This is a genomic window from Subtercola sp. Z020, from assembly GCF_002931235.1.
Classification (GTDB): domain Bacteria; phylum Actinomycetota; class Actinomycetes; order Actinomycetales; family Microbacteriaceae; genus Subtercola.
Map to the genome: position 1 here is coordinate 56,707 of NZ_PSTT01000094.1, position 41,469 is coordinate 98,175.

The 41,469-nt window shown below is 68.3% G+C and carries 42 protein-coding genes (1 of these 42 only partly in view); 25 read left to right on the top strand and 17 right to left on the bottom strand.

Features of this window, described 5'->3' with window-relative positions:
* The 5 genes in view from purB to C5B96_RS11895 are tightly spaced (at most 34 nt apart) and all read right to left on the bottom strand, a layout consistent with a single transcriptional unit that may run on beyond the window.
* Positions 1-1,263 carry the 5' portion of an adenylosuccinate lyase gene (gene purB, locus C5B96_RS11875; RefSeq protein ID WP_104245571.1) on the bottom strand. It extends 120 nt beyond the left edge of the window, so the window shows 1,263 of its 1,383 coding nt (coding positions 1-1,263); it begins with the start codon at positions 1,261-1,263; the stop codon falls past the left edge of the window.
* Positions 1,260-1,865: a low molecular weight protein-tyrosine-phosphatase gene (locus tag C5B96_RS11880; protein WP_104245572.1), complete on the bottom strand. Its 606-nt coding sequence runs from the start codon at positions 1,863-1,865 to the stop codon at positions 1,260-1,262. Before C5B96_RS11880 ends, purB begins: the two co-directional genes overlap by 4 nt.
* Positions 1,866-1,899: 34 nt before the next feature.
* Complete coding sequence (locus C5B96_RS11885) at positions 1,900-2,310, bottom strand: phage holin family protein (protein WP_104245573.1); 411 nt, start codon at positions 2,308-2,310, stop codon at positions 1,900-1,902.
* Positions 2,311-2,317: 7 nt separating this feature from the next.
* Positions 2,318-3,637 carry a glycosyltransferase gene (locus tag C5B96_RS11890; RefSeq protein ID WP_104245574.1) on the bottom strand — a complete coding sequence of 440 codons (1,320 nt, stop codon included), beginning with the start codon at positions 3,635-3,637 and terminating at the stop codon, positions 2,318-2,320.
* Positions 3,634-6,012: a glycosyltransferase family 4 protein gene (locus C5B96_RS11895; protein ID WP_104245575.1), complete on the bottom strand. Its 2,379-nt coding sequence runs from the start codon at positions 6,010-6,012 to the stop codon at positions 3,634-3,636. Before C5B96_RS11895 ends, C5B96_RS11890 begins: the two co-directional genes overlap by 4 nt.
* A 249-nt stretch (positions 6,013-6,261) precedes the next feature.
* Between C5B96_RS11895 and C5B96_RS11900 the strand changes: the two genes are divergently transcribed.
* From C5B96_RS11900 to C5B96_RS11935, 8 genes are all read left to right on the top strand, one after another.
* On the top strand, positions 6,262-7,368 hold the full coding sequence (locus tag C5B96_RS11900) for a histidinol-phosphate transaminase (RefSeq protein WP_104245576.1): 1,107 nt from the start codon (positions 6,262-6,264) through the stop codon (positions 7,366-7,368).
* 33 nt (positions 7,369-7,401) lie between these two features.
* Positions 7,402-8,523: a thiamine pyrophosphate-dependent dehydrogenase E1 component subunit alpha gene (locus C5B96_RS11905; RefSeq protein ID WP_104245577.1), complete on the top strand. Its 1,122-nt coding sequence runs from the start codon at positions 7,402-7,404 to the stop codon at positions 8,521-8,523.
* Positions 8,523-9,509: an alpha-ketoacid dehydrogenase subunit beta gene (locus C5B96_RS11910; protein WP_199176640.1), complete on the top strand. Its 987-nt coding sequence runs from the start codon at positions 8,523-8,525 to the stop codon at positions 9,507-9,509. The genes C5B96_RS11905 and C5B96_RS11910 overlap by 1 nt, the downstream gene beginning before the upstream one ends.
* Positions 9,510-9,559: 50 nt before the next feature.
* Complete coding sequence (locus C5B96_RS11915) at positions 9,560-11,086, top strand: dihydrolipoamide acetyltransferase family protein (RefSeq protein ID WP_104245578.1); 1,527 nt, start codon at positions 9,560-9,562, stop codon at positions 11,084-11,086.
* A gap of 129 nt (positions 11,087-11,215) precedes the next feature.
* Positions 11,216-12,166, top strand: a complete 951-nt coding sequence (locus C5B96_RS11920) for a metal ABC transporter solute-binding protein, Zn/Mn family (protein WP_104245579.1) — start codon at positions 11,216-11,218, stop codon at positions 12,164-12,166.
* A 10-nt stretch (positions 12,167-12,176) separates the two neighbouring features.
* Complete coding sequence (locus C5B96_RS11925; protein WP_104245580.1) at positions 12,177-13,076, top strand: metal ABC transporter ATP-binding protein; 900 nt, start codon at positions 12,177-12,179, stop codon at positions 13,074-13,076.
* Positions 13,073-13,966, top strand: coding sequence for a metal ABC transporter permease (locus C5B96_RS11930; RefSeq protein WP_104245581.1), 894 nt, complete (start codon positions 13,073-13,075; stop codon positions 13,964-13,966). Before C5B96_RS11925 ends, C5B96_RS11930 begins: the two co-directional genes overlap by 4 nt.
* A 50-nt stretch (positions 13,967-14,016) precedes the next feature.
* The gene (locus C5B96_RS11935; protein WP_104245582.1) at positions 14,017-14,406 is read left to right on the top strand and encodes a Fur family transcriptional regulator; all 390 of its coding nucleotides are present in this window, start codon (positions 14,017-14,019) and stop codon (positions 14,404-14,406) included.
* On the opposite strand, the gene C5B96_RS11940 is transcribed toward C5B96_RS11935, so the two are convergent.
* Positions 14,373-15,665, bottom strand: coding sequence for an ABC transporter permease (locus C5B96_RS11940; protein WP_104245583.1), 1,293 nt, complete (start codon positions 15,663-15,665; stop codon positions 14,373-14,375). The two genes, C5B96_RS11935 and C5B96_RS11940, sit on opposite strands and share 34 nt — an antisense overlap.
* Before the next feature lie 183 nt (positions 15,666-15,848).
* Between C5B96_RS11940 and rpmB the strand changes: the two genes are divergently transcribed.
* The 6 genes from rpmB to C5B96_RS11970 all read left to right on the top strand — a co-directional run bounded on the left by rpmB (position 15,849) and on the right by C5B96_RS11970 (position 20,361).
* A complete protein-coding gene (gene rpmB / locus C5B96_RS11945; RefSeq protein ID WP_104245584.1) occupies positions 15,849-16,085 on the top strand; it encodes a 50S ribosomal protein L28 in 237 nt (78 codons plus the stop codon).
* Entirely contained in the window at positions 16,085-16,252 is a 168-nt protein-coding gene (rpmG, locus tag C5B96_RS11950; RefSeq protein WP_104245585.1) for a 50S ribosomal protein L33, read from the top strand. Before rpmB ends, rpmG begins: the two co-directional genes overlap by 1 nt.
* A 3-nt stretch (positions 16,253-16,255) precedes the next feature.
* The gene (gene rpsN, locus C5B96_RS11955) at positions 16,256-16,561 is read left to right on the top strand and encodes a 30S ribosomal protein S14 (protein ID WP_104245586.1); all 306 of its coding nucleotides are present in this window, start codon (positions 16,256-16,258) and stop codon (positions 16,559-16,561) included.
* Between the two features lie 113 nt (positions 16,562-16,674).
* Positions 16,675-16,962 carry an HU family DNA-binding protein gene (locus tag C5B96_RS11960; RefSeq protein WP_104245587.1) on the top strand — a complete coding sequence of 96 codons (288 nt, stop codon included), beginning with the start codon at positions 16,675-16,677 and terminating at the stop codon, positions 16,960-16,962.
* Positions 16,963-17,131: 169 nt separating this feature from the next.
* Positions 17,132-19,090 carry a cytochrome c oxidase assembly protein gene (locus tag C5B96_RS11965; RefSeq protein ID WP_104245588.1) on the top strand — a complete coding sequence of 653 codons (1,959 nt, stop codon included), beginning with the start codon at positions 17,132-17,134 and terminating at the stop codon, positions 19,088-19,090.
* On the top strand, positions 19,087-20,361 hold the full coding sequence (locus tag C5B96_RS11970; protein WP_104245589.1) for an ATP-dependent RecD-like DNA helicase: 1,275 nt from the start codon (positions 19,087-19,089) through the stop codon (positions 20,359-20,361). The genes C5B96_RS11965 and C5B96_RS11970 overlap by 4 nt, the downstream gene beginning before the upstream one ends.
* 12 nt (positions 20,362-20,373) lie before the next feature.
* Here C5B96_RS11970 and C5B96_RS11975 read toward each other — a convergent pair whose 3' ends face one another.
* Positions 20,374-21,027 carry a heme oxygenase (biliverdin-producing) gene (locus C5B96_RS11975; RefSeq protein ID WP_104245590.1) on the bottom strand — a complete coding sequence of 218 codons (654 nt, stop codon included), beginning with the start codon at positions 21,025-21,027 and terminating at the stop codon, positions 20,374-20,376.
* Between the two features lie 111 nt (positions 21,028-21,138).
* On the opposite strand from C5B96_RS11975, the gene C5B96_RS11980 reads away from it, so the two are divergent.
* Positions 21,139-21,657, top strand: a complete 519-nt coding sequence (locus C5B96_RS11980; protein ID WP_104245591.1) for a DinB family protein — start codon at positions 21,139-21,141, stop codon at positions 21,655-21,657.
* A 3-nt stretch (positions 21,658-21,660) separates the two neighbouring features.
* On the opposite strand, the gene C5B96_RS11985 is transcribed toward C5B96_RS11980, so the two are convergent.
* Positions 21,661-22,344: a dienelactone hydrolase family protein gene (locus C5B96_RS11985; protein WP_104245592.1), complete on the bottom strand. Its 684-nt coding sequence runs from the start codon at positions 22,342-22,344 to the stop codon at positions 21,661-21,663.
* Positions 22,341-22,871, bottom strand: coding sequence for an SRPBCC family protein (locus C5B96_RS11990; protein WP_104245593.1), 531 nt, complete (start codon positions 22,869-22,871; stop codon positions 22,341-22,343). Before C5B96_RS11990 ends, C5B96_RS11985 begins: the two co-directional genes overlap by 4 nt.
* Before the next feature lie 134 nt (positions 22,872-23,005).
* On the opposite strand from C5B96_RS11990, the gene C5B96_RS11995 reads away from it, so the two are divergent.
* Positions 23,006-24,286, top strand: coding sequence for an MFS transporter (locus tag C5B96_RS11995; RefSeq protein ID WP_104245594.1), 1,281 nt, complete (start codon positions 23,006-23,008; stop codon positions 24,284-24,286).
* Here the strand turns inward: C5B96_RS11995 and C5B96_RS12000 are convergent.
* Both C5B96_RS12000 and C5B96_RS12005 read right to left on the bottom strand, forming a co-directional pair.
* On the bottom strand, positions 24,283-26,886 hold the full coding sequence (locus C5B96_RS12000) for a phosphoketolase (protein ID WP_104245595.1): 2,604 nt from the start codon (positions 26,884-26,886) through the stop codon (positions 24,283-24,285). The genes C5B96_RS11995 and C5B96_RS12000 overlap by 4 nt on opposite strands.
* A gap of 160 nt (positions 26,887-27,046) precedes the next feature.
* Positions 27,047-27,391 carry a hypothetical protein gene (locus C5B96_RS12005; protein ID WP_104245596.1) on the bottom strand — a complete coding sequence of 115 codons (345 nt, stop codon included), beginning with the start codon at positions 27,389-27,391 and terminating at the stop codon, positions 27,047-27,049.
* Between the two features lie 121 nt (positions 27,392-27,512).
* Between C5B96_RS12005 and C5B96_RS12010 the strand changes: the two genes are divergently transcribed.
* On the top strand, positions 27,513-28,505 hold the full coding sequence (locus C5B96_RS12010; protein ID WP_233189173.1) for an IS1595 family transposase: 993 nt from the start codon (positions 27,513-27,515) through the stop codon (positions 28,503-28,505).
* Between the two features lie 74 nt (positions 28,506-28,579).
* Here C5B96_RS12010 and C5B96_RS12015 read toward each other — a convergent pair whose 3' ends face one another.
* Together C5B96_RS12015 and C5B96_RS12020 are read right to left on the bottom strand one after the other, a co-directional pair.
* Entirely contained in the window at positions 28,580-29,533 is a 954-nt protein-coding gene (locus tag C5B96_RS12015) for a DMT family transporter (RefSeq protein ID WP_104245597.1), read from the bottom strand.
* Positions 29,530-30,102: a TetR/AcrR family transcriptional regulator gene (locus tag C5B96_RS12020; RefSeq protein WP_104245598.1), complete on the bottom strand. Its 573-nt coding sequence runs from the start codon at positions 30,100-30,102 to the stop codon at positions 29,530-29,532. The genes C5B96_RS12015 and C5B96_RS12020 overlap by 4 nt, the downstream gene beginning before the upstream one ends.
* Positions 30,103-30,317: 215 nt before the next feature.
* On the opposite strand from C5B96_RS12020, the gene C5B96_RS12025 reads away from it, so the two are divergent.
* The 3 genes from C5B96_RS12025 (at position 30,318) to C5B96_RS12035 (ending at position 32,207) form a co-directional block, all read left to right on the top strand.
* Positions 30,318-30,800 carry a MarR family winged helix-turn-helix transcriptional regulator gene (locus tag C5B96_RS12025; RefSeq protein ID WP_104245599.1) on the top strand — a complete coding sequence of 161 codons (483 nt, stop codon included), beginning with the start codon at positions 30,318-30,320 and terminating at the stop codon, positions 30,798-30,800.
* Positions 30,797-31,243: a nitroreductase family deazaflavin-dependent oxidoreductase gene (locus tag C5B96_RS12030; protein ID WP_104245600.1), complete on the top strand. Its 447-nt coding sequence runs from the start codon at positions 30,797-30,799 to the stop codon at positions 31,241-31,243. Before C5B96_RS12025 ends, C5B96_RS12030 begins: the two co-directional genes overlap by 4 nt.
* Before the next feature lie 322 nt (positions 31,244-31,565).
* Positions 31,566-32,207 (top strand): alpha-ketoglutarate-dependent dioxygenase AlkB, encoded by a 642-nt coding sequence (locus C5B96_RS12035; RefSeq protein ID WP_104245601.1) that lies wholly within the window; start codon positions 31,566-31,568, stop codon positions 32,205-32,207.
* Between the two features lie 25 nt (positions 32,208-32,232).
* On the opposite strand, the gene C5B96_RS12040 is transcribed toward C5B96_RS12035, so the two are convergent.
* The 3 genes from C5B96_RS12040 to C5B96_RS12050 are packed head-to-tail and all read right to left on the bottom strand — an operon-like array spanning position 32,233 to position 36,004.
* Entirely contained in the window at positions 32,233-34,341 is a 2,109-nt protein-coding gene (locus tag C5B96_RS12040) for a xanthine dehydrogenase family protein molybdopterin-binding subunit (RefSeq protein ID WP_104245602.1), read from the bottom strand.
* A complete protein-coding gene (locus tag C5B96_RS12045; RefSeq protein ID WP_104245603.1) occupies positions 34,338-35,324 on the bottom strand; it encodes a xanthine dehydrogenase family protein subunit M in 987 nt (328 codons plus the stop codon). The genes C5B96_RS12040 and C5B96_RS12045 overlap by 4 nt, the downstream gene beginning before the upstream one ends.
* Positions 35,321-36,004 carry a (2Fe-2S)-binding protein gene (locus C5B96_RS12050; RefSeq protein ID WP_104245604.1) on the bottom strand — a complete coding sequence of 228 codons (684 nt, stop codon included), beginning with the start codon at positions 36,002-36,004 and terminating at the stop codon, positions 35,321-35,323. The genes C5B96_RS12045 and C5B96_RS12050 overlap by 4 nt, the downstream gene beginning before the upstream one ends.
* Positions 36,005-36,226: 222 nt before the next feature.
* Between C5B96_RS12050 and C5B96_RS12055 the strand changes: the two genes are divergently transcribed.
* Genes C5B96_RS12055 through C5B96_RS12070 form a run of 4 tightly spaced genes read left to right on the top strand, consistent with a single transcriptional unit; the run spans position 36,227 to position 39,937 of the window.
* Entirely contained in the window at positions 36,227-36,928 is a 702-nt protein-coding gene (locus C5B96_RS12055) for a hypothetical protein (protein WP_146078165.1), read from the top strand.
* On the top strand, positions 36,925-37,980 hold the full coding sequence (locus tag C5B96_RS12060; RefSeq protein ID WP_146078166.1) for a peptidoglycan-binding protein: 1,056 nt from the start codon (positions 36,925-36,927) through the stop codon (positions 37,978-37,980). The genes C5B96_RS12055 and C5B96_RS12060 overlap by 4 nt, the downstream gene beginning before the upstream one ends.
* Positions 37,977-38,687 carry an ABC transporter ATP-binding protein gene (locus C5B96_RS12065; RefSeq protein ID WP_104245607.1) on the top strand — a complete coding sequence of 237 codons (711 nt, stop codon included), beginning with the start codon at positions 37,977-37,979 and terminating at the stop codon, positions 38,685-38,687. The genes C5B96_RS12060 and C5B96_RS12065 overlap by 4 nt, the downstream gene beginning before the upstream one ends.
* Positions 38,684-39,937: an ABC transporter permease gene (locus C5B96_RS12070; protein WP_104245608.1), complete on the top strand. Its 1,254-nt coding sequence runs from the start codon at positions 38,684-38,686 to the stop codon at positions 39,935-39,937. The genes C5B96_RS12065 and C5B96_RS12070 overlap by 4 nt, the downstream gene beginning before the upstream one ends.
* Positions 39,938-40,047: 110 nt before the next feature.
* Here C5B96_RS12070 and C5B96_RS12075 read toward each other — a convergent pair whose 3' ends face one another.
* Positions 40,048-40,611, bottom strand: coding sequence for an NAD(P)H-dependent oxidoreductase (locus C5B96_RS12075; protein WP_104245609.1), 564 nt, complete (start codon positions 40,609-40,611; stop codon positions 40,048-40,050).
* Positions 40,612-40,736: 125 nt separating this feature from the next.
* Here C5B96_RS12075 and C5B96_RS12080 point away from each other — a divergent pair, with 125 nt between their 5' ends.
* A complete protein-coding gene (locus tag C5B96_RS12080; RefSeq protein ID WP_104245610.1) occupies positions 40,737-41,351 on the top strand; it encodes a TetR/AcrR family transcriptional regulator in 615 nt (204 codons plus the stop codon).
* The last annotated feature ends 118 nt before the right edge of the window (positions 41,352-41,469 follow it).

Here is a 41,469-nt window from a genome sequence, read left to right on the forward strand (position 1 = left end):
TTCGGCCTGGCCGATCTTCTTCCCGCGGGTCAGCTCCTTCAGCAGCGCGTACGGGTCACTGATCGAGCTGCGCCCGGCCGTGATCTCCGCGCGCACGACGGTCTGGATCGCCTCGCCGAGCACCTCCCAGTTGTCGTCGAGGTCGGCTGCCAGCACCTCCTCGTTCAGCGAGATCTGGCCCAGGCCGCCGAGGATGTTGTCGAGCGCCAGCAGCGAGTGACCGAGGGCGACGCCGATGTTGCGCTGCGTGCTCGAGTCGGTGAGGTCGCGCTGCAGGCGTGACGTGACGAGGGTCTGGCTGAGCGAATCGAGCAACGCGCTCGACAGCTCGAGGTTGGCCTCCGCGTTCTCGAAGCGGATCGGGTTGATCTTGTGCGGCATGGTCGACGACCCGGTGGCACCGGCCACGGGGATCTGCGTGAAGTAGCCGAGCGAGATGTACGTCCACACGTCGGTGCACAGGTTGTGCAGCACGCGGTTGGCGTGCGCCACGCGCTGGTAGAGCTCGGCCTGCCAGTCGTGCGACTCGATCTGGGTGGTGAGCGGGTTCCAGGTGAGGCCGAGCGAGGTCACGAACTCCTCCGAGACCCACGGCCAGTCGATGCCCGCATCGGCGGCGAGGTGGGCGGCGAAGGTTCCGGTCGCGCCGCTGAACTTCGCGAGGTATTCGGTCTGTTCGAGCTGACGGATGATGCGTTCCAGCCGGTAGACGAAGACAGCCAGCTCTTTGCCCATCGTGGTGGGTGTGGCGGGCTGGCCGTGGGTGCGGGCGAGCATCGGAGCATCGCGGTAGTCGAGTGCCCGGCGCCGGAGTTCTGCAACGACCGCGCGGAGGGCGGGCATCCACACCTCTGAGACGGCCTGCCGGATCGTGAGCGCGTACGCGAGATTGTTGATGTCTTCGCTGGTGCAGGCGAAGTGGGTGAGTTCAGCGACCTCGGCGAGCCCGAGCTGCTCGAGGCGGTTGCGCACGAGGTACTCGACGGCCTTCACGTCATGGCGCGTCACGGCTTCGAGGCCGGCGAGCTCGTCGATCTCTGCCTGGCCGAAGTCGGTGACGAGGCTTCGGAGGCTGCGCACCTGGTCTTCGGTGGGGCGGGGTGCGCCGAAGAACCCGTGGTCGGTGAGGAAGAGCAGCCACTCGACTTCGACCTCGACGCGCGCGCGGTTCAGACCGGCTTCGGAGAGGTATTCGCCGAGGCCCGAGACGGCCTTCTGGTACCGGCCGTCGAGCGGGCTGAGGGGCTGGGTGGGCAGGGTCATGACGGTGCTCCGGAGCTGGTGGGTGCCGCGGCATCGCGCAGCGCGGCGGCTGCTGCGTCTGCGGTGACGGCGGGGGTGGTCGGGGGTGTGTGCCTCAGCGCAGGTTCGAGCTGGGCGAAGAGTGCGCGGCACGAGCGCTCGATCGTCTCGAGAACCTGGTCGAAGAGCGCGGGGGTCGAGTAGTAGGGATCGGGTACATCGACCTGAGCACCCGACTCGGGGTCGAAGCTCGAGAGCAGCCGAACCTTCGAACGGTCGGCGTCGTTGGCCGCCCAGTCTTTGACCACGCGCTCGTGGCTGCGGTCGAGCACGACGACGAGGTCGAGGTCGGCGAACCAGTCGGGATCGAACTGGCGCGCGCGGTGTGGATGCCCGTCGTAGCCGTGCTTCTCCAGCGACGTGAGGGTGCGGGGGTCGGCCTGTTCACCGACGTGCCAGTCGCCGGTGCCAGCAGATGACACGGCGATGCGATCATCCAACCCGCCCTTTCGAACGAGCTCACGCAGCACGACCTCTGCCATCGGGGAGCGGCAGATGTTGCCGGTGCAGACCATGCAGACGCGGAAGACGCCGTCGGTCAGCGGGGCGCGGTCGGCAGGCATGACTCCATTGTCTCAGGGCGGGTGCCCGAGACTGCTACCGGCGGCCCTCGAGGCGGCCGACGCGGAAGATCGCCTTCAGAATGGCGCCGATGATCGCGCTGAGCACGGCCAGCACCAGCGCCCCGAGCACGGCCCACCAGAAGCCGTCGACGGTGAGACCGAAGCCGAAGAGGCTCGTGATCCAGCCGGCGAGCAGCAGCAGCACGGCGTTCACGATGAGCGAGATCAGGCCGAGGGTCAGGATGTAGAGCGGGAAGGCGACCACCCGGATGGCGGTGCCGATGACGCCGTTCACGATGCCGAACACGAGGGCGACGAAGAGGTACGAGACGATCGCGGCGGCGACGCCACTGTCGTAGGCGACGAGATTCACGCCCTGAACGACCTGAACGGTGGCCCAGAGGGCGATGGCGTTCGCGACGAGAGAGACGAGGAATCTGCGCATGCCCTTACTATCCCAGTTCTGGGGCGGGCGGGGAAGCCAGGAAGTCGTAGGCCCGTTGGCGGCCCGGCACGCTGCGGAGGCTCTCGCCGAGTGCGCGGGCTCGGGCGGCGAACCCGGCGTCGTCGTCGAGCAGGGGGATGATCGCCGCACGCAGCTCGTCGACGCTGGCGCTGTTCGGGTCGAGGGCGAGGCCGATGCCGGCGTCGACGACGCCTGCGGCCCCGGCGAACTGGTCGGTGGAGAACGGGAGCACCAGCTGCGGAACGCCCGCGGTGGTGGCCTCCGTCACGCTGTTGTTGCCACCGTGCGTGACGACGAGCGAGGCCCGGGCGAGCAGGGTGACCTGCGGGAGGAAGCCCCTGACCAGCCAGTTCTTCGGCACGTCTTCGAACAGGCGGGGGTCGGAGGAGCCGGAGGCGAGGGCGACCCTCACGTCGAGGGGGCGGAGGGCGTCGACGACTCGTGCCAGCACGTCTGCCCGTACCGAGAGGAAGCTGCCGAAGCTCACGTAGACGACGGGTGTGGTGCTCGCGTCGAGCCAGGCCTCGACCTGCTCGTCGCGGGGTTCGGTGCGCACCGCCGAGCCGAGAAAGACGTGTGGTGGGAGCAGAGCGGTGCGGGTCGCAGGGTGCAGGGCCTCGGGGTAGTTCAGCAGCAGTAGGTCGCCGTGCTCGGCGAAGGCATCGCGCGAGGGCGGAGCGGCCGGGTTGAGGATCGCGAGTGCGGCGTTCCATTCGGCAGTGAATTCAGCGCTGATGCGTTCGTTCAGTTCCCTGAGCTGCGCGAGGGCGTGCGGTGTGGGCGAGAAGGCCGCCGGCCAGAACGGTGGATGCCCGTACACCTCGTCTCCGAGGGGAAGCGCGCTCGGGTGGCCGAGCACGACGTCGCCGTACGAGATGCCTGCGGCGTCGAGGCCGAGACGGGCGCCGAAAGCAAGGTGGTCGACGATGATGCGGTCGGGGTTCGTCTTCTCCACCACAGCCTGAACTTCGCGCGCTTTCTCCACCGGATCGAAGAGGAGGTCGTTGCTGCGGCCCTCGGCTTGGAATCGTAGGGTCTCGACCATTCCGATGCGGGTGGCGGCGAAGAACCCCCTCAGGGCGTCGTCTTCCCCCGTCGGCTGGTCTTCGGCACGAATGACGCCGGGGTTGGAGCCCCGGCCCAACTGGAGGTTGACCCGTGAGAACCCGAACGATTCGACGATGGCCGCGGTCGCCGGTCCGGTGGCCACGACCACCTCCTCGCCGCGATCCTGCCAGGCGGTGGCGAGGGTCGCGAGCGGCAGGAGGTGTGAGGCGTAGTCGGGGCTGATGACGAGCAGGGTCACGGCGCGTACTCGATGTGCGGGGCTGAGCCGGTGGTGCCTGCGGTGCCGGTGGCACCTGCGGTGCCTGTGGCGCCCGTGGTGAAGGGCGTGCTGGCGGCGGGCTTGCCGGCGGCGGCGGGCGTATGAATGCCTGCGGCGGTGGCGTCGGCAGCAGCGTCTGCGACTCTGCGGTAGACGGCGGTGAGGGCGTGCGCCATGGCGTCGATCGTGAACTCGTCGCGGATCAGCCCCTGGGCCCGGGCTATGCGGGCGTCGTCGTCGGCGGTCGGTGCGGCGGCGAGTTCGACGGCCGAGCGGAGTCCGGTGCGGATGCCCGCGGTCGCGCGGGTGTCGACGAGGAAGCCGGTGATTCCGTCGGCGACGTAGGTCGCCGGTCCGCCGCCGTTCGGCGCGATGACGACGAGACCCGCCGCCATCGCCTCGAGCAGGGCGATGCCGAACTCCTCCTTGAGGCTGCCGCAGACGTAGATTCCGTGGGGAGCGATGAGGCCGGGGCTTCCGAAGCGCACCGCGCCGAGCCAGCGTGCGACGATGTCGTTCGGGCGGTGGCCGGCGAGAATGAGGCCGTCACGGGCCTCGGGGTACTCGGCGAGGGTCGCGGCGATGCGGTCGAGCTGGCCCTGCTCGTCCGCTGAGGGGTGGCAAAGGTCGCCGCCGACGAGGATCAGGTTGTTCGATGCGCGGAGAACTGGGTCTGAGGCCCAGGCCTCGACGATCGTCGCCATGCCCTTCACGTGGTGCAGGCGGCCGACGCTGATGGCGAGCGGGAGCCCGTGGCGATGGCTCGGCAGGGCGCGCACCAGGTCGTCGAGTTCGTCGAACGCAGTCACGGTGGCGGCGGGCTTCGTCGAGCCGGGCTCCGCGTGCGGCGCGGCCAGGCGAGCCTGCGCCTCGCCCAGGGCCACCTCGATGACCGAGACGTCGATGCCCTCCGGCACCACCGTGTACCGGGCCGGATCGCTGTCGATGTCGATTCCGAGCAGCTCGCGCAGGTCGTTCCGGAGGTCGGGCCGGGGGAAGAGCACCGTGTGCGCCGACTGCTCCGACAGGCGCTGCACGAGACGCGTGCGGAACCAGTAGTGCTCGTGCTCGTCGACGAGGCCGAACGAGCTTCGCGTCAGCGTGCCGGCCATGTCGAGCGCATGGATGACCCCGTGCGGGTCGGGCGCGAGGGTGAAGACGACGGGGATGCCCAGCCGGGCCGCCACCGTGGCCGCCGCCATGCTGCCGACCTCCGCCATGCGGAGGTGCAGAACATCCACAGGCCCGAGCGCGAGCAGGGCGCGGCGGATGCCCCGCTCCGCGGCGACACGGGTGGGCCAGGCGCTCGCCGTCGAGGCGGGTTCGGCGAGCAGGGGAACGGGGGCGAGGATGTGCTGCTGCCGAGCATCCGGAGCCGAACCCTCGTGGCCCTGCTCCAGCCCGAGCCCCAGCCACGAGTGCTCACCCGGCAGGGCGGCCAGCGACGCAGCGGCCGACCCGCGGGAGAGAGTGATCACCCGGTCGATGCCGTCTTCGGCCAGCAACGCATCGCCGAGGCGTACGAGCAGGGTCGCGATGCCCCCGTTGTCACCCGCGCCCGCTTTGGTCAGGCCGCGGTCGATGTCGGCGTGCAGAAAGAGTTGCGCGACGGTGAGCCCGGCTCGGGGCGCACGGCGGTTCGACGGCCAGAGGTGCGGCGGCGGGTCGAGCACGAGCCCGATGTCGAAGGCGGCGAGGCGGGCGACATCTCCCAGTTCACCGGGGAGTTCGGCGTATTCCTGTACGACGGCAGAGGCACGCGGGTCTGCCGAGCGGTCGCCGAGCGCGGCCATGGCGGCCACGCGCACGACGGAGGCCTCAGCGGGGTCGGCGGCGAGCTGGCAGAGGGCGCGACCGGCGACGCGGCCCTGCACGAGTCCGAGGGTCTCTGCGAGGCGGGCGCGGGCGGCGTCGTCGGTCGACCCGGCGAGGGCGCCCTCCAGAGCGAGCGCGACATGGTCGGGAGTGGCCTGCGCCCACTGCTGCAGGGTGCGCTGGGCCAGGGCACCGGTGAAACCGCCCGAGATGACACCCGCAACGAGGCGGCTGATGGCATCCAGTCGGGGCAGACGGGTCCAGAAGGCCCAGGTCGCGTGCTCCCGCAGGTACGGGCGTTCGGAGGAGAGCAGGTCGGAGAGCACCGTTTCGGCGCTGTCGTCGTAGATGCGTGCGAGGGCATGCACCGCGACGATCGCTGTGAGGGAGTCGGTCTCGTCATCGACCAGCTGCTTCAGTGCCGCGACGGATTCGTCACCGAACCGGTCGACCGAATCGGCGAGCAGTTCGGCCGATCGCAGTACATCGAGGAGGAAGGGCGTCTGGTGCAGCTGAGCGAGTGTCTGGTCGAGATTCATGGTGCCTCTGATCGTGCGGACCGGTCCGGCGGCGCTGGGCGCGGGGCACGGGGCTCAGGCGCTCTGCGAGACGCGCCTGGAGAAGGGGGATAGATGAGTGCGGGTTCGGTGTGCCCGCGCTCGCTCCAGTGAAGCGTGTTCAGCGCGCCTCGGCAACTTCCTGTCGACGAACACCCAGCAAACATGCGGGAACGCGGTCAGATCGGGTGAGGAGGGGGCCCTTTCGGGCCGGGGCAATAAACTGGCGCAATGGATGTTCCCGAAGCTCCCCCGGTGAAGCTGCGCCCGGAAATCGTGGCCATGCCCGCCTACCGGCAGGGCAGGTCGGTCGAGGGCGGGTTCAAGCTCTCCTCGAACGAGAACCCGTTCCCCCCGCTGCCCGGTGTGCTGAAGGCCACCCAGCGTGCGACAGAGGTTCTGCACCGCTACCCCAACGGGCACGCCCCCGAGTTGTCGCAGCGACTCGCTGAGCGATACGGACTGCTGCCCGAGCAGGTCATCATCGGCGCCGGCTCGGTCTCGCTGCTCGCGCAGCTCGTCACGGCGGCAGCGAGCACCGGCGACGAGGTGCTCTACTCCTGGCGCTCGTTCGAGGCCTATCCCCTGCTGCCCGTGCTGAGCGGCGCGTCGAGCGTCCGCGTTCCGAACCGCGCCGACCACGGTCACGATCTGCCCGCGATGGCCCGCGCCATCACCGACCGCACGCGCGTCGTCATCGTGTGCACCCCGAACAACCCCACGAGCACGATCGTGACCGAGAGCGAGTTCGCCGCGTTCATGGCGATGGTCCCGGATGATCTGCTGGTCATTCTCGATGAGGCATATGCCGAGTTCGTGACCGACCCCGAAGCGGTGCACGGTGTGCCGCTGCTCTCCCGCTACCCGAATCTCGTCGTGCTGCGCACGTTCTCGAAGGCCTACGGGCTCGCCGGCCTTCGCATCGGTTACGGCTTCGGCCCCGCAGCGGTGCTCGACGCAGCGCGGAGCGCCAGCATCCCGCTCGCCGTAACGCACCACGCGCAGCTCGCCGCCATGGCCTCCCTCGACCATGAAGACGAGCTTCTCGAGCGCGTCGCCCACATCGCTCGCCTGCGTGCGACGATCTGGGCCGGCCTCACCGAGCAGGGCTGGTCGGTGCCTGATCCGCAGGGCAACTTCGTCTGGCTCAGCACGGGCGAGCACACCGAGGCCGCAGCCGAGATTCTCCTCCGCAACGGGATCATGGCCCGACCGTTCCCGCCCGAGGGCATTCGAATCTCGATCGGCGAGACGGAATCTGTGGAGAAACTCTTGGCTTCTACGCAAGACATTGTCGAATCCCTCCTAAACGTGCCCTCCTCCCAGCCGATACTGTGAAGCTGGCCCAACACAGAATCATGAGGTAGCCAGGTGGCAGATGTCTCGCCGACCGTTCAGTTCCTCTCCATCGACGGTACGTTCGCACCGAACGAGGCCGCGGAGGAGTACCTTCCCTTTCTCGACGGTCTGAGCGACGAAGACCACCGGCAGTTCTACCGCGACATGGCGATCACCCGCCGGTTCGACGAGGAGTGCACCAACCTGCAGCGCCAGGGCCAGATGGGGCTGTGGCCGCCGAGCCACGGCCAGGAGGCTGCGCAGGTCGGTTCGGCCAGGGCGTCGCGGCCCCAGGATGTGATCTTTCCGAGCTACCGGGAGCACGCCGTGGCCCTGGTGCGCGGCATCGATGTCGTCGACATCGTCAAGGTCATGCGCGGCGTCAGCATGGGCGGCTGGGATCCGACCGACCCGGCGAATGGCAACTTCCGCAACTACTGCCTCGTGATCGGGTCGCACGCCCTGCACGCGACGGGGTACGCGATGGGCGTGCAGTTCGACGGTCTCGTCGCCACCGGCAATGTCGAGAGAGATATAGCCGTGATGGCATATTTCGGTGACGGTGCCACCAGCCAGGGTGACGTGAGCGAGGCCTTCGTCTTCTCGGCGAGCAACCAGACCCCGCAGGTCTTCTTTCTGCAGAACAACCACTGGGCGATCTCGGTTCCGGTCACGACGCAGTCGCGAACGCCCCTCTACCTGCGGCCGCGGGGCTTCGGCATTCCGACGGTGCAGATCGACGGCAACGACGTTCTGGCCAGCTACGCGACGACGCGCAAGCATCTGGATGACGCCCGTTCCGGGCGCGGCCCGGCCTTGATCGAGGCGCTCACGTATCGCATCGGTGCTCACACGACGTCGGATGACCCCACCCGGTACCAGACCCCCGAGCAGCTCGCCCACTGGGTGGCGAGAGACCCGATCATCCGGTTCGCCGCCTATCTCCGCGGCCTCGGTGCGAGCGACGCGTTCTTCGACGAGGTGCAGCAGGAGGCAGACGACGTCTCGGCCGATGTGCGCCACCGCACCCTCGAACTCGGGCCGCCGGCCCTCTCGGCGATCTTCGAGAACGTGTACTCCGAGCCCCACCCGGTGATGGCGGAGCAGCAGGCCTGGCTGGATGCCTACGAGGCGTCGCTGAAGGAAGGTGCCTGATGGCCGCCGTGACCGAAGAGATCCCCCTCGCCAAGGCGCTGAACGCCGGCCTCCGCGCCGCGCTCGCGGCAGACGAGAAAGTGCTGCTGATGGGAGAGGACATCGGCAAGCTCGGTGGCGTCTTCCGGGTGACGGAGGGGCTGCAGGAGGAGTTCGGCACCCGCCGCGTCATCGACACGCCCCTGGCGGAGTCGGGAATCGTCGGAACGGCGATCGGACTGGCCATGCGGGGCTACCGGCCCGTCTGCGAGATCCAGTTCGACGGCTTCATCTTCCCGGCGTTCGACCAGATCACGACGCAGCTGGCGAAGCTGACGAGTCGAACGGCCGGAGCGGTGCAGATGCCCGTGGTCATCCGCGTGCCCTACGGTGGGCACATCGGCGCCGTCGAGCATCACCAGGAGAGCCCCGAGGCCTACTTCGCCCACACCGCGGGCCTGCGCGTCGTCAGCCCGAGCACCCCGAATGACGGGTACTGGATGATCCAGGAGGCCATCGCCTCGAACGACCCCGTGCTGTTCTTCGAGCCGAAGAGCCGGTACTGGCCGAAGGGGCCCGTCGACTTCTCCCGGAGTGCGGCCGAGCTGCACTCGACCCGGGTCGTCCGAACCGGAACCGACGTCACGATCGTCGGGCACGGCGCAATGGTCGCCACGCTGCTCGCGGCGGCCCAGGTCGCGGCGGAGGAGGGTGTGAGCATCGAGGTGCTCGACCTGCGCTCGCTGAGCCCCGTCGACTACGCGCCGATTCTGGCCTCCGTCGAGAAGACCGGTCGCCTCGTGGTCTGCCAGGAGGCGACCGGTTTCGCGAGCGTCGGTTCGGAGATCGCGGCGACCGTCGCCGAGCGGGCCTTCTACTCCCTCGAATCCCCCGTTCTGCGGGTGTCGGGCTTCGACACCCCCTACCCTCCGTCGAAGATCGAGTCGTTCTACCTTCCCGACGCCGACCGCGTTCTCGAGGCCGTCGACCGGGCGCTCGCCTACTGACCCGCCCGATCGCCCCTTTTCTCGACCCTCGCTGACCCTCAGGAGTTCACATGACCGATTCGCTGTTCAGGCTGCCCGATGTGGGCGAGGGACTGACCGAGGCCGAGATCGTGACGTGGCACGTCGCCGCGGGCGACACCATCGCCATCAACCAGGTGATCGTCGAGATCGAGACGGCGAAGTCGCTCGTCGAGCTGCCGTCGCCCTTCGAGGGCGTCGTCGGCGAGCTGATGGTGGGCGAAGGAACGACTGTCGAGGTGGGTACGCCGATCATCCGGGTGACGGGGTCTCGCGCTGACGCCTCCGCGGCGCCCGAGCAGGTCGTGGCCGAGGTGGAGCCGGTCGCGACGTCGGAGCCGTCGGTATCGGCTGCGGCTGGCGCCCCGGTGTCGGCTGCGGTGAGCGCGCCGGCACCGGCACCGGCTCCGGCTCCTGCACCGGCTCCGGCCGACGAGGCGACCGGGGCCGTGCTCGTCGGCTACGGCACGAAGGGCCACGTCTCGAGTCGTCGTCGCCCGCGGGCCGCCGGTGCACCGGTGATCCCGGGAGTGTCGCCGGCCGCGGCAGCCGTCGTTCCCGCACCCGCGCAGGCCCCGGCGCGCACGGCTGCACCCGCCGTCGCCTCCGGGCCGGCGTCGGCGGTCGTCGGCGGGGCGGGGGATGCCGCGGCAGCAGGCACTCGCCCGATCGGCCACTCCTCCCCCGCCGTCACCGGGCTGCCGGTGATCGCGAAGCCGCCGATCCGCAAGCTCGCGAAGGATCTGGACGTGAACCTCAACGAGGTCACTCCGACCGGCCTGATCGGTGACATCACCCGCGACGACGTGATCCGTCACGCGTCGCAGGCGAAGGTCTTCCACAACATCGAGACGCCGCAGTGGGCCGATGAGCGTGAGGAACGCATCCCGGTGAAGGGCGTGCGCAAGCAGATCGCGAAGGCGATGGTGTCGAGCGCGTTCACCGCTCCCCATGTCGGCCTGTTCGTCGATGTGGATGCCTCCCGCACGATGGAGTACGTCAAACGGTTGCGCACCTCGGCGGACTTCGCGGGCGTGAAGGTCTCTCCCCTGCTCATTCTCGCGAAGGCGATCATCTGGGCCGTGCGGCGCAACCCGATGGTGAACTCGGCCTGGACCGACAAAGAGATCATTGTGCGCAACTACGTGAATCTCGGCATCGCGGCGGCGACACCGCGCGGACTTCTCGTGCCGAACGTCAAAGACGCGCAGTCGATGACGATGCTGCAGCTCGCGACCGCGCTCGAGCAGCTGACGCTGACGGCGCGCGAGGGTCGCACGAGCCCGGCGGACATGGCGAACGGCACGATCACGATCACCAACATCGGCGTCTTCGGCATGGACACGGGAACCCCGATCCTGAACCCCGGCGAGGTGGCCATCATCGCCCTCGGAACGATCAAGCAGAAGCCCTGGGTCGTCGACGGCGAGGTTCGCGTGCGGTACGTGACGACGCTCGGCGCGAGCTTCGACCACCGTGTCGTCGACGGCGACGTGGCGAGCCGGTTCCTGGCAGACGTGGCGGCCATCGTGGAGGAGCCCGCTCTGCTGCTGGACTGATCGCGGATGGCCGGCCTGCTTCGCCGACTCTGGCGCTAACGGTTTTGACAATCATTATCAATAAGACCTAGCATCGGAGCGTGCCCACCTCGCGGCGCGCTCTCCCGGCTAGATGGATTGTTCTCACACATGCGCCTGTTCCGCTCCTCTCCCCGCATCGCCCTCGCCTCGTTCGCTCTCGTCGGGGTGGTCGCCCTCGCCGGCTGCTCCTCCTCGGCCGGAACGGCTGCCGGTTCGTCGGGCGCCGCCTCGGGCTCGGGCGCCTCCCCGATCCCGGTCGTCGCCTCGACCGACGTGTGGGGTGACATCGCCGCGCAGGTCGGCGGGGATCTCGTGACGGTGACGTCGATCATCGACGACCCCGACAAAGACCCGCACGAATACGAGGCCGATGCCCAGAACCAGCTGGCGCTCTCGAAGGCGTCGGTCGTCGTCGAGAACGGCGGAGGGTACGACGACTTCGTCGACACGATGCTCTCGAGTTCGAACAACTCGGCGGCCGCTGTCGTCAACGCCGCGACGATCTCGGGCTACGATCTGGTGCCCGCCGACGGAGAGTTCAACGAGCACCTCTGGTACGACTTCCCGACGGTCAAGAAGGTCGTGAACGAGATCGCCGGCTCGCTGAGTGCGGCCGACCCCTCCGCAGCTGCCACGTTCAGCGCGAATGCCGCGGCCTACAACGCGAAACTCGACACCCTGATCGCCACCGAGGCGACCCTCAAGTCAAGCTTCGACGGGGAGGGTGCCGCCATCACCGAGCCCGTACCCCTCTACATGCTGAACGCCATCGGTCTCGTCGACAAGACGCCCGAGAAGTTCAGCGAAGCCGTCGAGAACGGAACGGATGTCGCGCCCGACTTGCTGGCAGAGACCGTGGCGCTCTTCTCGGGCGACCAGGTGAAGGTGCTCGCGTACAACGAGCAGACCAGCGGCGCGCAGACCGAGGCGGTGCTCTCGGCGGCGAAGGCCGGCGGCGTGCCGGTGGTGCCCGTGACCGAGACGCTGCCCGCCGGTTCGAGCTACCTCGACTGGATGAGTGGAAACCTCGACGCGCTGAAGTCGGCTCTTTCGCAGTAATCTTCACCAGATGACCACGTCGACCCCCACCCCCGGCTCGGCCGGCGCCACCTCGTCGAGGCCGCCGGCCGAGCCGGTGTTGACGCTGAACGGTGCTGCTCTGCGTTTCGGTGACAGAACCCTCTGGAGCGGCCTCGACCTCGCCGTCGCCGCGGGGGAGTTCGTCGCGGTCATCGGCGCGAACGGGTCGGGCAAGACCAGCCTGCTGAAGGTCATCCTCGGGCAGCAGCGTCTGACCTCCGGCACGGCGAGCTTTCTCGGTGAGCCGCTGCGACGCGGCAACCGGCGCATCGGCTACATTCCGCAGCAGAAACTCGCCGACGACGGCACGCCGCTCCGCGCTCGCGACCTCGTGGGGCTCGGCCTCACCGGCCACCGCTTCGGTCTGCCTCTTCCGTCGCGCGCCCGTCGGCGGCGCGTCGACCAGCTGCTCGATGCGGTCGGTGCCACCCGCTACGGCGACGCCCCCATCTCCTCTCTCTCGGGCGGCGAGCAACAGCGACTGCGGGTGGGCCAGTCTCTCGCGGGTGACCCACGGCTGCTTCTCTGCGATGAGCCTCTCCTCTCTCTCGACCTGAACTACCAGCGCACGGTGAGCGAACTGATCGACGTGCAGCGCAGGCAGCGTGACCTCGGCGTTCTGTTCGTGACCCACGACATCAACCCGATCCTCGGCATGGTCGACCGGGTGCTGTACCTCGCCGACGGCCGCTTTCGCATCGGAACCCCCGACGACGTGCTGCAGTCGGAGGTTCTCTCCGACCTCTACGGCTCTCCGGTCGACGTGATTCGAACGAGGGGCCGCATCATCGTCGTCGGCACGCCCGACGGCGCCCACGGGCATCCACACAGCGACGGCGACCTCGCACACCACGACGAGCCCGCCGGCTCGGCAGGGGCGGCATCATGATCGCGGCCGACGGCGACTTCTGGTCGCAGATCTTCACCTTCACGAACTACGGCGAGCTTCTCGTGCTGCTGCAGAACTCGATCATCGCGGGCGCGGTTCTCGGGTTGGTCGGCGGGCTGATCGGCGTCTTCGTGATGTCGAGGGACATGGCCTTCGCTGTGCACGGAATCAGCGAACTCTCGTTCGCCGGCGCCTCCGCCGGGCTGCTCTTCGGGGTGGGGGTCGTCGAGGGCTCCCTGGTGGGTTCCCTCGTCGCAGCTGCCCTGATCGGGCTGCTCGGTTCGCGCGCTCGCGACCGCAACTCGATCATCGCCGTGCTGATGCCGTTCGGCCTCGGCCTCGGCATTCTCTGCCTGACGCTGTACCCCGGTCGCACCGCGAACAAGTTCGGGCTGCTGACCGGCCAGATCGTGGCCGTCGACAACCCGCGGCTGAACTCCCTGCTCGCCATCTCGATCGTGGTCATCATCGGGCTCGTGGTGGTCTGGCGCCCCCTGATGTTCGCGAGCGTCGATGTCGACGTCGCGTCGGCACGCGGCGTGCCCACGCGCTTTCTCTCCCTGTACTTCATGCTGCTCCTCGGTCTCGCCGTCGCCGTCTCGGTTCAGGTGGTCGGCTCACTGCTGGTGTTGTCGATTCTGGTGACGCCCGCCGCCGCAGCGCTCCGGCTGTCGTCGTCACCGGTTCTGGTTCCGCTGTTCAGCACGGTCTTCGCTGTCGTCTCGCTGGTCGGCGGCATCCTGCTGGCGCTCGGTGGCTCCATACCGATCAGCCCGTACGTGACCACGATCTCCTTTCTCATCTATGCGGTCTGCCGGATCATCGCGGCTGTGCGGAAGCGTCGGGGCAATGCTGGCCGAATCGCCGGTCCGGCTCTCGCGCAGAGCTAAAATTGTGGAGAAATCGACGTGCTGACTGACTGTGCAGGAGGGGAGTGGCAATGAAACGGAACACCTGGCAGCGGGAGGCCGTGCGCTCCGCCCTCGGAACCCAGATGGGCTTCGTCAGCGCGCAGGAACTGCACTCCAACCTCAAGGGAACCGGCTCGCAGATCGGCCTGGCGACCGTGTACAGGGCCCTGGGCGACCTCGCCACCGAGGGCGAGGCCGACTCGCTGCAGTCACCCGAGGGGGAGAGCCTCTACCGGGCCTGTTCGATCGGGCACCATCACCACCTCATCTGCCGGGGCTGCGGTCTCGCCGTCGAGATCGAGGCGGACGACGTGGAACAGTGGGCGCAGAGCGTCGCCGCACTGCACGGTTTCTCGCAGGCCGAGCACGTGGTCGACGTCTTCGGCTACTGCTCGTCGTGCGTTCCGCCGCTGCCGTGAGCGCGCGCTGACGCCTGCTCGGGCTCGAGCCCACCGGTCGTGCCGAGGAACATGCCGGGTGCTGTCGGCTCGTCGATGTCGCCGTTGACGCTCTGCCGTTCATCCACAGGGATCGTGTGAATGGTGCCGGTCTCGGTGCGGAGCAGACCGTGGCGCTCGAGGATCTCGTCGCGCTCGCGGGTCAGGAACTCGCGGTTCGCGTTGTTCGCGTCGGCGAACATCGTGGTTCGACCCGACAGCACCCGGCGCACCCGGCGCCACTCGAGGTAGGGCTTGCCGACGAACATCAGCACCAGCCCGACGGCGGCATACGCGACCATCATGATGATTCCGCGGCTGAACCCGGGGCCGACGCCATAGAGCTCGCGCTTCAGCATCTCGGTGATTCCACTGCCGACGACCACGTTGTTCAGCCAGGCGAACGGCTCAGGCATGAACCACGACGGGTAGGCGGCGCCCGAGGAGGGCATCGAGAGGAAGACGAAGATGACCATGGCCGGCACGGCGATGAACCGGCCTGCGAAGTAGCTGAGGCCGTTCACAGCCAGGCCGACCGCGACGATCCAGCCCCAGGCGATGAGGAACAGCGCACCGAAGTGCCCTTCGACCGCCCCCACGACCGGGCCGGCGAGCACATTCGTGATGAGGGAGATCAGGGCGCCGCCGACGACGATGACCGCCATGCGCGAGCGGTGCCGGAGCGGTGCGCCCATCAGGCCGATGAACATGGCGACCATGTAGCCGCCGATGCACCAGGCGAGCATGAGGTACATCGAGACCGTGCCGTACTCGTCGTAGGGCGGCAGCGGCGCGAGATCGACGGTCGAGGGCGTGATGCCGAGACTCTGCAGGGCGGGCGTGACGATGACCGGCACCAGAGCTGCGACCTGGTACTGGTGCGCGCTGGCCTTGAAGATCGTGGAACTGGCGGGGTCGACGGCGACCGCCACCCGACCCGAGAGCACCGCATTCTTCGCGTCGTCGACCGTGGTGAAGCTCTGCACATCGATGACGCCCGGAGCCGTGCCGGCCAGCGCGGCATCGAACTGCTCGGCCGAGCCGACGATGCCCACCGGTACGTCGTGAGCGTGCGGGGCGTGGAACGCGGCGACGTAACAGAGGCAGAAGGCGACGATGAAGAACAGGGGGAGCCACAGTTGCAGGCCGATGAGCTGCAGTGACGGGTGCAGGCTGGAGTACCAGCGCCGGTAGGCATTCACCTCGGGCTTCAGGGGAGTGTTCGAAGCGGGGCTCGTCATGGGGTAACCGCACACCTCTCGTCGTCTCGGATTACCAGAGTACGCGAGGGGATGCTAGTGTGGGTCGCTGGTCGACGGTATCTCCGTCTGCCTTTGTGTGCGCACCCCAGCCCGTCTCGGGTGACGCATGCCGACAAGAGAACTTGGGTAGAGCATCCGCTCTACGGTAATTGGAGGAAAGTCATGGCCGCAGTGTGCCAGGTGACTGGAGCCGTTCCCGGCTTCGGTCACAACATTTCGCACTCGCACCGACGCACCAAGCGTCGTTTCGACCCGAATGTCCAGAAGAAGACGTACTACGTTCCGTCGCTGAAGCGCAACGTGAACCTGACCCTGTCGGCGAAGGGCATCAAGGTCATCGATGCTCGCGGCATCGAGGCAGTCGTCCGTGAGATCCAGGCTCGTGGGGTGAAGATCTAATGGCAAAGGCACAAGACGTACGCCCGATCATCAAGCTCCGCTCGACGGCCGGCACCGGGTACACCTACGTGACCCGCAAGAACCGTCGCAACAACCCCGACCGTCTCGTTCTGAAGAAGTACGACCCGGTCATCCGCAAGCACGTCGACTTCAGAGAGGAGCGGTAACACATGGCTAAGACGAGCAAGATCGCAAAGAACGAGCAGCGCAAGGTCATTGTGGCCCGCTACGCCACCAAGCGCCTCGAGCTGAAGAAGGCTCTTGTCGACCTGAACGGCACCGACGAGTCGCGCGAGGCAGCTCGCGTCGGCCTGCAGAAGCTTCCCCGCGATGCGTCGCCGGTGCGCGTGCGCAACCGTGACGCCGTCGACGGTCGCCCCCGCGGCCACCTCTCGAACTTCGGTATCTCGCGCGTTCGCTTCCGCGAAATGGCGCACCGGGGCGAATTGCCCGGTATCACGAAGTCAAGCTGGTAGGTTACCCACGCAGCGCCGCGTTCCATCTGCGAACGCGGCGCACCAGCACGACTGATATTGAGATCCACACGAATTGCTGCTCTCGCAGCAGGATGGTCCGAGGAGGACACTAAATGGCTGACAAGTCACTGAACAAGACCGAGCTCGTCGCTGCCGTCGCCGCTTCATCGGGCCAGACGCAGACCGCCGTCAACGAGGTACTCGACTCGCTGTTCGCAACCCTCGCCGACTCGGTGTCGAACGGCGTCAAGGTCACGATCCCGGGCTGGATCGCCGTCGAGCGCACCTCGCGTGCCGCTCGCACCGGTCGCAACCCGCAGACGGGCGAGGCCATCGAGATCGCCGCGGGCAACTCGGTTAAGATCAGCGCCGGCAGCAAGCTGAAGGCAGCGGTCAAGTAACACCGACCCCCTGATTCACTGTGAAGAGGGACCCCGGCCAAGGCCAGGGTCCCTCTTCTCGTCTACCCAGCCGATTCTGGATGCTCCTCCACAGCCGCGGGGGGACAGGGAGTTCTCCACAATCCCTGCTCCGGCGGCCTTCCCAGCCACGCTGACGTAGGGTTGACGGGTGCCGAAACTGATCCGCGTCATCGGCCCCGCCGCTCTGGTCGGGGTGGCCTTCGTCGCGCTCATCCTCGGCCTGGAATACGGGGGAGGAGCGACAGCTCTGCTGCTCTCCGACCCGGGACCGTTGGTGCGCTTCGGCCTGCCGATCGCGACGATGTTCGTCAACCTCAGCTCGGCCCTCACGATCGGCGCGCTGCTGCTGGCGGTCTTCGTGCTGCGCTCCGACAGACCCGAGTTCGCGAGGGCTCTGGATGTCGCGGCGGCAGGTGCCGCCCTGCTCACCGTCGCGTCGGCCGCCACGGGGTTCCTGAGCTTTCTCAACGTGACGTCTTCGTCGGCCAGCCTCGATTCGAAGTTCGGCCAGATCCTCGGCCAGTTCCTCGTCTCCGTGCCGCTCGGCCAGGCCTGGCTCGAGACCACCCTGCTCGCTGCGGCCGTCACCGTGCTCTGCTTCGCGGTGCGAAACGTCACGGCGCTGGTCTTCGTCGGGGCGCTCGCCGTGCTGACCCTCCTGCCGATGGCCCAGCAGGGGCACGCTGCCGGAGCAGACGGGCACGACGCTGCGGTGACCGCCCTGTTCCTGCACATCCTCTTCGCGGCCGTCTGGCTCGGTGGCCTCCTGGTGCTCGCCCTGCTCTCCCGCCAGCTCGACAACGCGCGGCTCGTCGAGGTGGTCACCCGGTACTCGAGCATCGCGCTCGTCTGTTTCATCGTGGTCGCGGCCTCGGGCTACGTCAGCGCAGAGCTCCGGGTGGGCTCGCTCGACCGGCTGCTGACGCCCTACGGCATCCTCGTTCTCGTGAAGGTCGCGGCTCTCGTGGTGCTCGGCCTGATCGGCGCGATGTACCGCCGGCTGCTCATCCGCCGGCTCGCCGACGGGGCGGTGCGCAGCACGTTCTGGAAGGTGGTGGCCGCCGAACTCGTGTTCATGGGTGTCGCCTCCGGTGTGGCGGTGGCTCTCGCGCGAACGGCGACTCCCATCCCCGAGACAGTGCCGCCCGAGGCGACGCCCGCCCAGATCCTGACGGGCTCGCCCCTCCCGGTGGAGCTGACCTACGGCAACTTCCTCACCGCCTGGAACTTCGACCTGCTGTGGATATTGCTCTGCGGCTTCGGCATCTTCTTCTACATCGCCGGCGTCGTTCGGTTAAAGCGCCGCGGTGACGCCTGGCCGATCCACCGCACCATCCTCTGGGTGCTCGGCATGCTGCTGCTGCTGTTCGTGACCAACGGGTTCATGAACGTGTACGAGAAGTACCTGTTCAGCATCCACATGCTCGGGCACATGATCCTGGCGATGATGATCCCGATCCTGCTCGTCTCCGCCGGGCCGGTGACGCTCGCGATGCGGGCGATCCACAAACGCACCGATGGCACCCGGGGTGGCCGGGAGTGGATCCTGTTGGCGGTGCACTCGAAGGTGGGCTCGTTCCTGGCGAATCCGATCGTCGCCGCCGCGCTCTTCGCGACGAGCCTGCTGACGTTCTACTACACGCCCCTGTTCCGCTGGGCGACCACCGACCACATCGGGCACGAGTGGATGATCGTGCACTTCCTGATCGTCGGCTATCTCTTCGCGCAGGCTCTGATCGGCGTCGACCCTGTTCCGTATCGCCTGCCGTACCCGTTCCGCATCCTGCTGCTGCTTGCCACCATGGCGTTCCACGCGTTCTTCGGGCTGACCCTGATGACCGGCTCCGGCCTGCTGCTGGCCGACTGGTACGGCTCGATGGGCCGGCCGTGGGGCGCGAGTGCGATCTCCGACCAGCAGGCCGGCGGGGGAATCGCGTGGAGTATCGGCGAGATCCCGACACTCATCCTCGCCATCGTGGTGGCCATCCAGTGGGGCCGCAGCGACACGAAGGAGACGAAGCGGCTCGATCGTAACGCCGATCGCACCAACGACGCCGAGCTCACCGAGTACAACCGCATGCTGGAGAGATTGGGCACCCGGCGATGAGCGCGCCGGCGGGCGCCACCACGCTGTCGGCCGAACAGCAGCGCGTCTTCGAGATGATCGAGGGCACTAAGAAGCACGTCTTCGTGACGGGTCGTGCCGGCACCGGCAAGTCCACGCTGCTGAACCACCTCGCGTGGAACACCGAGAAGCAGCTCGTGATCTCGGCGCCGACGGGGGTCGCTGCCCTCAATGTGGGCGGGCAGACGATCCACTCGCTCTTCCGGCTGCCGATCGGTGTGATCGCCGACCACGACATCGACCAGAACGCCGAAGTGCGAAAACTGCTGAACACGATCGACACCCTCGTGATCGACGAGGTGTCGATGGTCAACGCCGACCTGATGGATGCGATCGACCGCAGCCTGAGGCAGGCCAGGCAGCGCCGGCTGGAGGCCTTCGGCGGCGTGCAGATCGTGCTCTTCGGCGATCCGTACCAGCTCGCGCCGGTGCCGGGCGATTCCGACGAGCGCGCCTACTTCTCCGACCACTACGCGTCGATGTGGTTCTTCGACGCCAAGGTGTGGTCGGAGACCCAGCTCAACATCGTCGAGCTCACCGAGATCCACCGCCAGAGCGACGACGACTTCAAGTTCATGCTGAACGCCGTTCGGCACGGCATGGTCACGAAGGAGATCGCCGACGTTCTGAACGGGGCGGGTGCCCGTACCCCGCCGACCGACGGCACGATCACGCTCGCCACCCGGAACGACTCCGTCAATCGCATCAACGCGGAGGCGCTCAAACGCCTGAAGGGCGCGGTGAAGACGGCCAGGGCAGAGGTCTCCGGCGACTTCGGCGGCCGGGCCTTCCCGGCCGAAGAGGCGCTCGAGCTGAAGGCCGGCGCCCGGGTGATGTTCCTCCGCAACGATTCCGAGCAGCGCTGGGTGAACGGTACGGTCGGAACCGTGACGAAGATCGCCGGGTCGGTGTGGGTGGAGGTCGAGGGCGAGGTGCACGAGGTCGAGCCGGTGAGCTGGGAGAAGTACAAGTACTCCTACTCGGCGACCAGCAAGGAGCTGACGAAAGACGTGGTGGGGGAGTTCACGCAGTTTCCCCTTCGCCTGGCCTGGGCGGTGACCATCCACAAATCGCAGGGCAAGACCTACGACTCCGCCATCGTCGACCTCGGGTCGCGGGTGTTCAGCTCGGGCCAGACCTACGTCGCGCTCAGCCGGCTGACCTCGCTCGAGGGCCTCTACCTCACGCGACCCCTCCGCCCCTCCGACATCATCGTCGACGCGAACGTTCAGCGCTTCATGCGCCGCCCCTGAGACCGCCCCGCCTCAGGCCGCGGCGGCCGCCTTCGCCTGCGCGAGTTCGAGAAAGAGCGCGGTGTTAAAGCTGTAGGCGACGAGCACCTCGTCGATCACCCGTTCACGCTCTGCGTCGCTCCAGTCCACCGCGTCGAGCTGGGCGCGGTAGGTCTGCTTGAACTCGCGGGGCTGCGCGATGTCGGCGAAGAGGTAGAAGCCCACGCCGTTCGTCTCGAACCCGAACCGCCGCTGCATCAGCGTGCGGATGAACTGGCTGCCCGACAGGTCGCCGAGGTAGCGCGTGTAGTGGTGGGCGATGAACCCCCCGCTCCACGTGGCACCCACCTCCGTGATGCGGGCCACGTATCGCGCGGTGGTCGGCAGCGGAGTGATGCGATCGGCCCAGTCCTCGCCGAGGAGAAAGCGCAGGTCTTCGGTGATCGCCGGCAGTCTCGTGAGTTTCGGCGAGAGGAACGCGGCCGCGACAGGGTCGTTCTTCATGCGCTCGGCCGCCGCCTCGATGGCCTCGTAGATGAAGAAGTGCTGCGCAACGAGGGCGATGTAGTCGTTGCGGTGGCCCTTGCCGCTGATCAGGTCGGTCATGAAGCCGGCGCCGCCGGTTTCGCCCTCGCCCGAGCAGGTGCGATCGCGCAGGGCCTGCGAGAAGGGGATCACGATCGACATGGCGCCTCCAAAAGGTAAGGACACCCTTACCTTAGCCGACGACGGCTTCGGGCGCATCGGGCTGACGCGACAATCCGCATGCGACCGTGATGCGGGCGCTAGCCTGCTGTCATGCCCATCACACCCGACACGAAGAACTGGACCTGGGTGCTCGACCGCGCATGCCCCCAGTGCGGTTTCGACTCCTCCCAGACGCCTCCCCGTACGGTTCCCGACCTCGTCCGGGCGAACGTCGCCGCCTGGCCGGCCGTGCTCACGCGGCCCGACGTCGCCCTGCGACCCGACGATGCGACGTGGTCGGCGCTCGAGTATGCGGCGCACGTGCGTGACGTGTTCCGTATCTTCCGCACCCGTCTCGGACTGATGCTCGACAACGACGACCCGGCCTTCCCCAACTGGGACCAGGACAAAACCGCGGCCGACGAGCGGTACGGCGAACAGGATCCGGCCCGGGTCGGTATCGAACTCGCCGAGGCCGGCGAAGCGATCGCGCTCGCCTTCGAGGCGGTGCCCGACTCGAGCTGGCAGCGCACCGGGAGGCGCAGCGATGGATCGCGGTTCACCGTGGAGACCCTCGCCTGCTACTTCATCCACGACCCCGTGCACCACCTGCACGACGTGCGCGGGTGAACGTCACTCGGCCAGCTGCTCCAGCAGGAAGTTCGTCGACCTCGCGAAGGCGAGGGCAGCGGCGTTCTTGTTGAGCCGTTCGACCAGCGTCGCGTTGGCGAAGATGTCGTTCGTACCGAGGTAGGTGTGCCTGGTGACCGGCGTGCCCATCTCCTTCAGTCGGCTGACGAACGCGTCTGCCTCCCAGCCCGTGCCCCATTCGCCGGAGTCGGAGTAGTGGAGGAGAACGGGGCAGGGCACGATGCCCGACTCGTTCTCACCGAGCCCTCCCGCGTACGAGACGACTGCGTCCGCGATTCCCGCCTGGGCCATCTGCAGGGCGAGCCTTCCGCCGAGCTCGAAACCGATGACGCCCACCCTGCTGTTCGCTGAGCGGATGCTCTCGGCCGGCTCCTTCTCGAAACCGTGGTTGCGGCCGAGTTCGATCGCGTCGTCGAGCGTCGCCTGCGCGAAACCGGGATCCATCCCCCCTGCGAGCTCGTCGGCACTCGGTTCGTCGATCGTCGCGAGGCCGTTGAAGAGGTCGGGAAGCACCACGAAGAAGCCTCGGCTCGCGATGGCGGTCGCGTACGACTCCAGATACGGGAGGCGGCCGAAACGGTCGTGCACGAGAACGACGGTCGCGTTCCCCGGCACGCCGAAGGTGAGCGGCCATCCGGGGGAGGGGATGTCGATGAACTGGCTCACGGGGCTGCCCGCGGGCGCGAAGCCACGATGGCGGTCAGGGCGGCGGCCATGCCTCGGCGCATGTACCGCATCCAGAGCGGACCGATGATGCGCTTCAGGAGGAAGCGCCGACCGGGCAGGGGCCGGTAGCCGTAGGTCCACGTGATGTGGGCGCGTCCCGTCGTTCCGGGCGCATACGTCCAGCGGGCGGTCGCGTCGGAGACGATGCGGCTGAGGATGCCGGTGAACCGGGTGACGTCGTAGTCGAAGTGGCCGGGCGCATCCGGAGCCGAGGAGCCGGGGCGCTCGTAGCGCACGATCTGCTCGCGGAACGAGCCGCCGTCGGAGAGCGTGACCGTGCGCGAGGCGCCGGGGTGGTCGTACGCGCCGCCTTCGAAGTCGACCATGCCGACAACAGCGGGAAGCAGCTTCAGGTAGCCGGTGAACAGTGTCGTGTCGTCGCGCGGAACGACGACATCGAAGGCCGTCTGCGGCGGCGAGAAACTCACCCCGACGACGGTGAACATGACCAGTTCTTCTGTGCTCATGGCTCTCCCAGCGGGCGTCGGCGGTGGCTCAACTCTACTTTGCCGGGGCGATGCTGCAGGCGTCTAAACTGGCAGCGGGCTCCGAGTGGCCGGCAGGTCCACCTGCCTTCGGGGCGGGGCAGCGAGGTTCGAACGTGGCGTCTTCCACGAGCGCGCGCCCGCGTCTTCGGCTCTTCGGGTCGTACGCCGACATTCTCATCGTGCCGGGCGCGTGGCAGTTCACCCTCGCCGGCTGGCTCGGCCGGTTCACCCGCTCGACCGGCAGCATCGCGACGATTCTGCTCGTGTCGGCGCAGACCGGCAGCTTCACGCTGGCCGGTGCGGTGGCAGGAACCATCGTGTTGGGCATCGCGATCGGTGGCCCGGTCTGGTCGAGAGCGGCGGATGCCCGGGGCCAGGCTCGCGTGCTGCCGCTCAGTCTCGGGGCCACGGTGCTCGCGGCTGCAGCGCTCGCGGTGACGATCGTGTTCGGGGCGCCCGTCTGGAGCTGGTTCGTCTGCGCGTTGGCACTCGGAGCGAGCACGGTCGACATGGGGTCGCTCGTTCGGGCGCGTTGGCGCGGAGTGCTGGCCTCCGGCGAGGCGCGGCACACGTCGCTGTCGCTCGAAGCCGTGAACGACGAACTCGTGTTCGTCGTCGGGCCGCCGGCGGTGACGCTGATCGCGACGAGTGCGGGTGCGTTCGCCGGGCTTGCGGCAGGAGTCGCCGTGACCGTGGTGGGCGGGGTGTGGCTGTGGCTGCAGCGGGCAACGATGCCACAGGTCGTCGGCCGGCTGAAGGTCGCTGGCGCGGCCAGCGTCGCTCAGTCCCACCCTGGCCACCCCGGACGCGCCCGCCCCCGGCGCGCCCGCTTCCGGCTTCCGGCGGGCGTTCTCGGCCTGCTTCCCGTCTACCTCGGCGTCGGCGGGGTCTTCGCCTCGATCGACGTCGGTGCGATCAGCGTGGCGACAGACACGGGCCAGCCCTGGCTCGCCGGGGTCATTCTCGCCGTCTTCGCGACCGGCAGCGTGGTTGCCGGTTTCGCCTTCGGTCCGCTCAGTGCGCGCTGGGCACCGGCCTCCCGCGTACTCATAGCTTCCGTGGCATACGCCTGCGTGGTGCCGTGTCTGCTGCTGCTGCAGACGCCCGTCGCGCTCGCGAGCATCGTCTTCATCGCCGGCCTGGTGACGACACCCGTGCTCATTTCGGGCACGGCGCTCATCGCCGGTCTGGTCGAGGATGCCCGGCTCACCGAGGCGCTCACCTGGCCCTCGATCGGCCTTTCTGTGGGGGTCACGATCGGCGGGGCGGTCACCGGCGTCGCCATCGACCACGGCACCGGCTTCAGCGCCTTCGGCGTCTCGGCCGGAGCCGCGGTGGTGGTCGGGGTCTTCGGAGTGCTCTGCGCCCTCCTCGAGCGTCGCCGGGCGGACTAGGCGACCGCGTTGTCACCGCCGGTGTCGTCGGCCATCGTGCTCTGCTGCGACAGCCCGGGGCCGTCGCTCCGCGACCAGGTCCAGTCGGCCACGACAGGGATGTCCTCCCCGTGCTCGCGGGTGTATGCCCGAGCGCGCATACGAGCATCCTGCATCTTCTGGCGGAGCGATGCGGCGCGAACCGCCAGCCCGGGAACGCGATCGATGACATCGATCACCAGGTGATAGCGGTCGAGATCGTTCAGCATCACCATGTCGAACGGTGTCGTGGTCGTTCCCTCTTCCTTGTACCCGCGCACGTGCAGGTTGGTGTGGCCGGTGCGACGGTACGTCAGGCGATGGATCAGCGACGGATAGCCGTGATAGGCGAAGACGACGGGCGTGTTCGTCGTGAAGATGGTGTCGAACTCGCGGTCGGCGAGGCCGTGCGGATGCTCGGTCGCCGACTGCAGGCGCATCAGGTCGACGACGTTCACGACGCGGACCTTGAGGTCGGGCAGGTGCTTGCGGAGGAGGGCAGCGGCAGCGAGCGTCTCCAGGGTGGGAACGTCGCCCGCGCAGGCGAGAACGACGTCGGGCCCCTCGCCAGCCACCTCGGTGCCGGCCCAGTCCCAGATGCCGAGGCCACGCGTGCAGTGCGCGACGGCCTCCTCCATGGTCAGCCAGTTCGGTGACGGCTGCTTGCCGGCGACGACGACGTTGATGTAGTCGACCGACCGCAGGCAGTGGTCGTAGGTCGAGAGAAGGGTGTTCGCGTCGACGGGCAGGTAGATGCGCACCACATCTGCCTTCTTGTTCACCATGTGGTCGATGAACCCGGGGTCCTGGTGGCTGAACCCGTTGTGGTCCTGCCGCCAGACGTGCGACGAGAGCAGGTAGTTCAGTGATGAGATCGAGCGCCGCCACGGAATCGATCGCGAGACCTTCAGCCATTTCGCGTGCTGGTTCGCCATCGAATCGATGATGTGGATGAACGCTTCGTAGCAGTTGAACAGGCCGTGCCTGCCGGTCAGCAGGTAGCCCTCGAGCCACCCTTCGCACTGGTGCTCAGAGAGCATCTCCATCACCCGGCCCGCTCGCGCCAGGTGTTCGTCGACCGGCCAGATGGCGCTGTTCCATTGCTTGTCTGTCTCGGTGTAGACGCCCTGCAGCCGGTTCGAGGCCGTCTCGTCGGGCCCGAAGATGCGGAAGTTGTCGGGGTTCTGATCGATGACGCCGGCGAGCCAGTCGCCGAGCACCTTCGTCGCCGACTCGCTCGTCGCGCCCGGGGAGGGCACGTCGACGCCGTGCTGGCGGAAGTCGGGCAGGTCGAGCTCCCGGCGCAGCAGGCCCCCGTTCGCGAAGGGGGTGGCGCTCATCCGCAGCTCGCCGGCCGGCGCGAGCGAGGTGATCGAATCGAGCGGCCTGCCCGACTCGTCGAAGAGCTCATCGGGCTTGTACGTGTGCATCCAGTCTTCGAGGATGCGCGTGTGCGCCTCGGTGTCCCGCGCGTTCGCCAGCGGCACCTGGTGTGCACGCCACGTGTTCTCGACCGGCAGGCCGTCGATCTCGGCCGGGCAGGTCCAGCCCTTCGGTGTGCGCAGGATGATCATGGGCCAGTTCGCGGTGCCCTCGAGGGTGCCGTCAGCGGCCTGCTGCTTGATGTCGGCGATCTCGTTCAGAACGAGGTCGAGGGTCTCGGCCATTCGTTCGTGGACCAGCAGGGGGTCTTCGCCGTCGAATCCGCCGGAGACGATGTGCGGGTTGTGACCGTAGCCGCGCATCAGCGCGAGCAGCTGCTCCTCGGGCATGCGCGCCAACACGGTCGGGTTCGCGATCTTGTACCCGTTCAGGTGCAGGATCGGAAGCACGACGCCGTCTTGCCGGGCATCCAGAAACGCATTCGAGTGCCAGCTCGTCGCGAGCGGCCCTGTCTCGGCCTCGCCGTCGCCGACGACGCAGGCCACCAGCAGGTTCGGGTTGTCGAAGGCGGCCCCGTAGGCGTGCGAGAGCGAGTAGCCGAGCTCGCCGCCCTCATGGATGGAGCCGGGTGTCTCGGGCGCGTTGTGGCTCGGGATGCCGCCCGGGAACGAGAACTGGCGGAAGAGCCGGCGCATGCCGGTCTCGCTCTGGCTGATCGGGGAGTAGATCTCGCTGTAGGTGCCGTCGAGCCAGGCGTTCGCGACCATGCCGGGGCCGCCGTGGCCGGGGCCGGTGATGTAGAGCGTCGCCTGGTTGCGCTGCTGGATGATGCGGTTCAGGTGTGCGTAGACGAAGTTCAGGCCGGGGGTCGTTCCCCAGTGACCGAGCAGGCGTGGCTTGATGTCGTCGCGGCTGAGCGGCTCGCGCAACAGGGGGTTGTCGAGCAGGTAGATCTGGCCGATCGAGAGGTAGTTGGCGGCGCGCCACCAGGCGTCGACGCGGTAGAGCTCCTCGCCCTCGAGCTTCTTCGGGTCGAGTCTCGGCCACGAGCTCTCGGCTGTGCTGATGGCGTGCGCGAAGGCCGTGCCGGAGGCCTGGCTGTCGATGGCCGCACCGTCGAACTCGATCGTCGTCGGGTCGGTGCTGCTGGACGGGGTGCTGCTGTCGGTCGGGCTGGTGCTGCTGGTCGGGCTGGTCATGGAACCCCTCCTTGATGGCCGCGTGCGTCGAAGCGGGGTGCCCGACGCGGTCACGGCCGCGGTCGCCTAGGTGCACTCTATGCACCCGAGGTTGCCGCAACCTAGGGGTTGAAACCGTCTGGCTGGTGTCCGTGCGGTGTGTGGATGCCTCGGGGCGTCGTCAGGGCGTCGTCTGCGTCGCGGCCAGCACGAGCACGCTGCCGAGGGAGACGAGTGCCATCACGATCATCAGCGCGGCGAGGATGCCGAGCCGCGGCCTGCCCCGGCGGGTGACGAGCTGGGTGATGACCATGGCGGCGTAGAGCAGCACGACCAGCGCGAGCGCCGTCGCCGCCAGCCCGGCAGGCGGGAATGACAGCAGGAAGACGAGCACGACGGCGGCGATCAGGGCGAAGAGCCCGCCGACCACGAGCCAGATGCGGCCCGTCGAGGTGGTCAGCGAGGGCTGGCTCGTGACGCGGGTGGGATCGAGGTCGGGATCGGGGATGGGAGACGGATCGGGCATGGTTCAGGTCTAGCCCCCCGGGTCGGCGTGCGACAGCCCTTGCGCCCACGACTCGCACCAGAACTAGAACATATGTACCGGGTATCTGCTTAGGTCAAGTTCTTCCGATATCTTGGCGGATATGGTTGAGCGTCCGATGGGTGGGGTGGACTATCCGCAAACGATTCTGGAGTTTCAGGAGTGGTTCGCGACGGATGATGCGTGCTTGAAGTTCCTGACGCGTCTGCGATGGCCGGACGGATTTGTCTGCCCGAAGTGTGATGTAAGTGGGCAGGCGTGGAAGACAGCGAGCGGCCTATGGATGTGTCGAGCGTGTGGACGGCAGACGAGCGTGACGGCGGGCACGATCTTTGATCGGACCCGATCGCCGTTGCGGATGTGGTTTCATGCCGCGTGGTACATCACCTCCCAGAAGACCGGGGTCTCCGCGCAGGGGCTGCAGCGTGTGCTCGGGCTGCGATCATATGAGACGGCATGGGTATGGATGCACAAGTTCCGTCGGGCGATGGTCGTGCCCGGCCGGGAGCTGCTGCGCGGTGTGGTCGAGTTGGACGAGACCTATGTGGGCGGAATCAGTCGCGGAAATGCGGGCCGCAGTAGCACCAAGGCGGGGGTAATGGTCGCTGCCGAGATGCTCGGCGTCAAACGGCTCGGCCGAATACGGCTGGAGCCGAGCCCCGGCGAGAGCTTGCAGCTGATCAGCTTCGCAAAGCGCGTCATCGACCCCGGCTCCCTGGTCCGAACGGACGGAGCACAAGAACTCAAACGCCTCGCGAAGCTTGGATACGAGCACGAGCGTCACGTGGAACTCGGCTCTGAGATTGCTGCTCACGTGTCCCTGTACGGAGTGCACACTGTTGCCTCGCTACTGAAGCGCTGGCTCGAAGGCACCCTTCACCAGGGAATCAGCAACGACCACTTGGGCTACTACCTCGACGAATTCACGTTTCGATTCAACCGCCGCGCATCCCGCAGCCGAGGCCTGCTGTTTTACCGCCTCCTCGAACAGGCCATGCGCACGGATCCAGCACCCCTGCCAACGCTCATCGCCACCAAAAATGACCATGGCGCCGTGTTGGGGTCAGTCCAGATTCCGGAGCTTCCCCTGCGTTAGCTAAACCGTTCTGGGGTGAAGCAGGCGTACTTCGAGCCAAGTGTCCTGTCCGAGGATGCCCGTAAGCCGATCGTTCAGCGGGACGGTTGACGGCGGTAGCTCGACACTTCGGTCGTGATGGGTCCGGACGCTCGTTGTCGCGGCGTGGTCGTGGGTGTTATGGCCAGGATCACGAGGACCACGCCTATGAGCCCGAGGCCGACCCATCCGAGGGTGGTGAGCTGTTCCCCAACGATGACGACGGCGAGGATCGCGGCGACCGCCGGCTCGATGAGGGTCAGGGTCGTCGCGGTGCTCGCAGGTACTTGCGAGAGCCCATAGCCGAACAGGACGTACCCGGCGAACATCGGCACGAGCGCCATGTACGCCCCCACGGAGAACGCTTCCCGCGACGCAAGGAGCGGGCCGCCCGTGAGGAGCAGGACGGGGAGGAGAAGCAGTCCGCCGCCGCCGAACACGGCACCCATCGATGCTGCACGGCTGAGACCGTCGTGCATGAGGTGGTGGGCCGCCCAGGAGTAGCCGGCGTAGGTGATTCCGGCGACCAGGCCGAGCGCGATCCCGGCCAGCGTCGACGTGAGGGCTCCGCTGTGGCCGTCGAGCTTGGAGAGGCACAGCAGGGTGCTGCCGATGACGCCGAGCGCGGCAGCGACCATCCACGGCCGACTGAGCGTGCTGCGGTCGATGACGCGTTCCAGCACTCCCGAGGCCAGGGGTGCGGAGGCGAGCGAGACGACGGAGCCGATCGCGACCCCGGCGAGGTGCATGGAGCTGTAGAACGCCAGCGGGTAGATCGCCACGGCCACCGCGCCGAGCGCGACAACCTGCCAGCGGCGTTGCAGGGCAAACCGTTCGCGGCGCAGCGCCGGCACCGCGATCACCGCTTGCAGAATGCCGCCGAGCCCCAGGGACACGGCGCCGATAGCGAGTGGGCCCGCAGTCGGGGCGAACGTCGCCGCTGTGCCGGTGGTCCCCCAGAGCAGCGCGGTGACGACGATCGCGCCGACGCCGACCGTCCGGGTGTTCACAGTCCTGCCACCAACGCTGCGGCGAGGGTGCGCGCGCGGGCGAGCCGCGTCGAGTCGCCTTCAAGGCCTGCGCGGGCCATTGCCCCTTCGAGGAGGAACGAGCAGTGCTCGGCCACCGAGGCCGCATTGGCGGGCGGTGTCAGCTCCGTGAGGTGGGAGACCAGAATCGATTCGACCTGCTCCTTGTGCCGGCGGACGGCCTCCCGGCCAGCCGCCCCGACGGGCAGCTCAGCGGCAGCGTTCAGCAGCCCGCACCCGCGGAAGCCGTGCTCGTAGCCGAGTTCGGCGTGATCGATGTATGCGTCGAACACGGCGGCGACCCGCTCCGCGGCAGTGTTCGCACGGCTGACTCGGGCGGCGTAGAGGCCCAACCACTCCTGGTGTCGGGCCTCGATGTAGGCGCTCACCAGCTCATCTTTGGAGGCGAAGTTGTTGTAGAGGCTCATCTTCGCCACCCCGGCAGCGGCGGTGATCGAGTTGATCCCCGTCGCCTCGATCCCGTGCGCGTAGAACAAGCGCGCAGCAGCACCGAGCACACGGTCTCTAGCAGACGCAGCAACTTCTGACATGCCGACCCTTCCATTAGGTAGATCAGTCTACCTAATGGAAGGGTCCTCGATCGAGTCCGATGGACGATCGTTCAGTGGGCACCCCGTATCCGAACGGACAGTAGATCACTGTAGTAACAAGGTCTTGCAGGTACATCAACTGGACGACTGCTCGAGATCGCAACATTGGGTACCCTAGTGTCATGTTGACAACCAGTTGCCGTAACCTGTGAGCTATGCAAGTCCCGCAACTTCAAGGTCGCTCTTCTCCGCTGGAAGATGTAATCCTTGGCGTCTTTCAGCTCGGCAATTTGTTGTCGACCTCAGGCGATGGCCTGGTGGCGGACCTCGGACTGACGTCAGCGCGGTGGCAGGTGCTCGGGGCCATTGGCGTTGGGCCGTCGCGCCCCGTCGCGTGGCTCGCTCGCGATCTGGGAGTGTCTCGTCAAAATGTCCAGCGCATCGTTAACGGCCTCGAACGTGACGGCCTCGTGTCTCTGGAACCGAATCCGCATCACAAACGCGCGCAACTCGTAGAGATCACCTCCGCGGGCCGGGACGCCCTCGGCTCGGCGACTCGTCGGGCGAAGCCATGGGCCGCACACGTCGCAGCCGGGATCGACCCTGACGACATCGAAACCACTCAACGAGTGCTCCACGCTATTGGCGACGCCATCTTGATCTACGACAAACGATCTTCCCAGGAGGAGAACCAATGAAGAACCGCCCCGATCTCCCGCCGATGCTGAAATACGGCAACTTAGTTGTGAAACTTCTCAACGGGATCGGCATCCCCGCCGGACCTCCGCGCATCCTGACCGTCCGAGGTCGAGTCAGCGGCCAGCCACGCTCAACACCCGTCTCTATCGTCGATCTGAATGGATTTCGGTATCTCGTCGCCGGTCAACGCATGGAATGGGTCAAAAACGTCCGCGCAGCGGGTAAAGGCGAGATCAAAAAGGGTCGCAAACCAGAAGAGGTCACCTTTGTTGAGCTTCCCGAGAACGAGCGCGGCCAAGTCCTCCGGGCATACTGGCATCAGCACAGTCAAGGCCGGAAGGTAGCCGCCCGAATCTTTGAGGCCGGCGAGAACGCGGGCCCGGACGATTTCGAAGCCGCCGCGCCCCGATGCGTGGTGTTCAAAATCGAAACGGACCACTGAGCCCTGGCCATCGATCCAGGTCGGATATTGTGCGGTCAACAGGTGGCGCTACACGATACGTCAAAGGCCTTCTGACGCCGCCCGTGAGCCGGACGGCCAGCGCGCGGCCTGTCGCTTGGATTACTAGCCACGCCAATGCTGGGGTCGGGGCGCCCGTGCACAACGCTCGATAGATTGCGCGGTTGCGGCTCCGTAACTGCGACACCTGCACCACGCTTCAAGATGGCCTCGCGTCCTTGAGGCTCTAACTTTCGAGCCGGCCGCGCACTTGACCTAAGCAGATACCCAGTACATATGTTCGAATGTCTGTAGGCTGGCGGGCATGAGTCTGACCTTCCAGAGTTCCCTGTTCGACGACCTCGACGCCGAGCCCGAGCTCGAACCGCTCGGCCGTTCGGTGCAACGCATCGAGCTCACCGAGGGGGCCTGGCTCGACATCAGGCCGGGCTGGGTCAGCAATTCGGATGCGCTCTTCGAGCGGCTCGCCCAGCATGTTCCGTGGCAGGCCGACAAGCGCGAGATGTACGACCGGGTGGTCGAGGTTCCCCGCCTCGTGTCGTGGTTCGGGCCGGAGGCGGCGTTCCCCGACCCCGTGCTCGAGAGGGCGCAGAACGATCTGAACGACCATTACACCCGCCCGAAAGACCAGGTCTTCGAAACCGCAGGGCTCTGCTTCTACCGAACGGGCGACGACAGCGTGGCCTGGCACGGCGACCGGGTCGGCCGGGCGATCGATCGCGACACGATGGTCGCGATCGTCTCTGTGGGGGCTGCCCGAACGCTGTCGCTGCGGCCGAAGGGTGGGGGAGACACGCAGCGCTTCGCCCTCGGCCACGGTGACCTGCTCGTGATGGGCGGGAGCTGCCAGCGCACCTACGAGCACGCCATCCTGAAGACGAAGCAGGCCGTCGGGCCCCGCATCAGCATCCAGTTCCGCCCCTACTGGAAGCGGCTGGCGGCCTGAGGCCGGGCCCAGAGGGTGCGGCAGGCTAGAGGAAGCGCGGGGGGAGCTGACCGATGAGGCGATCGGGCTGGATCGGCAGGTCGCGCACCTTCACGCCGGTCGCGTGCCGCACGGCGCTCGCCACGGCCGCAGCTGTGCCCACGATGCCGATCTCGCCGATGCCCTTGCCGCCCATCGGCGCCAGCTGGCGGTCCTCCTCCTCCAGCCACTCCACGCGCAGGTCGCGCACATCGGCGTTGGCGGCGACGTGGTACGTCGCGAGGTCGTGGTTCGCGTAGTCGCCCAGCACCGCATCCAGTTCGCCCCGCTCGTGCAGGGCCATCGACAGCCCCATCGTCATGCCGCCCAAGAACTGCGATCGGGCGGTGCGCGCATTCAGGATGCGGCCCGCGGCGAACACCCCGAGCATCCGGGGCATCGTCACCTCGCCCGAGTCGAGGTCGACGCGCGCCTCGACGAAGTGCGCACCGAACGCGAAGCGGGCGAGCGGCGCCATCGCGTCGACGTCGACCGACGTCTCGACCTCGACCTCGTAGCCCTCCGGCGGCACGGGCGCTCCCGCCGCGAGCTCCGAGCGCAACCGTTCGCAGGCCTTCGTCACGGCCCAGCCCCACGACGCCGTGCCGGAGGAACCCCCGGCCACGGGGCCCTTCGGCAGAGTGCTGTCGGCGAGGTCGACCGAGATCGCGGAGACCGGCACGCCGAGCGCGTCGGCTGCGATCTGTGCCATCACCGTGCGTGCACCCTGGCCGATGTCGGTGGCGTTGACCCCGAGTTCGTACCGCCCGCCGGGCAGCGCTCGCACGCGAGCACCGCTCGCCGACGTCATCGCGGGGTACATTCCCGCAGCGACGCCCGTTCCGACGAGGAAGCGGCCGTCACGGCGGATGCCCAGCCGCGGGTCGCGCTCCGCCCAGCCGAACAGCTCCGCGCCGCGGCGCAGGCAGCCGACGAGGTTGCGGCTGCTGAACGCAGTGCCCGATTCGGGGTCGACGTCGGGCTCGTTGGCGATGCGCAGCTCGACCGGATCGATGCCCGACACGGTGGCCAGATCATCCATCGCCGACTCGAGGGCGTAGACGCCGGGGGCCTCGCCGGGCGCCCGCATCCACCGCGGGGTCGGCACGTCGAGGGCGGCAAGGCGGTGCGTCATCAGACGATTCGGTGCGGCATAGAGGTGCCGGCTGGGCTCGGCGACCTGTTCGGCGAACTCCTGGATCGTCGAGGTCTGCGTGTACGACTGGTGCGAGATCGCGGTGAGACGGCCGTCTGCATTGGCAGCCAGGCGCACGTGCGAGATCGTCGGTGTGCGGTAGCCGGCGAGTGCGAACATCATCTGCCGGGTGTACGCGATCTTCACGGGCCGGCCGGTCACCCGGGCCGCCATCACGGCGAGGATCACGTTCGGGCGCGGCGAGCCCTTCGACCCGAAGCCGCCGCCCACGTGCTCCGAGCGCACGCGCACGTTCGCCGGGTCGAGGCCGAACATCGTCGACAGCGTCTGCTGCACAGAGCTCGTGCCCTGCGACGAGTCGCGCACGTCGAGGCGCTCGCCGTCGAAGGCCGCGAGCGTGGCGTGGGGTTCCATCGGGTTGTTGAAGAGTGCGGGCGTCGTGTAGACCTCGTCGGTCGTGAAGGCGGCGGTCGCGAACGCGGCGTCGACGTAGCCCTGCTCGCTGTCTGTCGCGAAGCCGGCGTTCACCTCCTCGGGTGCGTAGAGCTTCGGATGCTCGGCCGACAGCTCGACGTCGAGGCCGTCGTTCTGGTAGTCGACGTCCAGGGCGGCTGCGGCCTCGCGGGCCGTGTCGATCGATGTGGCGAGCACGAGCGCGACCACCTGGCCGCGGTAGGCGACGCGGTCGGACTGCAGCACGAGCAGTTCACCGTCGTCTCCATCGGCCAGCTTCGGGGCGTTCAGGTGCGTGAGCACCTCGACGACGCCGGTCATGGCGAGCACGACGTCGGTGTGCAGGCGCAGAATGCGCCCGGTGACGATCGTGGACTGCACCGGCCAGGCGTAGAGCACCTCGTCGGCACGATATTCGTAGGCATAGAGGGCTTCGCCGGTGACCTTCTGCCGCCCCTCCAGGCGGGGGATCGGCTCGCCGAGCACTGCCGGTGCGTCGATGCTCATTCGTGGCCTCCCGCCAGTTCGTGCAGGGTGCCCACGAGCATCCTCTTCGCCAGCGCCACCTTGAACGCGTTCTGTTCGGTCGGCGTCGCCGCGGCGAGCTCGGCGTCTGCCGCCGCCTCGAAGCTGCGTGCGGTGACGAGCTTTCCGCGCAGCGACTCCTCGGCGATGGATGCACGCCAGGGCTTGTGCGAGACGCCACCGAGGGCGATCCGCACGTCGCGCACGATCCCGTCTTCGACGTCCAGAGCCGCAGCCACGGTGACGAGGCCGAAGGCGTACGACGCCCGGTCGCGGGCCTTGCGGTAGGTCGAGACGGCCCCGAACGGCAGGCCGGGAATCTCGACCGCCGTGATGAGCGCGCCGGCCGGCAGGTTGGTGTCGCGGGTGGGGTCGGCGCCCGGCAGGCGGTAGAACTCCCCGATCTCGAACGAGGTGGGGCCGTCGAGGGTGTCGACGTGGATGATCGCCCCGAGGGCGGTCAACGCGACGGCCATGTCACCGGGGTGGGTCGCGATGCAGTCGTTCGAGACGCCGAGGATGCCGAGCTCCCGCGACGCCCCGGGGATCGCCGGGCATCCAGAACCCGGATCGCGCTTGTTGCAGGGCTTGGTGGTGTCCATGAAGTAGGTGCAGCGGGTGCGCTGCAGCAGGTTGCCGCCGGTCGAGGCCATGTTGCGGAGTTGGCCGGAGGCAGCGGAGAGCAGCGCCTTCGCGAGCAACGGGAACCGGGTGCGAACGAGCAGGTCGGCGGCCAGGTCGCTGTTGCGCACGCCGGCGCCGATGAGCAGGCCGCCGTCGTCGGTCGGCTCGATGCCGCCGAAATCGAGGCGGTTGATGTCGACGAGCAGGTCGGGGCGCTCGACGCCCAGCTTCAGCAGATCGACGAGGTTCGTGCCGCCGGCCAGGGGTTTCGTGCCGGGCGTGCCGAGCGAGGTGAGGGCGGAGCGCACGGAGGTCGCCCGTTCGTACTCGAACGTCTTCACCGGGTCGCCGCCGTGGTGTCGGGTGCGGTGGTGCCGCGGGTGACGGATGCGTCTGGTACGTCTGGTGCGTGGGCTGCGTGGCTGTCGGCCGCGTCACGCATCGCCGACCCCTCTGCCGCGTCGAGAACGGCGGGCACGATGTTGACATAGGCGCCGCAGCGGCAGAGGTTACCGCTCATCCGCTCGCGAACCTCGTCGTCGTCGAGCACCACGCCGTCGAGGGCGACGTCGTGCGTCGCATGGCTGGGCCAGCCCGCACGAGCCTCGCGCAGCATCCCGATCGCCGAGCAGATCTGGCCGGGCGTGCAGTAGCCGCACTGGTAGGCGTCGCGATCGAGGAACGCCTGCTGCACCGGGTGCAGCCCCTCATCGTCGGCCAGGCCCTCGACCGTGGTGATCGCACTGCCCTCTGCGCTGACCGCGAGTGTCAGGCAGCTGTTGGCGCGCCGCCCGTCGATCAAGACGGTGCACGCCCCGCACTGGCCGTGGTCGCAGCCCTTCTTCGAGCCGGTGAGCGCGAGCTTCTCCCGCAGCGCGTCGAGCAGGCTCATGCGGTTGTCGATGTCGAGTGGATGCTCGGAGCCGTTGACGTCGAGCGTCACCCGGGTGGTCGGCGGCCCCGCGCTCGCGGTGGCGGCGGACTCATCGGTCGTGGGCAGAACGTCGACGGCGTGCTCCATGCGTCGACGGTACGCGCGCGCTCGCGCTGGGGTCAGGGGCTTGCGCCCCCGCCCCGCCGGGGTCTAGCGCCCTGCCCGGGTCGAGCGCTTCGCGCTCGCGTGCGCGCGCCGCAACAGCTTTCCTGACAGTTCCCCCCTTGTCGCTCGCTCCGCGACCAGAAAATGAGAATTGCTCGTATGCTCTTTCGAGACGATTCGTCGAATCGATGGAAGGTGACACCCGTGACGGCTCCGCACCGCGGTTCTTTATTCGCCCTGACGCTTCCGGTCGCGCTGGTTCTCGCGCTCGCCGGGTGTACCTCAGACGGCCAGCCCGCGGGCAGCGGGGCTGCCAATTCGCCGGAGACCGCCAAGGCCTACAGCGACTGTCTCATCGCCGAGGGGATTGCGGGTGTGTTCACCGACGACGAGGGCTACGTCGGCGTGAGCATCGAAGTCGGGCCCACCGGTGCAACGGGTGAAGACGGCGACACCTCCTTCGATCTCGGCTCCGGACCGGGCAGCGTCTACACCGCAGCAGAGACGAAGTGCAGGGCCGATGTGCCCGCGTATCATCCGCGTGCCGACGCTGACGATCCTGCTCTCGTAGCCGGTCTGTTGAAACAGGGCCGAGCGTTCGCAGCGTGCGCGCGCGGGAACGGGCTCGCCGAATTCCCCGACCCCGATGCCGCCGCCGGGGGCAAGCTCGTCGTTCCCGCCGGCACGACGAAGGCACAGTTCCTCGCCGTGGTGACAGCGTGTGCGACCGCGTTCGCCGCGGTTGAGTCGTCGACGGGCGATGCAGGCACCGATGGCGACGGAAGCGGCGGAGCGATCACCGTCTCGATGCCGCAGTTCGGCGGCGCGTACGAGGCGTCGTGGTCCAGTGAGGTGACCGACCTCATCTTCGCTGCGATGGATCCCGACTCCACGCCGGTGCCGTGAGGCGGCCCCTGCGGGTCGTGGTCGTCGCCACGGTGATGCTGGTTCTGGTGGGCGGAGGTGGGGCGACCGTCGCGCTCACACATCCCTGGTCCGGGCAGGATGCGCCGACGGTGCCGCCGTCTTCGACCGCCGTCGTCGAGCGCACGTCCCTCTCCGCGAAGCTGGTGCTGAGTGCGCAGCTCGAATATTCCACCCCGACCACGCTGGTGGGGGTCGAGGGGATGCTCACGCGCCTGCCACACCCGGGCGACATCGTGACGACCGGCCAGGCCCTCTACGAGGTCGATGGGCACGCTGTTCTGAGCTTCCTGGGTGAGAGGCCGCTCTGGAGGGCGGTGGAGGCCGGCGTGCGCGACGGCCCCGACGTGCAGGAGGTGGAACAGAACCTCGTGGCACTGGGGTTCGGTGAGAACCTGACCGTCGACAACACCTTCACCGCCGTTACGGAGCGCGCGATCCAAGCGTGGCAGAAGTCGCTCGGCCGTGAGCGAACGGGCGTGATCGCGCCCGGTGACGTGGTGATGGTGGCAGCCGCGTCTGTGCGGGTGAACACCGTGACAGGGCTCGTCGGGGGGAGTGCCGCGGGTGCGGTGCTGTCGTACACCGATCCGGGCATCCACGGCCGCATCGGCCTCTCAGCCGACCAACTCTCGCAACTCGCGCCGGGGATGCCCGTGAGCGTTCGACTGCCGGGCGGCACCGAGACTCCGGCCACGATCGGGGTGATCGACCCGGGCGGGGCACCGACCGCCGACCCTGCCAAACCGACAGCGCCCTCGGCCCGCGTCGACTTCGCCGATGGTTCGGTCGTACAGGGAATCGGACTGCCCGCGCTGCGCGTGACGGTGGGCGTCGGAGGAGCGGAGAACGCGCTCGTGGTGCCGGTGACGGCCCTCGTCGCGCTGGCCGACGGCGGATACGCGGTCGAGGTCGACGTCGTCGGCGGCCCGCCTCGCACCGTTCCCGTGCAGGTCGGGCTCGTCGCCGACTCGCGGGCGCAGATCACCGCGGGCGACGTCTCGGAGAACGACCGGGTGGTGGTCGTCGGATGAGCGGTCTGCTCGACCCCGGAGCTGTCGACCCCGTGCTGCGGCTGACCGGGGTGAGCCGCGAATACGGGGGAGCACTCCCGGTACGGGCGGTCGACGACGTGAGTCTCAGCGTGGCCTCGGGAGAGATCGTGGCGCTCGTCGGGGCCTCCGGATCGGGCAAGAGCAGTCTTCTGGCGCTGATGGGCGCTCTCGATGTTCCCGATCGCGGTCAGGTGCACATCGCGGGCCTCGCCGTCTCGGCGATGGGTGACCGGCTTCGGTCCGCGGTACGTGCCCGCTACATCGGTTTCGTGTTCCAGCAGTTCCACCTGCTGCCGACGCTCAGCGCGGTCGAGAACGTCGGGCTCGGGCTGCTCTACAGCGGCGTCGAGGCTCGTCAGAGGCGGCTCCGTGCAGACGCGGCGCTCGATCGTGTCGGTCTCGCCACGCGACGCCGCCATCGCCCCGCCGAACTCTCGGGTGGAGAACAGCAGAGGGTCGCTGTCGCCCGCGCCCTGGTCGGTGAACCCGCGCTGGTGCTGGCCGACGAGCCGACCGGTGCCCTCGACTCGGAGGCCGGGGCCACGGTGATGCACCTGCTGCGAGAGATCGCGCAGTCCGGAACCGCGGTCGTCGTCGTCACCCACGATCGGGAGATCGCCTCGTCGCTCGGTCGGCGCATCCACCTCCGCGACGGCCGGCTGGTCGATGACCAGGTGCGTGCGTGAACCGTCGGTCGAGGCCCCGGGCGGTTCCCCCGTCTCGCCTCCGCCAGACCGATGCCTGGCGATCGGCTGCCCGCAGCGTCGCATCGCGACCGGCGCGCTCGGCGCTCTCCGCGCTCGGAATCGCCGTGAGCATTGCGGCGCTGACAGCGATCACGGGTCTCTCTGCCACGAACCAGGCAGACGTGCTCGCCGACCTCGATGCCCAGGGCGCGAACCTGCTGGTGGTCTCACCGGCGGTCGGCGTCGACGATGCTCCGGCCTACCTGCGCGAGTCCGCGCCGGCGATGACGGCGCGCATCCCCGGGGTCGAGTCGGTGGCCGTCGTGAGGGCAGTGCCGAACCGGGTTCACGCCTACAAGAGCGATCTCGTGCCTGCCGGCCAGACGAATGGACTCGAGGTGGTGGCCGTCGCTCCGGACTACTTCGCGGCGGTCGGGTCGTCGTTCGAGGCTGGTCGAGCGTTCGACGAGGCGGGGCGGTCGTTGCCCGAGGCGGTTCTCGGCTCGGAGGCAGCCCGGTTGCTCAGCGTCGGCGACGTCGGGCAGCGTCTCTGGGTCGGCGGTGAGTGGTACCTCGTGACGGGCATCCTGAACCCTCGGCCCCTCGTGGGCGGCCTCGATAGTTCGGTGCTGCTCGGCGACCGGTGGGCAGAGCAGGCCCTCTGGGTCGACCGCAGCACGTCGGCCGGAGGCACAGCCGGCTCGGAGGCCGGCCACATCGTCTCGCTCACCATCAGCACCGAATCGCACCGGTTGGGAGAGGTGCGACAGGTGCTCGCGCCGACCGTCGATCCGGCGAGGTCGGGAGCGGTGAGCGTCTCGGGTGCATCGGCGCTCGCGGCATCCCGCGCGATCGTCGACGACAGTCTGTCGCTGCTCGTTCTGGCTCTGGCGGCGGTGGCGTTGCTCGTCGGGGCGATCGGCATCGCGAACACGATGGTCGTCGCCGTGATCGAACGGCGCGGTGAGATCGGGCTGCGGCGGGCGCTCGGCGCGCGGCCCGGCCACATCGCCCGGCAGTTCCTGCTCGAAGGGGTGCTGCTCGCAGGTGTCGGCGGGGTGCTGGGCTGGATGCTCGGCGCCGGTGCTGTGCTGGCCGTGGCGCTGTTCGGCGGGCAGGTGCCGGTGCTCCCGTTCTATGGGGTGCTGCTCTACCCGGCGGTCGCGGTCGTTGTCGGCGTTCTGGCGGGGCTGCACCCTGCGCTTCGTGCGGCACGTGTGCCGCCCACCGTGGCGCTGCGCTCCAGCTGACCCGGGGCATCGGGTCGCGAGGGGTGCGAGGGGACCCAAACTGTTTCATGAGCATTCGCTCGCGACGTTCTGCGTCCCCTCGCACCAGCTGCCGGCAGGCGCCGGGGCGGTTACGCGGCGGCCTGGGGGGCGGCGGCCGCGGCGACGTCGCGCACGACGGCCTCGAGCTGCGCGGCGACCTCGGCGTCGTCTCTCGGGTGGGTCTCGGCGAAGCGCACGACAGAGCCGGGGATCGAGAGGGTGACGTCGGTCAGCACCGCGGCGCCGGCGATGCCGAGGGCCTTGCGCGCTTCGTCCTGCGCCCAGACCCCGCCGAACTGGCCGTAGGCGCTGCCGATCGCGGCGAGCGGCTTGCCCGAGATCGCGCTGGCGCCGAAGGGGCGCGAGGCCCAGTCGATGGCGTTCTTCAGCACGGCGGGGATGGTGCCGTTGTGCTCGGGGGTGACCACGAGCACGGCGTCGGCGGCGGCGAGGGCGTCACGGAAGGCGACGGCCGCGGCGGGAACCGAACCCTCGACGTCGATGTCCTCGTTGTAGAAGGGGATGTCGGCGAGGCCCTCGAAGATCGCGAGGTCGACGCCCTCGGGTGCGACCTCGAGCGCGGCTTCAGCGAGCTGGCGGTTGGTCGAGCCGGCGCGGAGGCTTCCGACGAGAACGAGGATCGAGGTTGACATTGCTGCTCCTAGCGTTGGGCCACACCGGGCGGGTGGCTGGTTCGGTCATCCAGTCTAACCGGACCGTAGTCCGTTTATTCCCTCGTCGCCGAGTGGCTCCAGCGCCCGGGTGCTAGCGTCGGAGCATGGATGCCCGGCCGATCCCGCTCCCGCTCGCCCGGGCCGCCGCGCCCGAGCGAGCCGACGCCGTACGCAACCGCGCGCTCATCCTGAGCGCAGCACGCCGCCTTCTCGCCGAGCGGGGGGTCGACGGCCTCACCATGGACGGGCTCGCCGCCGAGGCGGGCGTCGGCAAGGGAACTGTCTTCCGCCGTTTCGGCTCGCGCAACGGGCTGATGCTCGGGCTGATGGACGAGATCGAGGCCGACTTCCAGGCCCGCTTCATCGGCGGGCCGCCGCCGCTCGGCCCGGGAGCCGATCCGGTCGAACGCCTGGTCGCCTTCGGCCGGGAGCGCATGGCGCTGCTGGGGGTTCAGGGCGACCTGCTGCGTGCGGCGGAGAACAGCCCCGAGCTGCGCTATGCCTCCCCGCCGCGGGCGGCCAGCGCCATGCATGTGCAGATTCTGCTGAACCAAGCCGGGTACGACAGTGACCCGGTGGTGCTCGCGTTCACCCTGCTGGCGTCGCTCGACGCGACTCTGGTGCTGCACGAGAACCGCGCGGAGAACCTGTCGCTCGAGCGGCTGGCCGACGGCTGGGAGGACATCGTGCGTCGCGTCACGGCGCCCCGGGCATCCTGAACCCGAGCGGGGTTAGGCTTGCCTTACCTGAAGGAGCCCGCCCATGACTGACCCCACGCCTGCCGCAGCGCCCCCGGAGCGCCGCGCCCCCCCCCCCCCCCCCCCCACCACCCCCCCC

Excerpts from the sequence above, each read along its gene's own strand:
- C5B96_RS11975 (WP_104245590.1), bottom strand. The coding sequence starts at position 21,027 with ATGTCGATCGTGATCCCCTTCTCGCAGGCCCTGCGCGATCGCACCTGC.
- C5B96_RS11925 (WP_104245580.1), top strand. The coding sequence starts at position 12,177 with ATGACCACGTCGACCCCCACCCCCGGCTCGGCCGGCGCCACCTCGTCG.
- rpsN (WP_104245586.1), top strand. The coding sequence starts at position 16,256 with ATGGCTAAGACGAGCAAGATCGCAAAGAACGAGCAGCGCAAGGTCATT.
- C5B96_RS11895 (WP_104245575.1), bottom strand. The coding sequence starts at position 6,012 with ATGAATCTCGACCAGACACTCGCTCAGCTGCACCAGACGCCCTTCCTC.
- C5B96_RS12065 (WP_104245607.1), top strand. The coding sequence starts at position 37,977 with ATGAGCGGTCTGCTCGACCCCGGAGCTGTCGACCCCGTGCTGCGGCTG.
- C5B96_RS12050 (WP_104245604.1), bottom strand. The coding sequence starts at position 36,004 with ATGGAGCACGCCGTCGACGTTCTGCCCACGACCGATGAGTCCGCCGCC.
- C5B96_RS11940 (WP_104245583.1), bottom strand. The coding sequence starts at position 15,665 with ATGACGAGCCCCGCTTCGAACACTCCCCTGAAGCCCGAGGTGAATGCC.
- C5B96_RS11885 (WP_104245573.1), bottom strand. The coding sequence starts at position 2,310 with ATGCGCAGATTCCTCGTCTCTCTCGTCGCGAACGCCATCGCCCTCTGG.
- C5B96_RS12010 (WP_233189173.1), top strand. The coding sequence starts at position 27,513 with ATGGTTGAGCGTCCGATGGGTGGGGTGGACTATCCGCAAACGATTCTG.
- C5B96_RS12080 (WP_104245610.1), top strand. The coding sequence starts at position 40,737 with ATGGATGCCCGGCCGATCCCGCTCCCGCTCGCCCGGGCCGCCGCGCCC.
- C5B96_RS11970 (WP_104245589.1), top strand. The coding sequence starts at position 19,087 with ATGAGCGCGCCGGCGGGCGCCACCACGCTGTCGGCCGAACAGCAGCGC.
- C5B96_RS12030 (WP_104245600.1), top strand. The coding sequence starts at position 30,797 with ATGAAGAACCGCCCCGATCTCCCGCCGATGCTGAAATACGGCAACTTA.
- C5B96_RS12035 (WP_104245601.1), top strand. The coding sequence starts at position 31,566 with ATGAGTCTGACCTTCCAGAGTTCCCTGTTCGACGACCTCGACGCCGAG.
- C5B96_RS12005 (WP_104245596.1), bottom strand. The coding sequence starts at position 27,391 with ATGCCCGATCCGTCTCCCATCCCCGATCCCGACCTCGATCCCACCCGC.
- C5B96_RS12025 (WP_104245599.1), top strand. The coding sequence starts at position 30,318 with ATGCAAGTCCCGCAACTTCAAGGTCGCTCTTCTCCGCTGGAAGATGTA.
- C5B96_RS12000 (WP_104245595.1), bottom strand. The coding sequence starts at position 26,886 with ATGACCAGCCCGACCAGCAGCACCAGCCCGACCGACAGCAGCACCCCG.
- C5B96_RS11990 (WP_104245593.1), bottom strand. The coding sequence starts at position 22,871 with ATGAGCACAGAAGAACTGGTCATGTTCACCGTCGTCGGGGTGAGTTTC.
- C5B96_RS11920 (WP_104245579.1), top strand. The coding sequence starts at position 11,216 with ATGCGCCTGTTCCGCTCCTCTCCCCGCATCGCCCTCGCCTCGTTCGCT.
- C5B96_RS11910 (WP_199176640.1), top strand. The coding sequence starts at position 8,523 with ATGGCCGCCGTGACCGAAGAGATCCCCCTCGCCAAGGCGCTGAACGCC.
- C5B96_RS11980 (WP_104245591.1), top strand. The coding sequence starts at position 21,139 with ATGCCCATCACACCCGACACGAAGAACTGGACCTGGGTGCTCGACCGC.
- C5B96_RS11880 (WP_104245572.1), bottom strand. The coding sequence starts at position 1,865 with ATGCCTGCCGACCGCGCCCCGCTGACCGACGGCGTCTTCCGCGTCTGC.
- rpmB (WP_104245584.1), top strand. The coding sequence starts at position 15,849 with ATGGCCGCAGTGTGCCAGGTGACTGGAGCCGTTCCCGGCTTCGGTCAC.
- C5B96_RS12020 (WP_104245598.1), bottom strand. The coding sequence starts at position 30,102 with ATGTCAGAAGTTGCTGCGTCTGCTAGAGACCGTGTGCTCGGTGCTGCT.
- C5B96_RS11915 (WP_104245578.1), top strand. The coding sequence starts at position 9,560 with ATGACCGATTCGCTGTTCAGGCTGCCCGATGTGGGCGAGGGACTGACC.
- C5B96_RS11900 (WP_104245576.1), top strand. The coding sequence starts at position 6,262 with ATGGATGTTCCCGAAGCTCCCCCGGTGAAGCTGCGCCCGGAAATCGTG.
- C5B96_RS11960 (WP_104245587.1), top strand. The coding sequence starts at position 16,675 with ATGGCTGACAAGTCACTGAACAAGACCGAGCTCGTCGCTGCCGTCGCC.
- C5B96_RS12040 (WP_104245602.1), bottom strand. The coding sequence starts at position 34,341 with ATGAGCATCGACGCACCGGCAGTGCTCGGCGAGCCGATCCCCCGCCTG.
- C5B96_RS12075 (WP_104245609.1), bottom strand. The coding sequence starts at position 40,611 with ATGTCAACCTCGATCCTCGTTCTCGTCGGAAGCCTCCGCGCCGGCTCG.
- C5B96_RS11935 (WP_104245582.1), top strand. The coding sequence starts at position 14,017 with ATGAAACGGAACACCTGGCAGCGGGAGGCCGTGCGCTCCGCCCTCGGA.
- C5B96_RS11930 (WP_104245581.1), top strand. The coding sequence starts at position 13,073 with ATGATCGCGGCCGACGGCGACTTCTGGTCGCAGATCTTCACCTTCACG.
- rpmG (WP_104245585.1), top strand. The coding sequence starts at position 16,085 with ATGGCAAAGGCACAAGACGTACGCCCGATCATCAAGCTCCGCTCGACG.